This is a genomic window from Janthinobacterium sp. (genome assembly GCF_031995485.1).
Lineage (GTDB): Bacteria > Pseudomonadota > Gammaproteobacteria > Burkholderiales > Burkholderiaceae_D > Janthinobacterium.
Window position 1 is genome coordinate 1 of record NZ_DAMAGB010000037.1, and the last position, 57,301, is coordinate 57,301.

The window sequence follows — 57,301 nt, forward strand, 5'->3', positions numbered from 1 at the left end:
GGAGCGGCTGATCTTGTTCCTTACGCCCACTTTCGTGCTGCTGATCAGCACCGTATATTTCAAGCACGCCATCAGCCGCCTGCAATGGCTGGCGCTGCTGACCTCCTATTGCGGCATCGTGCTGGTGTTCGTGCATGATCTGCAGGCGGGCGCCAGCAATATCGTGCTGGGCTCGACCCTGGTGCTGGGGTCGGCCTGTTCGTATGCCGTCTACCTGCTCGGTTCCGGGGAGCTGGTCAAGCGCATCGGCGCGATGCGGCTGGTCAGCTATGCGATGTGCGTGGCCAGCTTTGCCTGCATCGCCCAGTTCTTTATCCTGCGCCCGGTCGGCATGCTGATCCAGCCGCTGCCCGTGTACGGCTGGTCGCTGGTGAACGGCATCTTCTGCACGGTGCTGCCGGTGTTCATGACCATGATCGCCGTCGAGCGCATCGGCGCGCCCGTCGCCTCGCAGGCCGGCATGATCGGCCCCGTGTCGACGCTGTTCCTGGGCGCCATGATCCTGGACGAGCCGATCACCGGCTGGCAACTGGCCGGCACCAGCCTGGTCCTGGCCGGCATCTACCTGCTTTCCAAGAAAAAATAATCCTTCCAACCAAAGAGACGGCACCACCATGAAAACACGCATCGCCCTGATTGCCCACGACAAGAAAAAAGATGACATGATCACCCTGGCGGGCGAATACCGGGACTTTCTGGCTACCTGCGAACTGACGGCCACCGGCACCACCGGCGGGCGCTTGATCAATGAACTGGGCCTGGCGGTCGAGCGCAAGCATTCTGGCCCGTTCGGCGGCGACCTGCAGATCGGCGCGCTGCTGGTCGAAGGCCTGATCGATTGCGTGATTTTCCTGCGCGACCCGATGACGCCGCAGCCGCACGAGCCGGACATCAACGCGCTGGTGCGCGCCTGCGACGTGCACAATGTGGCGTGCGCCACCAATCTGTCGACAGCCCATCTGGTGCTGTCGCAACTGCAAGCCCAGGCCAGTGCCGCTGCCCAGGCAGCGGCTTGACCCTCATATTCAGGAGATGACGATGACAGAAGCGATAACCACGAAAGCCATCCGCATGCACCGCACGGGCGGCCCCGAAGTGATGGAGTATGTCGACGTGGAGCTGGCGCCGCCCGGCCCCGGCGAAGCGCGCGTCAGGCACGAGGCGATCGGCCTCAATTTCATCGATGTGTATTTCCGCACCGGCCTGTATCCGCAACTGCTGCCGGCCGGGCTGGGCGTGGAAGGCGCGGGCATCGTCGAGGCGGTGGGCGAGGGCGTCACCAGCGTCAAGGTGGGCGATCGCGTGGCTTACGCGGCGCGCATCAATGGCGCGTATGCCGAGCAGCGCAATATTCCGGCGGCCTTGCTGCTGGCGCTGCCCGACCGCATCGGTTTCGACACGGCCGCCGCCATGATGCTGCAAGGGCTGACGGTGCAGTACCTGTTCCACCGCACGGTGGCGCTGAAGGCGGGCGACACCATCCTGTTCCATGCGGCGGCCGGCGGCGTGGGCCTGATCGCCTGCCAGTGGGCGAAAGTGCTGGGCGTGAACCTGATCGGCACCGTCGGCTCGGACGACAAGGCGCAGCTGGCGCTGGCCCATGGCGCGGCCCACGTCATCAACTACAACACGGAAAACTTTGTCGAGCGCGTGCGCGAAATCACGGGCGGCAAGGGCGTCTCGGTGGTGTACGACTCGATCGGCAAGGACACTTTCACCGGTTCGCTCGACTGCCTGGCGCCGCTGGGCATGATGGTCAGCTTCGGCAATGCGTCCGGTCCCGTGCCGCCGTTTGCGTTGTCCGAACTGGCTTCGCGCGGCTCGCTGTTCATCACGCGCCCGGCCCTGTTCAGCTATGCGTCGGACCGTGAAAAGCTCGAAGAGATGGCCGCCTCGCTGTTCGGCGTCGTCAGCAGCGGCGAAGTGCAGGTGGAAGTGCGCCAGCGCTACAAGCTGGCCGATATCGTGCAGGCCCATACCGACCTCGAAGGGCGCAAGACCTCCGGTTCGACGATTATCGTGCCATGAGCGCGCAGGACGATGGCAGCCCCAAATTCGGCCGCTTGTTGATCGTGCTGGTACTGGCGGTGGCGCTGATCGGCGTGATCACGCTTGCGGCCGAAGCCTACTATCGATAAAACTGCAGGCGTAAAAAAACCGGCTGGCACTTCATGGCGCCAGCCGGTTTTTCAATACAGCGCTGGTTTACTGAACCTGGACTTCCACCTGGCGCGGCACGCCGCTGCGGCCCGGGAAGTCGGCAAAGGCGCTGGCCACCATGGCCGGCATCACTTGCGGCGTGGCGCGCTTGCCGCTGGTCGAATGCACGCTCACGTCGTACAGCTTCCTGCCGCTGCGTTCATTAATCGTGATGCGCAGCTTGCGGTCGAATTTGAAGCGCACGCTTTCTTCCACTTCCATCGGGCCGCCCCAGAACGGGCTGTAGCCGAAACGGCCGTAGCCTGGCCACGCGCCATAGCGGTAGCCGTAGCGGCCAGGCCAGTAGCCGGGGCCATACCAGAACGGGTCGGTGGCCTGCAGCACGCGTTCGGCAATATCGGTGGTGCCAAAGCTCATCGCCACGCGCAGCTTGGCAGCGTCAGGACCCGATGCTTCGCCGAAGCCATGCTTGGCCAGTTCGGCGCGCACCAGGTTCTGGTAGCTGCGGTATTCGAGCGTATCGTCTTCGGCGGCAGGCGCCTCGAAGACATACGATTTGTCGTTCAACTGGGCCGGCCAGTCGTGGAAAGCCGTCACGTCGCTGCGGATAGTGGTGGCGCAGCCGGTCAGCAGCACCGTCAGCGCAGTCATTAATATGGCCAGGTATCTCATTGCCGAATCTCCTCAATATGCGAGCAACCACTTGGTTGACGCAATTTATCGCTTTACAGTGTAAGACTACGCCATTGCAGTGCTGATTATTATTACAGATTGTTACCCTGTGTGTTCGGTGGTTAGCAGTTCCCCCAATTCATTTGCGCAAACGGCGCAAATCGTTGCCAAATCAGGCACGCTGCGGGCTGGTATTGGTAAAATAGGCTTTTGCCTCCGCTCCCACATCATCCTATGCGCACAGACAGCCCTCAGACGATTTACCGCCAGGACTACCTGCCGCCCAGCTACCTGGTCGACAGCGTGGAACTGGGTTTCGATCTCGATCCCGCCCGCACGGTAGTGGCGAGCCGGATCCGCATGCGTCACAACCCCGACAGCGCCAGCCGCAGCATCGAGCTGCACGGCGAACATATCGAACTGGTGCAGGTGCGCCTGAACGGCAAGGTGCTCAAACCGTCGCAATACAAGCTGACGGCCAGCATGCTGACGATTCCAAAGGCGCCCGACGAGGTCGAACTCGATATCGAAACCATCCTCGCGCCGCAGGACAATACCTCGCTGTCGGGCCTGTATGTGTCGAACCATAATTTCTTCACCCAGTGCGAAGCGGAAGGCTTCCGCCGCATTACCTTCTTCCCGGACCGCCCGGACGTGATGGCCAAATACACCGTCATGCTGCGCGCCGACAAGGAGCAGTATCCGGTGCTGTTGTCGAACGGAAATTTGATCGAAGAGGGCGATCTTGGCGACGGCCGCCATTACGCCAAGTGGGAAGACCCGTTCAAGAAGCCTTCCTACCTGTTCGCGCTGGTTGCCGCGCGCCTGGTGTGCCAGGAAGAGCGCTACACGCTCAACTCGGGGCGCGAAGTGCTGCTGCAGGTATGGGTCGAAGACGGCAACCTGGACAAGACCGACTACGCAATGCAGTCGCTGAAAAACTCGATCCGCTGGGATGAAGAGCGCTTCGGCCTGGAACTGGACCTGGACCGCTTCATGATCGTCGCCGTCGGCGACTTCAACATGGGCGCGATGGAAAACAAGGGCCTGAACATCTTCAACACCAAGTACGTGCTGGCCAATTCGCGCGTGGCCACCGACGTCGACTACGCCGGCATCGAGGCAGTGGTGGGCCACGAATACTTCCACAACTGGACCGGCAACCGCGTCACCTGCCGCGACTGGTTCCAGCTGTCGCTGAAGGAAGGCCTGACCGTGTTCCGCGACCAGGAATTCTCGGCCGACATGATCGGCACCGACACCGGCCGCGCCGTGACCCGCATCGACCAGGTGCGAACCCTGCGCCAGGCGCAGTTCCCCGAAGACGCCGGTCCGATGGCGCACCCGGTGCGTCCCGATTCGTTCGTCGAGATCAATAACTTTTATACCGTCACGATCTACGAAAAAGGCGCGGAAGTAGTGCGCATGTACCAGACCCTGGTGGGCCGCGAGGGCTTCCGCAAGGGCATGGACCTGTATTTCGAACGCCACGACGGCCAGGCGGTGCAGTGCGACGACTTCCGCGCCGCCATGGCCGACGCCAATGGCCGCGACTTCACCCAGTTCGAGCGCTGGTACAGCCAGGCCGGCACGCCGGTGGTGAAAGCCGACTCGCGCTACGATGCGGCTAGCAGGACGTTTGAACTGACCCTGCAGCAAAGCTGCCCCGCCACGCCGGGCCAGGCGCAGAAGCTGCCGTTCCATATTCCCGTCACCGTGGGCCTCCTGGGCGCCGATGGCCGCGATCTGCCGCTGCAGGTCGACGGCGTCGAGACAAATGGCAGCACCAGCGCGGTGCTGGAACTGACCGAAAGCTGGCAGACCTTCCGCTTTACCAATGTGGAAGAGCTGCCGGTGCCGTCGCTGCTGCGCGACTTTTCCGCGCCGGTGGTGCTCGAATACGGGTACACCGACGCCGAACTGCTGCACCTGTTCCGCCACGACAGCGACCCGGTCAACCGCTGGGAAGCGGGCCAGCGCCTGGCCATGGCGCGCCTGCTGAAACTCACCGCGCACGTGGCCGCCGGCGAAGAGCTGGCGCTGGACGACACCTTTATTGAAGCGCAGCGCGCCTTGCTGGCCGACGAGACGCTGGACCCGGCCTTCCGCGAGCTGGCATTGATCCTGCCATCGGAAACCATCATCGCCGAGCGCATGGCGCAGGTCGACCCGCAGGCGATCCATGCGGCGCGCCAGTTCATGCGCCGCACGATTGCCAGCGCCCTGAAACCGGAACTGCTGGCGCAATACCACGCCAACCAGACGCCGGGCGAATACAGTCCCGATGCCCTGTCGGCCGGCAAGCGCGCATTGAAAAACCTGGCGCTGTCGTATCTGCTGATCGCGCCGCAAGCCGATGAACTGGCGCTGGCGCAGCAGCAGTTCACCGATGCCGGCAACATGACCGACCGCGCGGCGGCGCTGGGCGCGCTGATTCATTCCGGCGCGCAGGAAGCAGCGCAAGCGGCGCTGGCCAGCTTCTATGGCGACTTCCAGGGCGAGGCGCTGGTGGTCGACAAATGGTTCGCCATGCAGGCCGCCGCACCGACCACCGACCTGGCGGCCGTGCGCGAACTGATGACGCATCCGGCCTTTACGCTGAAAAACCCGAATCGCGCGCGCAGCCTGATCTTCAATTTCACCAACGCCAACCCGTCGCAGTTCCACGCGCCGGACGGCAGCGGCTACGCTTTCTGGGCCGAACAGGTGATCGCGCTCGACGCGCTGAACCCGCAAGTGGCCGCCCGCCTGGCCCGTTCGATGGACCGCTGGCGCCGCTACCTGCCCGCCCTGCAAACCCATATGCGCGCCGCGCTGGAGCAAGTGGCTGGCCAGGCCAGCCTGTCGAACGACGTGATGGAAGTGGTGTCCAAGGCATTGGCGAATTGATACGATATGTCGGATTACGCCCTGCGGGCTAATCCGACCTGCGCGGCCACATTATTCGTAGGTCGGGTTGGCGCCAACGGCGCGTAAGCCGACAAGCACAGCGACAAACACGACAAGAGACAATTTAAAATAACGACATAACCAACAAAGGGGTTTCATGAAACGCATCAGTCTTACGCAATACCTGGTCGAAGAACAGCGCTCGAACAACAGCATCCCGGCCGAACTGCGCCTGTTGATCGAAGTCGTCGCGCGCGCCTGCAAGACCATCAGCCACGCCGTCGGCAAGGGCGCGCTGGGCGAGGTGCTGGGCACGGCCGACACGGAAAACGTGCAGGGCGAAGTACAGAAAAAACTCGACATCATCTCCAACGAGATCCTGCTCGAAGCGAACGAATGGGGCGGCCACCTGGCGGCGATGGCGTCGGAAGAAATGGAATCGATCCACCCGATCCCGAACCGCTATCCGAAGGGCGAATACATGCTGCTGTTCGATCCACTGGACGGCTCGTCGAACATCGACGTCAACGTCTCGATCGGCACCATCTTCTCGGTACTGAAAGCGCCGGAAGGCATGGGCCAGCCGACCGAGCAGGACTTCATGCAGGCCGGCACCAAGCAGGTTGCCGCCGGCTACGCCGTGTACGGCCCGCAAACCATGCTGGTACTGACCTTCGGCAATGGCGTGAACTGCTTCACGCTGGACCGCGAAATGGGTTCGTGGGTGCTCACGCAAAGCAATATCCAGATCCCGCCGACCACGAAAGAATTCGCCATCAACATGTCGAACGCGCGCCACTGGCATCCGCCGGTGCAGCGCTACGTCAACGAACTGCTGGCCGGCGACACCGGCCCGCGCGGCACCAACTTCAACATGCGCTGGATCGCCTCGATGGTCGCCGACGTGCACCGCATCCTGAACCGCGGCGGCATCTTCATGTACCCGGCCGACCTGCGCGACACCTCGATGCCGGGCAAGCTGCGTCTGATGTACGAAGCCAATCCGATGGCCTTCATCGTCGAACAGGCTGGCGGCGCCGCCACCGACGGCCAGCAGCGCATCATGGACATCGCCCCGCACAAGCTGCACCAGCGCGTGCCGGTCTACCTGGGCTCGAAAGACGAAGTGGCCCGCGTGACGGCCTACCACCAGGAGTAAGCAGGCGCTTTCCCCCACACTGCGCAAAAAAGTTCGTGTTGACACTAGCAAATTCTGTGCATTGTTTGTAGAATGTGGGTCTTCGCCGCTTTAGCTCAGTTGGTAGAGCAGTTCATTCGTAATGAAAAGGTCGCCAGTTCGATTCCGGCAAGCGGCACCAAAGATTCATCAAAAAGCCCGTTTATCTGCAAAGGTAAGCGGGTTTTTTGTTGCCTGTTCAAGCTTCGCCATGTGGCCTGATGCTGTTTTCAGCCGTTTTCAAGGAGCGTGACATGGGTAGCATTGCCGTTCCGGCGGGCGTTGCCCACCACATCGCCGATCATGCAGCCAGCGCTCTCGGTTGCCTGTCGCCCCACCTCTCCCTGTCGGTTGCCAAATCCGGCGCGCAGGTCGGCCGCCGTGTACACCACACCAGTCTCGCAGCCCGGCGACGATACGGTACACATCGACGGTATGCCGAGCACCTCGCAACGCTTGTAGCCCCGCGCCAAATGACCCTATAATAATGAGAATTATTCTCAACTATGGTGACCACGCATGGCGGCATCTTCCTCCGGGCAGCCACACTTGCACACGCTGTACGCCGAGCACCATGACTGGTTGCAAACGTGGCTGCGCAACAAGCTCGGATGCCTGTTTACCGCGCAGGACCTGGCGCAGGACACGTTCTTGCGCCTGGTGGTGCGTCCGCGCGAGTTCGATGCCGGGCAAAATCCGCGCGCCTATCTGACCACCATCGCCAAGGGGCTGGTGGTGGATCACTGGCGCCGGGCGGAAATCGAACGGGTGTGGGTGGCCGCGATGCTGGAGCGTCCGGAAGCGGCCCAGCCGTCGGCCGAGCACCAGGCCATTGTGCTTGAAACGCTGATCGAGGTCGATCGCATCCTGGCCACCCTGGCCGACAAGCCGCGCCAGGCCTTCCTGCTGGCGCAGCTGCACGAGCTGACCTACGCCGAGATCGGCGCGCGGCTCGGCGTGTCCGAGAGGATGGTCAAGAAATACATGGCGCAGGCCATGTTGCACTGCCTGTCGGCCGGTGCCGATTTCCGCGCCGCGCTGGCCTGACGTCCATGCAGCGCCGCCACGAGCAGGAGATACCCTACGCCACGCTGGAGCAGGCCGCCGAATGGTTTGCCGTCTTCCGCTCGGGCCGCGTCGAGGACGACGAACGGCGCCGCTGGCAGGACTGGCTGGCGGCGGACGCCGGCCATCGCCAGGCCTGGGCCCGGGTGGAGGCGATCAGCGACGGCGTGGCCATCGCGCGCGAAGCGCCGCAGGCCGCCAGCGCCGCCCTGCACGCCGCCAGTCAGGTGAGCCAACGGCGCAAGCTGCTCAAGGCCATGGCGCTGGCGGCGCTCACCGTGGGCGCGGGCTGGCAGGTAGCGCGCCAGGAAAGTGTGCAGGCGCTGGTGGCGGGCCTGGGCGCCTCGCATCGCACCGGCGTGGGCGAGAGCCGCCAGGTGGTGCTGGCTGACGGCACCCGGCTCTGGCTCGATACCGATACCGTGCTCGATGCCCGCTATGACGACCGGCAGCGCCTGCTGGTGCTGCACCAGGGCGTGATCCTGGTGGAAACCCATGCCGATGATGTCTACCCGCCGCGGCCCCTGATCGTGCACAGCGGCCAGGGCGCCATGCGCGCGCTCGGCACGCGCTTCGCGGTGCGCCAGTTCGACGGCCATACCCAGCTGGAAGTGAGCGAAGGGCGGGTTCAGGTTACACCGCGTGAAGCGCCGGCGCTGGCACGGGTAGTGGCGGCCGGCGAGCAAACCAGTTTTACCCGGCACGCCATCGCCGCCAGCGGTGCGCTGGACCCGGTGCGCCAGGCCTGGACCCGCGGCATGCTGATCGCCCAGGACATGCCACTGGCGCAGTTCCTGGCGGAGCTGTCGCGCTACCGGCCGGGCCACCTGGGCTGCGATCCGGCGATCGCCGGCTTGCGAGTAGTGGGCGCCTTCCCCCTGCGCGATACCGGCCAGGCGCTGGCCATGCTGGCGGCCGCGCTGCCGGTGCAGGTGAGATTTACCCTGCCATGGTGGGTGACGGTGGCGCCGAAATAATTATTTTGGAAAAGCGGTTCCCTTTTTGCCGCCTGCTTCGGAAAGCTCTGTGAAGACCGACATCCTCCTTTTCCGAAAGCTCGCCTGACTCCCATGACTCATTTCGCTTCCCGCACCCTGATCGGCCTGCTGGCCGCCACCGCCAGCCTGGCCTGCGCCGCCGACGCCGTGCCGCGCACCTATGATATTCCCGCCGGCCCGGTGAACGCCGTGCTTGCCCGCTTCTCGGTCGAGTCAGGCGTATACGTGGCCGCCGATGGCGCCCTTACCGCCGCCAGGACCAGCCCCGGCGTGCAGGCGACGCTGGCGCCGCAGGACGCCCTGGCGCGCCTGCTGGCCGGCAGCGGCCTGGAAGCGGTGCCGCAGGGTGCCGGGCGGTTCGTCCTGCGCCAGGGCGCGGCGCCGCAGACGGCAGTGCGCCCCGGCACGGCAGCCGCAGCCGCGTTGCCAACGCTGCCGGCGGTGACTGTCAGCGGCACGCGCGAAACGGCGCTCGGCCACGTGGACGGCTACATGGCCCGCCGCAGCGCCACCGCCACCAAGACCGACAGCCGCCTGATCGACAATCCGCAATCGGTCTCGGTGGTGACCGCCGACGAGCTGGCGGACCGCAAGGTGGAGACCCTGGACGAGGCGCTGCGCTACACGGCCGGTGTCACGCCCAACATGAAACCGTGGGCGGTCGATGAATTTTCGATGCTGCGCGGGTTCGAACTGGGCACGGCCGGCATCTTTCGCGACGGCCTGCTGACCTCGGGCCGCGCCTATGCTTCGCCGATCGAGCCGTATGGCCTGGAGCGGCTCGAAGTGCTGCGCGGCCCGGCCTCGGTGCTGTACGGCCAGTCGCCACCGGGCGGCATGATCAATGCGGTGTCGAAGCGGCCATCGGCCAGCGCGATACGCGAGATGGGCGTCGAGTATGGCACTTACGACCGCAAGCAGATCAAGGCCGACCTGGGTGGCGTCATCGACGGGCAAGGCGCCTGGACCTGGCGCGTGACGATGCTGGCGCGCGAATCGGGCACCCGGCTCGATCTCGACCGCGACGACCGCGTGTTTTTCGCGCCGGCCGTCAGCTGGCAACCCGACGACAACACCCGCCTGACCCTGCTGGCCCAATACCAGCAGGACAACCAGGCCTATGCCTGGCCCAACCAGTTGCAAAACCCGGGCCTGCGCGGCCAGCCTGCGCCCAGCCTGAACATGGGCGGGCGCGACAACCGCTGGAAACGCGAGAATGTCGCCATCGGCTACGAGTTCGAGCACCGTTTCAACGACATCTGGAGCGTGCAGCAGAACGTGCGCTACACCAGGCTGGATCGCGACGAGACCAATGTGTTCCCGCGCGTGCTGCAAGCCGATGGCACCATCACGCGCCTGTTCTATCCGCGCAGCTCGCACTGGCGCGGGCTGCAGGCCGATACCCGCGCGCAAGCCGCGTTGCGCACCGGGGCGCTGGCGCACAATGTACTCTTCGGCGTGGACTACGCGGACAACAAGACCATCGACCGCTTTCCGTATGCGATCTCGCCGATGCCCAGCCTGGACGTGTACAACCCGGTATACGGCGGGCGCCAGGCGCCGGTGGCGTCCACCAATCCGCGCAACGAGCGCTACCCGCTCACGCAGCTTGGCCTGTACCTGCAGGACCAGGTCAAGTGGGAGCAGTTCGTGGTGACGGCCGGCCTGCGCCGCGACCGCGCCGAAAACTCGAACACCCAGGAGCTGCCGCTGGCCGGTACCTCGAAACAGAGCTACGACCAGAGCGCCAGCAAGACCACCGGCCGCGTGGGCGCGGTGTACCTGATGCCGTCGGGCTGGGCGCCGTACCTGAGCTGGTCGACCTCGTTCTCGCCGGAGATCGGCCGCGACATCAATAACAATATGCTCAAGCCGTCGAGCGGCCGCCAGCTCGAAGCGGGCCTGCGCTACCAGCCCGAGCAGGGCAATGTCAGCTACACGGCGTCGGTGTTCAGCCTGGTGCGCAAGAACGTCACCACCGCCGCCTCGCAAGATCCGGACTCGCTGGTGCAGAGCGGCGAAGTGCGCTCGCGCGGACTGGAACTGGAAGCGCGCGCCGACCTGGCACGCAACCTGAGCGTGGTGGCGCAGTACACCTACCTGGACACCGAGATTACCGAGAGCAACAACGGCGATCGCGGCCTGCCGCAGCAGGGCGCGGTCAGGCACAGCGCTTCGGTCTGGACCAAATACCAGCACAAACTGAACGACACCTGGCTGGCCAACGCCGGCCTGGGCCTGCGCTACTACGGCAAGGCGCGCTCGTCGCTCGACTACGATAACGTCCATCTCGCCAATCCGTCGTTCGGCATGGTGGACCTGGCGTTCGGGCTGGAACAGGCATCGTGGCGCTATTCGCTCAACTTCAACAATGTGCTCGACAAGCAGGTGCTGCTCGATTGCGACGGCAAGTTCTGCTACCGTAACGCCGAGCGCACCGTCAACGTGAGCGCCAGCTACCGCTTCTGATGGAAGACAAGGCGCCCGGCCTGCGCCAGAGCATGGCCGGCCTGCACGTGTGGGCCGGCGTGCTGGCCGGCTGGCTGCTGTACGCGATCTTCATCACTGGCGGCATCAGCTACTTCCGCGAGGAGCTGACCCAGTGGCTGCGCCCGGAACTGCCGGTGCGGCCGGCCGTGCTCGACCAGGCGGCGGCAGCGCAGCATGCGCTCGCCACCCTGGCGCGCGAGGCGGCCGGCGCCGACCGGTGGCAGTTCGACCTGCCGGGGCCGCGCAACAACGTCATCGAGGCTGCGTGGGAGCACGGCGCTGACGGCGACCGCGAACGGGTGTTGCTGTCCCCCGTCAACGGCGCCGTGCTGCACCCGCGCGCCACCCACGGCGGCGAGTTCTTTTATTACTTTCACTTCTCTCTGCATTACCTGCCCGGCACGCTGGGGCGATGGATCGTCGGGCTGTGCGCGATGATGGCGCTGGTGGTGCTGGTCAGCGGCGTGATCGTCCACCGCCGCATTTTCAGCGACTTTTTCACTTTCCGGCCCGGCAAGGGCCAGCGCTCGTGGCTCGACGCCCATAACGTCAGCTCGGTGCTGGGCCTGCCGTTCTACCTGATGATCGTCTATACGGGGTTGGTCACGCTGATGCTGACCTACCTGCCGTGGGGCGCGCTGGCCGCCTTCGGCCAGCAGCAGGCCAGGCCCGCCATGGCGCAGGCGATGCAGGCGCGGTTCGACACGCCGGCCCGCAGCGGCGTGGCGGCGGCGCCGGTTGACCTGGCGCCGTTGATGGCGCAGGCCAGCTTGCGCTGGGGCGCCGGCAATATCGGCCGCGTGATCGTCACCCATCCGGGTGACGCGGCATCGCGCGTGGCGATCGTACGTGGCGATGGCGGGCGGATCTCGGTCGCGCCGGCATACCTGCTGTTCGATGGCGCGAACGGCGCGCTGCTGGCCGAGCGCGCGCGCAGCAGCCCGGCCCTCGCCACGTGGGGCACCGCTTACGGCTTGCACCTCGGGCGCTATGCCGATCCGGCCTTGCGCTGGCTGTATTTCTTCAGCAGCATGCTGGGCGCGGCCATGGTCGCCACCGGGCTGGTACTGTGGACGGTCAAGCGCCGCAACAGGCCCGGCGCCTCGCAGGCCTGGCTGCGTTTTACGCAGGCCGGCAATGCGGCCTGCGTGGCGGGGCTCGTCACAGCGGTGGCCGGCTTCCTGCTTGCCAACCGGCTGCTGCCGCTGGGCCTGGCCGAACGCGCGCAGTGGGAGGTGCACGTTTTTTTCCTGTGCTGGGCCGCCACCGCCCTCTACGCGGCGCGGCGCGGCGGCGCGGCAGCCTGGCGCACTCTGTGGTGGCTGGCGGCAGCGCTGTGGTGCGCGCTGCCGGTGGCCGATGCTTGCCTGGCGGGCCTGCCGGAGCGCGCGCTGTTTATCGGCTTCGACAGCGCGTTTGTCGCAACCGGCCTGCTGTGCCTTTGTCTTGGCAGGCGCATGACGGTGGCGGCGCGCTGAGGCTTGCCAGGCGGCCGTCGATTTGTCGCTTGCGTACGCTACCGCCCATAGCCCACACCACTGTTCACGTTACGATATGTGCATGCACCGCCCCGGTGATGATGAATGAAGCGACCCTGCCATGCCAACCACTGCTGTTGCACCCGACGCCCCGTTTTTCATCGCGCTCAATGCCGGTTCCGGCCATGACGAGACCGAGGAGCGGCGTTCGACCATCGAGTCGGTGCTGGGCGCCGCTGGACGCGAGTTTCATCTGACCATGATCGATGAGCCGGGCACCATCGACGAGGTCGCCGCCCGGCTGGCGCGGCAGGCAGCCGACGCGGGCGGGGTGCTGGTGGCGGCCGGTGGCGATGGCACCATCAATGCTGTGGCGCGCCAGGCAATCGCGCATGGTTGCGCGTTCGGGGTGCTGCCGCAAGGCACCTTCAATTATTTTGGCCGCACCCACGGCATCCCCGAAGAGTTGAGCGAGGCGGTGCATGCGCTGCTGGGGGCGCGGCTGCATCCGGTGCAGGTGGGCATGGTCAACGACCGCGTGTTCCTGGTCAATGCCAGCATCGGCCTGTATCCGAAGCTGCTGGAAGAGCGCGAAGTGGACAAGAAGCAATTTGGCCGCAGCCGCCTGGTGGCGGCATTGTCGGCCCTGAAAACCATCTTGAGTCCCCATCGCCGCCTGCGGCTGGTATTGAATCTGGACGGCAAATTGCAGCGCATGCGCACTGCAACGTTTTTTGTCGGCAATAACCGCCTGCAGATGGAGCAGGTCGGCATTCCGCCGCTCAGCGCGGCGCTGGAGGATGGCCGGCTGGCAGCGGTCGCGCCACGCAGCAAAGGCAGGCTGGGCATGCTGTGGCTGCTGCTGCATGGCGCGCTGGGTCAGCTGGGGCGCCTGGATCATGCCGACCAGCTGGCGACTTTCAGTTTTACGCACATGCAGGTAAAGGTGCGCACCTTGTCGCGGCGGCGCAAGATCAAGGTGGCGACCGATGGCGAGGTGAGCTACATGAGCAACCCGCTGGAGTTTCGCGTGCTCGATGAGCAGTTGCTGCTGTTAAAGCCCGATCCGGCGCACGTGCCCGGGCCGCCATCGCGCGAACTGCCTGCCTATGCGCCGGGACTGGCCGATATTCGTTAGTGGGTTTAGAGGCATTTCAACAGCGGCGCCCAGCTGCAATGCTGCTTGTACCATTCACCATAAAAGATCATCGCATACTGCTTCTCAGGCAATGGTGGCAGGTTCGCCATATCGGCGGCCAGCATCTTTCCCGTTTCAAGCTCGATCATCGAGAAATTGAAAGCCGGCAAGGCCGGGTCGTGTGGCACTATTCTGTCGCGTTGCCAGTAGATGGCAAGATGGCGGCCATCGGGACTTTGTCCCATGACCCAATAGTTGATGCCGCGAATTTCGGGCAGCATGAAGACATCGGCTGTTTTCGTATCGACGACGACATCCGCCTCATAATATGGCCGGTCATCCGAAAGCCTCCGTTGCGCACCGCGCACATCGCCCACAAAACGCGATGTCCATGCCGAACTGTCGCCAGTGACGATAAACCAGCCAGTACGGTTGTCCTTGAGGTCCGCCGTGACCAGCCACCCGGCATTATTTCCCAGCAAATCGAGCGCCTGGAATTCGTCGATATAGCCGGCTACGTCCTGATCCCGATATTTTTTCTCGTACCGCAAGGCCACCGGTTTGTTCTGGTGTTGCAGTGTCTGGTAGGTCATCTTGTCCGTGCCGCCATCTTCGAGGCGATAGCGGCTGTAAGTCGTAGTGCTGCGCCGGATGCCGCTCGCCATGCCCGGGACCAGGCGCGGCAGCGCGACCGGCTGTGCGCATGAAAAGTGGCTGCGATCGATGTGAGCGCGGGCCAGGTCTTCGCTATCCGTGGCTGGCCGTATATCGCCGATCAGACTGGCGCAGATAAAGTGGTCAGGGCGCAAATAGATTTCAACAATTTTACCGTCGGCCTGTTCCACTTTCACTGGCAAGGTCACGCGGTACCATGTGGCGCGGCCTTCGCCGGCGATCCATTCGAGCGTGATGGAGCGTTCTTTTTTGAATGACCCAACGCTGCCAAAGACCCCTGTCTTCTGATCCGCGATGCGTTCCCTGGACACGGCATGATTGCCGCTGTTGCCCAGCACGGTAGCCGAGATGACTGGCTTGCCTGAATAATTGTAAATGGCATACGATCCCTGCTCGTCCGGTGCGCAGGCGCTCAAACAGGCCACGGCGCACAGCAGCAGGCCTGCGGATCGCCACCGAACCAGGTGCTTCCTGCCTGTGACAAGGCAGCGTAAAATCAGGTTCACTACACGGCCCTTTCAGATGGTCGGCTCAGGTGTTGGCAAGCGCATCGTGGCCGGTGTGCGAACGTCCAGGACCAACCCTAACACAACTTTTTACCATGCTGACGTTCAAATCCACTGATCGTTTTCCACCGTCCGCTCGTCCGCCGCGCCATCGCCCGTATTGACCACGCCGCGCGGCTCGATCAGCAGCAGCCGGGTTTCGGCAGCGGCGCCGGGCTTGTGCTCGACGCCTTTGGGGACCACCGCCATCTGGCCGGCGGTCAGCACGATGACGCGATTGTCCGCGTAGCCGGGGCCGCGCAGGGCGATGTGCAGCTCTCCATCGAGCACGATAAAGGTTTCGTCGGTATCGGCATGGCGGTGCCACTGGAAGTCGCCTTGCACCTTGACGACCTTGAACTGGTAGTCATTCATTTCGGCGACCACGCGCGGTTGCCAGTGGCCATCGATCAGATCGATTTTGGCTGACAGGTCGATCGACTGGTCCTGGCCGCGCGTACTGGTGATGATGGACATGCTGTGCTCCGTTGAAGTGGTGATCCACTCAGAGTACGCAGGCGCCGCCAGCCCGTATTGAACGATCGTGGGTCTTTTTAAAGTCTGCCAGCAAAGCGCAGCCAGCGCCCCGGCGTCAATCCATAGGTTTTCAGGAAGTGGCGCGTCATGTGGCTCTGGTCGGCAAAGCCGGCGGCCATGGCGGCCTGCGCCAGCGTAGAGCCAGCCAGCAGCAGGCGGCGCGCCATGTCGAGACGGCGCATGGTCAGGTAGCGGTAAGGGCTGGTGCCGTAAAACACGCGGAAATCGTGCGACAGGCTCCAGCGATCGCGCCCGGTGGCCGCTTCCAGCTCCGCCAGCGTGACGGCGCGCGTGCAGTGCGCCTGCAGATAGTCGCGTGCGCGCCGCGCCGCCAGGTAATCGCCTTTCACGCGCGGCGCGGGCGTGCCGGAAACTGCCGCCAGCGCATGCGCCAGTTCGGCCAGCGCTTCGCCTTGTTCGAGCGGTTCAATCAACTGGCCGGCTTGCGGCAGCAGGGCGGCGGTTGCAGCGGCGAGGCGTGCATCGGTCGAAATGCCGCCTTCCAAAAAGGGCAGGGCACGCCCTCCCAGCACATCCTGGAACAGCGCCGGTTCGATATACACCATCCGGTAACGGAAGCCGTCATCGGTGCCGGCCTGGCCATCGTGCGGTTCATCGGGATGCAGCACCATGGTGTTGCCGGGCAGGCTGTTGCACATGCTGCGGCGATAGCTGAAACGCTGCACGCCGGCCAGCGTGCGGCCAATGGCATACGTGTCGTGGCGGTGCATGGCATAGGCCTTGCCACTGAACCACGCTTCGATGCGTGTCATGCCTTCTACCGGTTCGGCGCACCGGACCCAGTCCTGGCGCGCTGGCACTGCCTGCTTCATGATGGTTTCCTCTTGATCATGAAGACTGTACCCGCGCCGCATGCCGCTGTCCATGAAAAGCCGGGTCTAGGTGCGTGCGCCCACATACGCGTTTTTCATCGCAGGTTAATGTAAGCCCTTACGGCATGCCACTTCGCGCATGCCCCACCAGCAAAGGAGCTCACCATGTCAGCAAACCAACCCAGCACACCCCTCGACAGCAAGCGCATCGCGGTATTGATGACGGACGGCTTTGAACAGGTCGAATTCACGGGGCCGCGCGATTTTCTGCAGGAGCATGGCGCGGTAATTACCATCGTCTCGCCGAAGGCCAAGGGCAAGCAGGTCGTCGGCATGCATCACAAGGACGTGGGCGATTCGTTTGATATCGACCTGACCGTGGCCGAAGCGCAGGCGCGCGATTATGATGCGCTGCTGCTGCCGGGCGGCGTGGCCAATCCCGATGAACTGCGCATCGACCCAGCGTCGGTGGCGTTCGTCAAGGAATTTGCCACCGCAGGCAAGCCGATTGCGGCGATCTGCCACGGTCCATGGACGCTGATCGACGCTGAAGCCGTCAACGGCAAGCAGATGACCAGCTGGCCCAGCTTGCAGGCCGACCTGCGCAATGCCGGCGCCGTCTGGCGCGACGAAGAGGTGGTGGTCGATGGCGCGCTGGTCACCAGCCGCAAGCCGGACGATATCCCGGCCTTCAATGAGGCATTCCTGCGCGTGCTGACGCAAGGCAAAGGCTAAACCCTTTCACGGTTCCGTCAGCCGGCGCCGCTATTCGGCACGGCCATTCTTCCAGCGCGCCCGTCTGCCCGCGGCGCGCCAGTGGCGCCGCGCGGCCGGCAAACAGCATGTCGATCACACGCATGCCTTCAGTTCCCGCAGCCATGCGCTCAGCATCGCCTGGCCCGCTTGCACCAATCGCTGCCCGTGCTGGCGCGTGTCGGCGCGCAGCTGCGCCAGGTCCACGCCGGCCTGCTGCAGTTCGAGCGCATGGCCGGCCAGCCATTCCTCCAGCATGGCCGGATCGAATTCCACGTGACACTGCAGCGCCAGCGCATGGCGTCCGGCCCGAAATGCCTGGCAGGGCGTGGCCGCTGTCTGCGCTTCGGCGAGCAGCGCGGCACCGGGCAGGATATTGTCGCCATGCCAGTGCAGCACCGGCACGCCGCGCAGGTGCGCCAAAGGACCTGCACCGGCGGCGATGGATAATGGCGACCAGCCGATCTCCTTGCCGCCGCTGGGCAGCACCTGTGCTCCCAGTGCCACCGCCATCAGCTGCGCACCCAGGCAGATGCCCAGCGTGGGCTGGCGCTGTGCCAGGCGCTGCGCGAGGCCATCGATTTCGCCGGCCAGCCACGGGTAGCTGGCCACGTCGCCCACGCCGATCGGGCCGCCCAGGATGACGATCAGGTCGGTGTCGCGCCACTCCTCCGCAGTCAAGGGCGCGGCGCCCGCATGGCGGTACGCGATCTCGTAGCCAGCCGTTTCCAGGGGCAGGGAAAAGGCGCCCAGGTCTTCGAAGCGCACGTGGTACAGGGCGATGCAATGCATGGCTTTCTCCTTTCAGATATGACAGACGCCGTCGTTGCAGCGCGCAGTATCGACCGGTGCTGCTTCCGCCACCAGCCGGCCCAGCAGTGCGCCCAGCCGCAGGTCTTCGACGATGCCGAACAGCTGTTCGCGCAGCACACCCTGGCGGTCGAACAGCAGCAGGGTGGGCGTGCCGCGCAGCCGGTAGTGTGCCATGGTCAGCGGCAACGCACCGGTATTGGAAGGCTGGTCGATCCCGACCGGGAAATCGATGCGGTATTCATGGATAAATGCCTGCAGCGCCGCCGGCGTCATCACCGCATGGTGCTCGAACACCGTATGCAGTCCCAACACCTCGAGCTCGTCGCGGCCGAATGCCTGGCGCAGGCGTTTGGCTTGCGGAATGCCGTGCGACACGCAGCCGGGACACAGCATCTGGAAGGCGTACACCGCCACCACCTTGCCGCGCAGGGCGGCAAGGCTGACGGGACCCTTGGCGTTGAGCCAGGCCGCGACCTCGAATTCGGGCGCGGCGCTCATGCTGCTCAAGGTCCCGGCGCTCATTTGGCGCGCAGCTTGACTTGCGGGAAATCGAGCGGCACGTCGAACGCCACGTTCACATAATTGGTGAACAGGTTCAGCGCCACATGGGCCATGATTTCCATGATTTCACCATCGGCAAAGCCGGCCGTGCGCAGGGCGCCGACATCGGCTGCCGTGATCTTGGCGCGCTGGCGCACCACGGTGACGGCAAAGTGCAGGGCGGCGGCCGTCTTCGGATCATGCGACTGGCCGGCCTGGGCGGCGGCCATCTCTTCGCTGGAGGCGCCGGCCTTGCGGCCCAGCGCCGTATGGGCGGCCAGGCAATACTGGCAATCGTTCTGGTCGGCGATGGCCACGGCGATCTGTTCGCCCAGCTTCGCGTCCAGTGTACCGCTGCCCAGCGCGCCAAACGCCCCCCACATGCTGGCCAGCGCCGCCGGCGAGTTGGCGACGGCGCGGAACATGTTCGGCGTGGCGCCAAAGGCGGCGTGGATTTGTGCCAGCACAGGTTGCGCTGCGGCGCTGGCGTTGTCAATGGTAACGAGGTCGATACGGGACATGGTATTTCCTTTCTATGGGCCGTGAGATGGATGAAAAGGCTGGCCGCCTGTCCTTTTCAATAGGAGTCCTAAATATAATGCTCAAAAAAAATATCAGGCAAAGATTTCCCAGTTGCGCCGCTCTGTCGCAGCATCGGACGGCTGGTGCTCGGCACAGTCGATGCGCAAGAACGTGATCGGCAGCGGCGCCTTGACCAATGCGCAATGATGCGGCGTGGGCTGGCCGGGAAACTTGTTCGCTTCAAAATAACGGCACGACAGGCAGGCGCGCAGGGTGGGAAAACGCTCGCTCTTTTGCAGCTGCGCGATCAGCTTGAACAGGCCGACCAGCAGCTGGCCCTGCACCTGCGCTTCCAGCGCGGCGGCGGCGTCGTCGGCAAAGCCCAGCGCCGAGCCCATGCGCGTGACCAGTTGCTTGCCCGCGTCGGTCAGCCACAGGGCGCTGGCGCGGCCATCGTCCGGCGCGCGCGCCTTGCGCACCAGCCCTTTGGTCACCAGCGCCGTGACCGAATCGCTGGCACTGGCGGCCGACACCGACAACTGCGCCGCCAGCCACGACAGGCGTACGCCTTCCGTGCGGTCGTTCAGCAACTGCAATATCTCGGCCTGGGTGGGATTGAGATGCTCGGCCGTGGCAAATTCCCACATCCCCGCCCGCAACACGCTCGAGACGCGGCTGATCGCGGCAATGATACGGGCCGAGATGTCCGGGGTGCTGTCCCAAGGGGTTTCAGGTGTGATGTCCATGGACGAATAATAGCACGGCAAAATAATAAGTAAAGAGTCCTAACTAATATTTAACCCCAAGGCAGGCCTCGGAGTCAGACCCGCCGGATCTGGTCCCGGCATTCAAGCCGTTTGGTGAATGGTCAAACGCATTCGCTACAATATTGCCATATTATTCACCATGAAAAGGAGCCACCCTCATGCCCCACAACCTCCACCAGTACCTGGCCTCGCTGCCCGACGACGATGGCGATACGCCACCCGTGGTTGACCTTGATCTCTACTTTGCAGGCAATGCCGACGAAGAATCGATCGCGCCGAACCAGTGGGGCTATGGCCGTCCGCCGATTGCGCAGCTGTATGCCAGGTTCCGCGAGATTGCCGCCAGGCCGGAGGTGGAAAAGGTGCTGGTCGGTTTGCACCAGGACTGGTGCGACTACGACGAAGACGAGGTGGCGGCGGGACGTTTCCCGCCGGCCGAAAACGTCCATCTCTTCACCCGCGCAAAGGTGGAAGAAGTGGAAGGCTGGATCGCCGGCATGGAAGCCGACGGCGTCATTGCCGGCTGGCCCTACGGCAAGCCGGCGAATGCGCCCGCGCCATCGGAGGGCTACAGCGTGCTGTCGGTCTGCTGGGATTGAAGAGGCTCAGAAATTGTGCCGCATGCCCAGCACCACGCCGGACAGGGTGGAGCCGGGTACGTCCGCCTCGCTGCGCAGATTGTTGATGGCAAAGTCGGCCACGCCATTGCGGCCGTTGTCGAGCCGCGTGTAGTAGGCAAACAGGCTGCTGCGTTTCGACAGCAGATAGTCATAGCCGATGGTGGCGTGGGTGGCGCCCGTGCCCGGTCCCGCGCGCACGGTGCCGACGGTTTCCACCGCGCTGCCGCTGGCGCTTTGCGCGCGGGCCAGGCCGAAGCGCAGGCCGTGGCGGCCGGCCTGGTGCGTGGCCGACACATACACCGAACGCCGGCGCAGCTTGCCCGTCGCCGTTTCATAGCGCAGGCTTTCCACCACCGCCGCCAGCTGCGTGGCGCCGCCGAGGCGCCAGGCGAAACCAAGCTTGCTGCCACGGTCGCTGTGGCCGCGGCCCTGGTAGTCGTGGTGGTCTTCATGCGCCAGGGTGGCATACCATTCGCCGCTGTCGTGGATCAGCGCGGCCGACGTCAGTGACGGGCGCGCGCCATCGAGCGGCCGTTCCTCGCCCATGCCGCGTGCCACGCGCGCCGACCAGCCAGCCCAGCTCGGGGTCCAGTAATGCACGCTGTTCTGCTGGCGCCGGTCGAAGGAATACGTGTTGCCGGTATTGCTGACGGTGGCGCCGGCGCCATTGCCCATCAGGCTCATGTAGCCGGCCGTGGTGGGATAGAACGGGTCGAGCGACGACGTCGCTCCGTTGTAGGGCAGGGTCCAGTTACCGCCAAACAGCGTGCCCCAGGGACCCTGGATACCGACGCGGGTGTCGCGCGCGGCGATGCTGCCCGCGCCCGTGTCGGGCGCCAGCGTGCCTTCGACCTGGAACAGCGCCTGCCAGCCGCCGCCCAGGTTTTCCGTGCCGCGAAAACCGATCACCGAGCGGTTGTTGGACAGGCGCTGCAGATTGTCGCCGGTGCCGGATGCATGCAGCGCCTCGATGCCGATATTCAGGCGGCCATACAGCTGCACGTTTTCCTGTGCGGCGGCGGGCAGGGCGACTGCCAGCGCGCCGGCAGCGAGCAAATACACACGCGTCATGGCTGCCTTAAAACGCAAAGCAGCTGCAGCCCAACGCACCCCAGAAACCGGAGTGGCTGGAGACCGGCACCGAGCTCTTGCGCGCCACATCGTGCGCGTGGGCGTGCACGCCGCAGGCGCCCTGGCACTGGTGCTGCTGCAGTACGCTGGTTTTTTGCGGCGGCGCGGCGCGGTAGTGGCCGGCCACGTTTTTCACCGGCGACCAGTCCGGCAGCACGGGAATCGGCGGCGGCGCCAGCGTGGTGAATTCGGACTGGCCGTAGACGATCTTGCCGCCGACGATGGTCAAGACCGATTCGATCGACTTGATCGCTTCTTCGTCGATGCTGAAGAAGTCCGCGCTCAGTACCGCCAGGTCGGCCAGCATGCCTTCCTGGATGCGGCCTTTTTTGTCCTTCTCGTTCGAGAACCAGGCGCTGCCCGTGGTCCACAGTTCCAGCGCGGTGTCGCGCGACAGGCGCGAACCTGCGTCGTACAGGCGCAAGCCGCCCACGGTGCGGCCCGACACCAGCCAGTACAGGGCAGTCCACGGGTTGTAGCTGGCCACGCGGGTGGCGTCGGTGCCGGCGCCGACCGGCACGCCGGACTGCAGCATGCGGGCGATTGGCGGCGTCAGCTTGGCCGCTTCCGCGCCGTAGCGCTCGACAAAATATTCGCCCTGGAAGGCCATGCGGTGCTGGATGGCGATGCCGCCGCCCAGCGCCTTGACGCGGTCGATATTACGCGGCGTGATGGTTTCGCAGTGGTCGAACATCCAGGTCAGGCCATCGAACGGAATGTCGCGGTTGACCTTTTCAAACACCGTCAGCATGCGGTCGATCGATTCGTCATAGGTGGCGTGCAGGCGGAACGGCCAGCGTTTCGACACCAGGTGGCGCACCACCTTTTCCAGTTCGTCGTCCATGCCGGGCGCCAGGTCCGGGCGCGGCTCCAGGAAGTCTTCGAAGTCGGCCGCCGAGAACACCAGCATTTCGCCGGCGCCGTTGTGGCGGTAGTAATCATCGCCCTGGCCGGGCGTCACCATTTCGGTCCACTTCTGGAAGTCTTCCAGTTCGCGGCCCTTGTTCTGCGTGAACAGGTTGTAGGCGATGCGGATGGTCAGCTGATTGTCTTTGGCCAGCTGGTCGACCACTGCATAGTCTTCCGGATAGTTCTGGAAGCCGCCGCCGGCGTCGATCGCGCTGGTCAGGCCCAGGCGGTTCAGTTCGCGCATGAACTGGCGCGTGGAATTGACCTGCAGCTCGCGCGGCAGGGTCGGGCCCTTGGCCAGGGTGGCATACAGGATCATCGCGTTCGGACGGGCGATCAGCATGCCGGTCGGGTTGCCCGAGGCATCGCGCACGATCTCGCCGCCTGGCGGATTCGGCGTGTTCTTGTCGTAGCCGACCACGCGCAAGGCGGCGCGGTTGAGCAGGGCGCGGTCGTACAGGTGCAGGATGAAGACCGGCGTGTCGGGCGCGGCCGCATTGATTTCTTCCAGCGTCGGCATGCGTTTTTCGGCGAACTGGAATTCGTTCCAGCCGCCGACCACGCGCACCCATTGCGGATTCGGCGTGCGCAGCGCCTGTTCTTTCAGCATGCGCAGCGCGTCGGCCAGCGAGGGCACGCCTTCCCAGCGCAGTTCCAGGTTGTAGTTCAGGCCGCCGCGGATCAGATGCAGGTGCGAGTCGTTCAGGCCGGGAATCGCGGTGCGGCCATTGAGGTCGATCACGCGGCTGTCCGGCGTGCGGTGGCGCATCACGTCGTCGATGTCGCCGACGGCCAGGAACTTGCCATCGGCAATCGCCACGGCGCTCGCTTGCGGACGGCTCTTGTCGACCGTGTGGAAGCGGCCGTTGAACAGGATCAGCGGCGCTTCTTTCGACGGCGCGCTGGTGGAGGATAAGGTAGTTTGTTCGGTCATGGTGCAGCTCCATGGTAGGTGAAGAAGGGCCGGCGCAGACGTGAAGCGAAGCGCGGCAGGCGATAATCTCGTTTCCCAGTGTAGCCGCGAAGGCCGGCTTTCGCACGGGCCAAAAGATCAGTTGGGTGGAGCGGGAACTGTACTAATGGGTGGTGCGGCGGCGCGCCGCCTGTTCTACCATGCAGACATGCCGCGCCCGGCGTGGTGCTCCACTGCCGGCGCATTTTTCAGTATGTCAGAATGCAGGGAGCATCATCATGGAACAACCACCACACAGCCGATTGTTCGGCGCCGGCCTGGGCTTTTTGGCCGGCTATGTCGACACGCTGGGCTTTATCGCCCTGTTCGGCCTGTTTACCGCCCACGTCACCGGCAACTTCGTGCTGATCGGCGCGGCGCTGGCCGACCCGTCGCGCGTGTCGATCCTGCTCAAATTCCTCGCCTTTCCCGCGTTCGTGATCGGCGTGGCCGTCACGCGCCTGATGGTGCTGGCGATCGACCGCCGCGGCGGCCCGTCGCTGACCCTGGCGCTGATCCTGCAATGGGTGCTGCTGGCCGCCTTCATGGCGTTCGGCTGCCTGGCCGAACCGATCGGCAAGGATGTCAGCGACATGGCGATGGTTGCCGGCCTGCTGGGCACGGCCGCGATGGGCGTGCACAGCGCGACCAGCCGCTTGCTGCTGGCGCACCTGGCGCCGACCTCGATGATGACCGGGAACGTGACGCAGATCGTGCTCGACACGGTCGACGTGCTGCGCGGCGCGGCCGACGCCACCACCAGCGCGCGCTGCGTGAAAACCCTGTGGCCGCTGGCGGCGTTCGCGGTGGGCGCCATCGCGGCCGCCTTTGCCTACCTGGCCTACGGCTTTATCGCGCTGGCCATCCCGCTGGTGCTGCTGGGCGCCTTGATCGTGGTGCAGCAGCGCACCGTGCGTCCGGCCCTGCCGGCGGCCTGACCGGAGACGGCCAACCTTGATGCGTTTCTGGCTGCTGTGGCTGATATTGATGCTGGCCAGTCCGCCGGGGCTGGCCATCGACGCCGCGCGCGCCATCCATCAGCTGCAGCACACCAGCTGGACGGCGCGCGAAGGCGCGCCCGACGACATCGCCGTCATGCTTCAGGGGCATGACGGTTTTTTATGGCTGGGCACGCATTCCGGCCTGATCCGCTTTGACGGCCTGCATTTCGAACCCGTCGCAGCGCGCCAGGGCCGTTTTCCCGATACCGTGGCGCTGGCGCTCAAGCGTGCCGCGGACGGCGGCATGTGGGTCGGCTGGCAGGTGGGCGGCATCAGCCACGTGAAAGATGGCGTGGTGCGCAATTTCGGCGAAGCGCAAGGCCTGCGCATCGGCACCGTGTGGGGCTTTGCCATCGACCGCGCGGGCGCCGTATGGGCCGCCGGCGCCGGCGGCGCTGCCCGTTTCGACGGCACGCGCTGGCAGACCATGGGACCCGGCCAGGGTTTTACGGCCCACAAGGGCTCGGCCGTGTTTGTGGACCGCGACGGCCTGCTGGGCGTGTTTACCGAGCAGGGACTGTTCCTGTGGCATGCGCGAGAGCAGCGCTTCGCGCCGCCGGTCGGCAAACTCGACCTGCGCGCGCCGCCGCAGCAGGCGCCGGATGGCCGCATTTACCTGCTGGAACTGCGCGGCATCCGCATCATCGACGCGCTGGCGCAATACGACCAGCTGAATCATCCATGGATCTACCGCGACACCAGCGGCACCAGCGGCAGCATGCTGGTCGACCGCCAGGGCACGCTGTGGTTCGACAGCCAGTACGGCCTGCACCGCACGCGCAGCAGCGGCACGCTGGCGCCGGGAGCGCTGGGCATCAGCGGCGACACCGAATCGTTCCTGCCCAGGGATGGTCTCAGCAACGCGCTGATCGGCACGCTGTGCGACGACAATGAAGGCAATCTATGGGTCGCCACCGATGCGGGCCTGGACCGCTTTCGGCAGGCCGTGCCGGTGGTGCTGCGCGGACAGATGGGGCCGGACCTGCCCGAGGCTTTCCGCGCGCAGCAACTGCTGCCCGGTCCGGGCGGCACCATGTGGCTGGGCAAGGACAAAACCGGCACCTCGCTGATGCTGCTGCAGCCAGATGGCGAGGCCCTGCATGCGTTCACCCTGCCGCACCTGTCGGCCTTGATGGCCACGCCGCAGGCGATGTGGATCGCCATGTCCGCCGGCTTGCAGCAGATCGACACGAACAATGGGCGCCTGCTGCGCAGCATTGCGTATCCCCCCGAGGCGCGCGCCATTGGCCGCACGCGCCAGTTTGCCAGCGCGCCGGACGACAGCATCTGGGCCAATTTCAGCGGTGGCGGCCTGTTTCACTATCTTGATGGCGCATGGCGGCGCGAACCGGCCCTGCTTGAAGGCAGGCTGAGCTGGCCGCTGGCAATGCTGGTCGACACGGCCGGGCGCCTGTGGCTGTCGTATGCCGACGGCAGCCTGGCGCTGCTGGACAACGGCCGCCTGCAACGCCACGGCGCGGCGCAGGGATACACTCTCGGAAAAACGCCGGCGCTGTTCGAACGCGACGGCCAGGTATGGCTCGGTGGCGAACATGGCGTGGCGGTATGGCGCGATGGCCGCTTCACCATGTTGCGCAGCGCGGACGCCGGCGCCTTTGACGGCGTGGTGGGGCTGCTGCGCGCGCGCGACGGCAGCCTGTGGCTCAATGCGGCCAACGGCGCCGTGCATGTGGCGCCCGCCGAGGTGGCGCAGGCGCTGCGCGATCCGGCATATCCGATGCGCGCGCGCACCTACGACGCGGTCGACGGCATCACGGGCAAGATCGGCATGCTGCACAGCCAGTCGGTGGCCGAAGCGGGCGACGGCAGGATCTGGTTTTCGCGCCAGAGCGTGACGTTCTGGATCGATCCGCGCCAGCCATCGGTCACGCTGCCGGCGCCGCAGGCGCAGGTCGCCGCCCTGGCGATCGACGGCGACGCTGTCGCCACCGCCGATTGCGACCGGCTGCCAGCCGGCACGCGCGACGTGCTGTTTACCTATAACGCCAGCAGCCTGGGCACGCCGTCGCGGCTGCAGTTTCATTATCTGCTCGAAGGCTATGACCGGCACTGGCACGAGGCAGGCAGCCGGCGCCAGGCGCAGTACACGGGCCTGGGGCCGGGCAAGTACCGCTTCAACGTGCTCGCATTCAATGGCGACGGCGTGGCCAGCAACGTGGCGCAACTGCCGTTTCATGTGTTGCCCGCGTTTTACCAGACCTGGTGGTTCCGCAGCCTGTGCGCGGCCGCCTTGCTGGTGGCCGCGTGGCTGGCGTTCCGCTGGCGCGTGCGCCAGCATGGCGCGCGCCTGCAGGCGCGGCTCGAAGCGCAGCAGGCCGAACGCGAACGCATCGCGCGCGAACTGCACGATACCTTGTTGCAGGGCACCCAGGCGGTGATCCTGCATTTTCATAACGCCAGCATGGCGCTGCCGCCTGACGAACCGGCCAGGCACGGCATGCTGCGCGCGCTCGACGAGGCCGACCGCATGCTGGCCGAGGGGCGCGATCATGTGCATGAGCTGCGTGCCGGCGACGATGCGGGCGGCCGCTGGTGCCAGGCGCTGCAGCAGGAAGGCGAGCGCCTGGCAGCGTTGCACGGCATCGCTTTCCGCCAGGTTGAAACGGGTACGCCGCGCGCCTTGCATGCCGTGACGGCGCATGAAATGTACCGCATCGCCAGCGAAGCGATGCGCAACGCTTTCCAGCATGCGCGCGCCAGCACGATCGAAGTGGAAGTGCGCTACCTGGCCAGCCGCGTGCTGATCGACGTGCGCGACGATGGCCAGGGCCTGCCGCCGGCCGTGCTGGCCAGCGGGCAGCTCGCGGGCCACTGGGGCTTGCCCGGCATGCGCGAACGCGCCGCGAATCTCGGTGCGCAGCTGACCCTGGCCACGCGCGCCGGCGGCGGCACGCACTGGCGCCTGTCGGTGCCGGGCCAGCGCGCGTGGGCCAGCCAGGGCAACTGGCTGCGGCGCTGTGGTGCGTATCTGCGCTCGCGCTGGCGCGGCCAGGAGCGGTAACGCTCCGGAAACACTCAGGTATCGAGGATGCCGCGCCGCAGCGCGATGGTGACCGCGTGCGTGCGGTCCTTGGCGCCCAGCTTGGCCAGGATGGTGCTCATGTGGGCCTTCACGGTTTCTTCCTTGATGGTCAGCAAGGCGCCCGTCTCGCGGTTGGAATTGCCCTGCGCGACCAGCCGCAGCACTTCCAGTTCGCGGTTCGACAGCATGTCGGCGCAGGCGTAGCGCGCCATCTCCGCTTCCACTTCCGGCGTCATGTGGCGCCGCCCCGCATGCACGGCCTGTATCGCCGCCAGCAATTCGTGGCGCAGCGAACTTTTCAGCAGATAGCCGCAGGCGCCGGCGCCCATCGCACGCCCGACCAGCGTGTCGCCCTTGTAGGTGGTCAGCACCAGGATGCGTGCCTGCGGGTGTTGTGCGCGGATGGCGGCGATGGCGTCGAGGCCATTGAGCACCGGCATCTGCAGGTCCATCAGCGTGACGTCGGGGCGCAGCGCCATGAACTGCTGCACCGCCTGCTGGCCATCGCTGGCCTGGCCCACCAGCTCCACTCCCGGAAACGAACGCAGCAATCCCGCGATGCCATCGAGCAGCAACTGATGGTCGTCGGCAATCAAGACGCGTATCGGTGACGTGTCGTTGCCCGGGGCGCTGGCCGTCATGGAGAATAAATCGATCAAGAGTCGTTGGAAAATAGTGAGTGAAAGGCATTTTACCTCAGGGTTCGCCACTCTGCAGGACCGGCTTTGCATCTGCACCGGCACGCAGGAAATATCACCGGCCTATATATTTAGATAGTGGTGGCCAGAAGCGCGACGGCATACGATGGATGCTTGTACTTACCTAATAAAACCCATTGCCAAGGATGTCATCATGACGAACGCAAAACTTGAAGTCCTCACCCCCGACAATTGCCAGATCATCTTTATCGACCAGCAGCCGCAGATGGCGTTTGGCGTGCAATCGATGGACCGCCAGGCACTGAAAAACAATACCGTGGGCCTGGCCAAGGCCGCCAAGGTATTCAATATCCCGACCATCATCACCACCGTCGAAACGGAAAGTTTTTCGGGCCACACCTACCCGGAACTGCTGGACGTGTTCCCGGGCCAGGACATCCTGGAACGCACCTCGATGAACTCGTGGGACGACCAGAAAGTGCGCGACGCACTGGCTGCCAACGGCAAGAAAAAAGTGGTCGTCTCGGGCCTGTGGACGGAAGTGTGCAACAACAGCTTCGCCCTGTGCGCGATGCTGGAAGGCGACTATGAAATCTACATGGTGGCCGATGCCTCGGGCGGCACCTCGAAGGAAGCGCACGACTACGCCATGCAGCGCATGATCCAGGCTGGCGTGGTGCCGGTCACCTGGCAGCAGGTACTGCTGGAATGGCAGCGCGACTGGGCCCACAAAGAGACCTACGACGCGGTCATGAAGATCGTCAAGGAACACTCGGGCGCGTACGGCATGGGCGTGGACTACGCCTACACCATGGTGCACAAGGCGGCACAGCGCACCACCACCGAACACAAGACGCTGGCGCCAGTCGCGGCCAACAAGTAATCGCCGATACCGGTCCAAGCCGCCGCGCCCGTTTTCGAGCGCGGCGGTTTTTTTTATTGAAAGGATAGCATCATGAAGCTGTATGTAATTTCGCTGGCCGTGGGCCTGCTGGTCGGTATTATTTACGCCGTGCTGCAGGTGCGCTCGCCGGCGCCGCCGGCGATCGCCCTGATCGGCCTGCTGGGCATGCTGATCGGCGAACAGATCGTGCCGAGCGTCAAGCGATTGATGGATGGCGAGAAGATCACCGTGTCGTGGCTGCGCAGCGAATGCGTGCCGAAGATCAGCGGCGTGGAGGCGAAGCCGGTGGTGGTGGCCAAGGCCAAGCCGGAAGATGAGATTGCCTGATTAAACCCAACGGCTTGAAGGGCCGGGGTCGGTCGCTTCGCGATCGTAATACGTCCCATCGGGACGTATTGCTCGGTCGGGTCCGACCCCGGTTTTGCCTCCGGGTTTGACGCTCAAAAAGCCCCCAGCAACCCCCGCTGCGAGGCCACCGTCGCCGCCTCGGTGCGGCTCGACACATTGAGTTTCGACAGAATATTGTTGACGTGAAACTTCACCGTCCCTACCTCGATCCCCGCGCTGCGCGCGATCATCTTGTTGCTTTTGCCGGCCGATAAGTGCTGCAGGATGTCGAGCTCGCGCTTGGACAGGCGGTTCGCGTCGATGCGTTCGGCCAGCTGGGCCGCCAGTTCGGCCGGCAGGTACTGCTTGCCGGCTGCCACGCTGCCGATGCACTCGGTCAGCTGATTGAAGCCGGAGGCTTTCAGCAGGTAGCCACGGGCGCCGGCGCGCAGGCCGCGGTGCACGTTTTCTTCGCCTTGGTAGGTGGTCAGGATCACGATGCGGGCGTCGGCGTCGAACGCGCAGATATGCTCGATCGCCTGCACGCCATTCATTTCGGGCATGTTCAGGTCCATCAGCACCACGTCGGGACGCAGGCGCTGGTACAGTTCGAGCGCCTGCTGGCCGGTCGAGGCCTGGCCCAGCAGGCGATAGCCTTCAATGGAATTGATCAGGGAAGCGAGGCCCGCCAGGATCAGCGGATGGTCGTCGGCGATCAGGATGGAAATCGTGGTGTCGGCCGGCTCGCCGGCGGCAGTTGTCGTGTGCATGATGTGTTCCTTCAAATACGCCCTTGCGGACGCTGTGCGGCGCAGGGTCAGGGCGATGGCACGGTAAAGTGGAAGATGGTGCCGCGTGGCTGTGCTGATTCGTGCCACAGCTGTCCGCCGTGGGCATCGATGATGGAACGGCAGATCGCCAGGCCCATCCCCATGCCGTCCGGCCGGGTCGAATACAGGGCGTCGTAGATCTGCGCCGCCGCATCGGGCGCCACGCCGGCGCCGCTGTCGGCCACGCTGAAGTGCAGCATGGCGCCGTCGCGCCGCGAACGCAGACTGAGCGTGCGCGGGTGTGCGCCATTGCCCTGCATCGCGGCGATGGCGTTGGTGACCAGGTTCATGATCACCTGCTGCATTTGCGTGCGGTCGGCACGCAGCAGTCGCGGGCCCAGCGCCAGCTGCAGGTCGACGCTGATGGCGTGGCGTTGCAGTTCGGCGCGCAGCAGTTGCAGCACTTCCCGGGCGGGATCGTCCGCCGGAAAGGCATCGGCCAGGCCCGGGGACTTGCAGGCGAGGCAGCGCAGGCTGCGGATCACGGCGCTGGCGTTGTTGCCGGCGCTGGCGATCAGGGAGAGTGCTTCACGCACATGGTCGAGGCGTGGCGGGTCCTGCTCCAGCCAGCGCAGGGCGGCGCTGGCGTTCAGGGCAATGGCGGCCAGCGGCTGGTTCACCTCGTGGGCGATCGACGCGGCAAACTGGCCCATGGTGTTGATGCGCGCCGTGCGCGCCAGGTCCGCGTGGGCCGGTGGCTGCGGCTGGCTGGCAGTGCGGGGCGCCGGCTGATACAGGATGCTGGCCATCGTGGTCAGGCCATGCAAGTGGGGCGGGCGGTGCTGCGGCAGACTGGATGGGCGTTCATCGTCGGAGTCCTGTCGGTCGGTGCGGCCGATGCCGCGATAACACCGAGTATGCATGGACTTGCCGGCAATGCCGTTATACGAATGGGGGAAAGGCGGATGTTTTTGCGGCGTATCAGCCGCGAGACGGCATCGCCGGCGGGCGCCGGCGATGGTTTCACTCAGATCAGGACTTGATGAAGGCCAGCAGGTCTTCGTTCAGGCGATCCTTGTGGGTGGTTGGCAGGCCGTGCGGCGCGCCTTCGTAGATGATCAGCTTGGCGTTCTTGATGATCTTGGCCGAGGCCTTGCCGGCGGCGTCGATCGGCACGATCTGGTCGTCGCTGCCATGCACCACCAGGGTCGGCACGGTGATTTTTTTCAGGTCGGCCGTGTAGTCGACTTCCGAGAACTCCTTGATGCAGTCATAGGCATTCTTGATGCCGCACTGCATGCCTTGCAGCCAGAACGTGTCGCGCTGGCCCTGGGTGACTTTCGAGCCTGGACGGTTGGCGCCATAGAACGGGCCCGACAGGTCCTTGAAGAATTGCGAACGGTCGGCCAGCACGCTGGCGCGGATGCCGTCGAACACCGACATCGGCAGGCCGCCCGGGTTGGTTGGCGACTGCACCATCTGCGGTGGCACGGCGCCGACCAGCACGGCCTTGGCCACGCGCTTTTCGCCATGGCGGCCGATATAGTGGGCCACTTCGCCGCCACCGGTCGAGTGGCCGACCAGGGTCGCGCCCTTGATGTCGAGCGCGTCGAGCAGGGCTGCCAGGTCGTCGGCATAGGTGTCCATGTTATTGCCCTGCCAAGGCTGGCTCGACAGGCCATGGCCGCGGCGGTCATGTGCGATCACGCGGTAGCCGTGGCTGGCCAGGAACATCATCTGGTCTTCCCAGGCATCGCCCTGCAGCGGCCAGCCGTGGCTGAACACCACTGGCGTGCCGGTGCCCCAGTCCTTGAAGTGAATCACGGTGCCGTCCTTGACGGTGATGCTGTTGACGGTCTTGCCGGCAGCGGCAGCCGGCTTGGTCGCGGCAGCGGCGCCGCCGGCAGCCAGCAGGCCTGCGCCGGCGGCCACGCCAGCGACGCCGACCAGCAGTTTGCGGCGGGAGGTGATTTCTTCAGCTTCGATTTTCTTGGACATGATGTTTCCTTCAGAAGGGAGTGGGGTTTTGGTACACAGCATGAAGCAGTGTACGCAGCCGCCCGCTGAAACACTCCTGCCAAAAGACCAGTCATGTCTGCCTTTTTCGCCACCGGAACTGGCCTTTTGGCAGGGGCCGCGCCATGGGCCGCTGCCTATGATGCAGTTTTCCTGGAGCAATCATGAATCTCAAAAAACTGATGGCGGCCCTGGCCGGTCCTTTCACGCCCGACGTGGGCCTGTTGTTCGCGCGCGTGACGGGCGCGCTGCTGGTGCTGCACGTGCATGGCTTGCCCAAGCTGCTGCATTTTTCCGACGAACTCGCGCATATCGACGACCCGCTGCACCTGGGCCGCGCGCTGACACTGTACTGTGCGCTGTTTGCCGAACTGCTGTGCCCCGTGCTGGTGGCCATGGGCCTGCTGACGCGCCTGGCCACCTTGCCTTTCCTGTTCCTGCTGCTGGTGTCGATGTTCCTCGTGCATCCCGACTGGAGCATTGCCGATGGACAATTCGGCTGGCTGCTGATCATCGTCTTCGGCACGATTGCCGCCAGCGGCGCGGGCAAGTATTCGGTCGATGCGCATTTGCGGGGTTGATGTATGGTCGGCGTCAACAAGGTTGTCGGATTACGCGGCTTCGCCGCTAATCCGACCTACATCACCATGCAAAGATCGTAGGTCGGATTAGCGCAGCGTAATCCGACACCTCCCCGGCACTCAACCGTGCCATTGTTTTTTGAGCATGCTGGTATAGTCAACGCAGCCAGCCGCCCCACGCCGACAGCAGGGGCGGCGCCCACCTGCGAAAGGCCATGCATGCCGAAACTGATTTCTCCCATGCGGCGCACTTTGCTTGCCAGCGCCGCCAGCCTGGCCGCCGTCAGCGTCCTGGCGCCCTGGTCGTGGGCGGTCGATGCGACCTCGGCCAATACCACCGAAGCGAACCAGGGGCCGCCGCCCGCGCCCGCCGAATTCCTGGCGCTGTCCACACTGCTGATCCCGGACCTGCGCCTGGACGAGCATGTCGGCGCGCGCCTGCATGCGGCGCTGCTGCGCCAGGATGCGCAATTGCCCGTCAGGACGAAAGCGCTGGCCGATGTCGCGCGCAAGGGGCCGATAGCGGATGTCGAGCTGTTGCAGGAGGCCGTCAAGGGCGATGCGGTGCTGTCCGCCACCTTGCGCACCATCGTCTCCGCCTGGTACCTGGGCATCGTCGGCGATGAGGTGAGCGGGCAGGTGATCGCGTATGACCTGGCGCTGATGCGGGACGTGGTGCGCGATGAAGTGGTCACGCCCAGCTACTGCACGCGCGCACCGGGCTACTGGTCGGCGCCGCCGGGCCTGAAGGAAGGGGCTGCATGACGAATGCACTTTCCGCCGACGTGGTAATTGTTGGTTCCGGCGTGGCCGGCGCGCTGGTGGCGCATGAGCTGGCACAGGCCGGCGTATCGGTGCTGCTGCTCGAAGCAGGCCCGCGCATCGAGCGCTGGCGCATCGTCGAGAATTTCCGCAATACGCCAGCGAAAGACGATTTCATGGCGCCGTACCCGTCGACCGCGCACGCGCCACACCCGCAATATGCGCCGCCCAACGATTACCTGATCTTCAAGGGCACGCACCAATACAACTCGCAATATATCCGCGCCGTCGGCGGCACCACCTGGCACTGGGCCGCGTCCACCTGGCGCTTTTTGCCGAACGACTTTCGCATGCGCACGCTGTACGGCGTGGGGCGCGACTGGCCGATCAGCTACGACGAGCTGGAACCGTATTACTATCGCGCCGAGGTGGAGCTGGGCGTATCCGGGCCGAACGACGGCACCGATCTCGGTTCGCCGCGCAGGCAGCCGTATCCGATGGATCATTTGCCGCTGTCGTACATGGACCAGCGTTTTTTCGACGAGCTCAACGCCAAAGGCTTCAAGGTGGTGTCCGAGCCGGTGGCGCGCAACAGCCGCGCGTACGACCGGCGGCCTTCCTGCTGCGGCAATAACAACTGCATGCCGATCTGCCCGATCGCCGCCATGTACAGCGCCATCATCCATGTGGAAAAGGCGGAAAAAGCCGGCGCGCGGCTGATCGCCGACGCGGTCGTCTACCGCATCGAGCTCGATGGCAAGCGCGTGGCCGCCGTCCATTACAAGGACCCCAAAGGCGTGTCGCACCGCGTGACCGGCAAACAGTTCGTGCTCGCCGCCAATGGCATCGAAACGCCCAAGCTGATGCTGCTGTCGAATGTGGGCAACAGCTCGGACCAGGTAGGGCGCAACCTGATGGATCATCCGGGGACCGCTGTCACCTTCCAGGCCAGCGAGGATCTGTGGCCGGGGCGCGGGCCGATGGAGCTGACCTCGATCGTCGACATGCGCGACGGCGCCTTTCGCCGCGAATACGCGGGCAAGAAGCTGCACTTGAATAACATGGCACAGACGGGCCACGCCACGCGCACGGCGCTGCACCTGGGGCTGGTGGGCAAGAAGCTCAACGCGGAAATCCGCCAGCGTGCCGCGCGCACCGTCAACTTCAACAGTTTTCATGACATCCTGCCCGATCCGGCCAACCGCATCGTGCCCAGCCGCGAGCACCAGGATAGCCTGGGCATTGCGCGCCCCGAGATCACCTATGCCATCGGCGATTATGTGAAGAAGAGCGCGGTGCATACGCGCGCCGCCTATGCGCGCATCGCGCAGCTGTTTGGCGGCACGGAAGTGACCTTTGACGACGAGTTTGCGCCCAATAACCACATCATGGGTACCTTGATCATGGGAAGGGATCCGAAGACATCGGTGGTCGACGCCGACTGCCGCACGCACGATCACGACAACCTGTTTATCGCCGGTAGTGCCGTGATGCCGAGCGCGGGCACGGTCAACTGCACGCTGACCCTGGCCGCGCTGGCGCTGCGCCTGGCCGACCGGCTGCGGGGGAAGGCATGAAGCTGGCGTCGCTGCTGATGACCTTGATGCTGGCGGGCGCCGCCCATGCGCAGGAGGCTGCTCCGGCGCCGCCCGTTGCGCCCTTGCCCGGTAGCGCCGCCGACCAGATATTGCGCGGCCAGTACCTGGCCACCGCCGCCGACTGCATCGCCTGCCATACGGTGGACCAGAAAAAGCCGTTTGCGGGCGGCTATCCGATCGCCACGCCGTTCGGCACCATCTACGGGTCGAACATCACGCCCGACAAGGAAACCGGCATCGGCAGCTGGACCGATGACGAGTTCGTGCGCGCATTGCACCAGGGCATCGGCAGGCATGGCGAACATCTGTATCCGGCCTTTCCGTATACCGCGTTCAGCAAGATGACGCGCGACGATGTGCTGGCCATCAAGGCTTACCTGTTCAGCCTGCCACCCATCGTCCAGCAGACGCCGGCCAATCCGCTGTCGTTTCCGTTCAACCAGCGCGCCATCCTGGCCGGCTGGAAACTGTTCAACTTCCAGCCCGGCAAGCTGCAGCAGGATGACAATCCGGCCAATGGCCAGCTGCGTCGCGGCGCCTACCTGGCCGAGGCGCTGGCGCACTGCCAGGAATGCCATACGCCGCGCAACATCACCATGGGCCTCGATAAAAAACTGGCGTATGGCGGCGCCAATGTGGCTGGCTGGAAAGCCTACAACATCACGCCCGACCCGATGAGCGGCGTCGGCGCCTGGACCGATGCGGAGCTGGCGCAATACCTGCGCACGGGCGTGGTGAAAGGCAAGGCCTCGGCGGCCGGCGGCATGGCCGAGGCCATCGAACACAGCCTGCGTCACCTGAGCGAAGACGACATGAAGGCGCTGGTGCGCTACCTGCGCAGCGTGCCGCCCATCCACGACAGCCTCGACAGCAAGCCGCGTTTTGCCATGGGCAAACCTGCTACCGACGAGGTGGAGCTGCGCGGCCAGGAAAAAGTGAGCGCAAGCAATACGGCGGCCAGCCCTGCCGAACTGTTCAGCGGCAATTGCGCCAGCTGCCATGCGGCCAGCGGCGCCGGCAGCAGCGACGGCGCCTATCCTTCGCTGATGAACAACTCGGCCGTGGGCGCGCGCGACCCCAGCAACCTGGTAATGGTGATACTGCAGGGCGTCAGCCGCAAGACTGCCGAGGGCCATGCCTTCATGCCCGGCTTTGCCGACCGGTTGGACGATGCGCAGGTGGCCTCGCTGGCCAACTATATGCTGGGCCAGTTCGGCGACGAGCGCAGCAAGGTCGATGCCGCCTTCGTGGCGCAGCAGCGCGCCGGCGGGCCGCCGTCGCCGTTGCCCAAACTGATGGCGGGGGGCGCCCTGGCGGCGGTGCTTGCATTGCTGGCGCTGCTGGTCTGGTGGTTGCGCCGCCGTTTCATCAGGCACTGACAGTCCTGTTTGCACAACGATCCCTGCCGCCTTTCCAGGCCCGCAGGGATTTTTGTTATTTCCATCCGGAATTTTGCTATGGCCCACTAGGTGAGACACCGCACGGTTGGCTGTATCGGACGGGGTTAATGTAGCAACAACAGCTCGCTGCTGATGCAGTTGATACGCATCAGCCCGGCAGCGTTTAAGTCGCCTCTTTTTTATGGAGGCGAGGAAAATCATGATTCGGTCAGACATCGAGCATGGTTGGATTTTATTTATCACTAAAAGGAAACCATCATGAACGCAAACGCAATCGACAAAGCCGCCACCGACATCAAAGACACCGCCCAGGATGCCCGCAAGGATGCACACAACGCGGTCGACAAGGTCGCCGATAAAGTCGCCGACAAAGCCCAGCCAGTGATCGACAAGGTCGCTGCCAGCGTGCACAGCGGCGTTGAGCAGGTCGGCGAAAAAATCAATGCCGTCAGCGATACCGTCAGCTCGGCGTCGGACAAGCTGGTTGAGCGCAGCAAAGAGTGGGGCGCCGCTTGCCAGCGCGCCGGCGAAACGGGCCGCACCTATGTGCGCGAACGTCCAGCCACCTCCCTGCTGGTCGCCCTGGCAGCTGGCTATGGCCTGTCGAAACTGCTCGGTGCACGCAAATAAGGCGTGAATCACTACTGACGCAAGCAGACACCAGTCTGTCGTGGGCGCTGGCCCGGTTTGCCTTTTAGGCGAGCTGGTCCGGCGCCCATCTGCGTGATGGCACAACAATTCGTATGCAGTTGAAACTGTTGGTCGTGTTCATTGTTTTTGCCTGGTAATTAAACTTAGTTTTAAAAAATCCTCACTTACAGGAGATGTATGGCTACCAATAAGAAAGCACCATCCACCGATGGCGCAGGTTCCGTCTTGAGCAGCATGGCCGGTCCTTCCGAAACGACGCCGCCGCAAAGCCTGGGCAGCAGCAACGAGGCAGCCGACACCCTGCTGCGCAAAGTTGCCGCCAGTCAAGCCTTGTCCGACGCCATGCCCGCCAATCCGAATGTCGCCGGCCAGTATGGCGATGCGGCCCGCACGCCGCTCGAAGGCGTGCATGTGGACGCCACCGATCCGGCCGCCACCGGCAGCACCACGGGCGAAACCGTGGCGTCGCCGAAACTGGGCGCGGGCAAGCCGCAACTGGGCGCCAATGCCAACAACCTGCCGCTCGACCGCGTGCGCGCCGACGACAGCGGCTGCGTGCTCACTACCAACCACGGCGTGCCGGTTGGCGACAACCAGAACTCGCTGAAAGCGGGCCTGCGTGGCCACACGCTGCTGGAAGACTTTATCCTGCGCGAAAAGATCACGCATTTCGACCATGAGCGCATCCCCGAGCGCGTGGTGCATGCGCGCGGTTCGGCCGCCCATGGCTACTTCGAATGTTATCAGGAGCAAAGCGACCTGACGCGCGCTTCGCTGTTCAGCAAGGCCGGCAAGCGCACGCCCGTGTTCGTGCGTTTCTCGACCGTCGCCGGCGAACGCGGTTCGACCGATACGGCGCGCGACGTGCGCGGCTTTGCCGTCAAGTTCTATACGGACGAAGGCAACTGGGACCTGGTCGGCAACAATATCCCCGTGTTCTTTATCCAGGACGCCATCAAGTTCCCGGACCTGGTGCATGCCGTCAAGCCGGAACCGAACAACGGCATTCCGCAGGCTGCCAGCGCGCATGACACGTTCTGGGATTTCGCGTCCCTGATGCCGGAAATTTCCCACATGCTGATGTGGGTGATGTCGGACCGTGCGATTCCGCGCAGCTACCGCACCATGCAGGGTTTCGGCGTCCATACCTTCCGCCTGGTCAATGCGGCAGGCCAGTCGGTCTTCTGTAAATTCCACTGGACGCCGGCAGCCGGCACCCATTCGCTGGTCTGGGATGAAGCCGTCAAGATCAGCGGCGCCGATTCCGACTTCCACCGCCGCGACCTGTGGGAAGCGATCGAAGCGGGCGAATATCCCGAGTGGGAACTGGGCTTCCAGGTGTTTACGGAAGAGCAGGCCGAAGCGTTCGAATTCGACGTCCTCGATGCCACCAAGCTGATCCCGGAAGAAGTGATTCCACTGATCCCGGTCGGCAAGATGGTGCTGAACCGCAATCCGGACAACTTCTTTGCAGAAACGGAACAAGTGGCGTTCTGTACCGCGCACCTGGTGCCCGGCATCGATTTCACCAACGATCCGCTGCTGCAGGGCCGCATCCACTCCTACGTCGACACCCAGCTGACGCGCCTCGGTGGTCCGAATTTCCATGAAATTCCGATCAACTCGTCCGTTGCCCAAGTACACAACAACCAGCGCGACGGCATGCACCGCCAGGCCATCAACCGTGGCCGCGTGGCGTATGAGCCGAACTCGCTGGCCGGCGGCGCGCCGTTCCAGGCAGGCGAGCGCGGTTTCAACAGTTTCCCGCAACCGACCGAAGGCGACAAGGTGCGTGGCAAGGCCGAGAAGTTTGCCGAGCACTTCGGCCAGGCGCGCCAGTTCTTCATCAGCCAGACGCCGGTCGAGCAGGACCATATCGTCAACGCCTTCCGCTTCGAGCTGACCAAGGTGCAGACCGTGGCGATCCGCGTGCGCATCGTCTCGATGCTGCGCAATGTCGATGAAATGCTGGCGCAGCGCCTGGCCGATGGCCTGGGCCTGGCGCTGCCGCCGGCCATGCCGCGCATGGCCATCGTGCCGGTGCCGGACTATCCGGCAGCGCCATCGCTGTCGCTGACTTTCCGTCCGGGCAAGACCGGTATCCATACGCGCCGCGTGGCGATCCTGGTGGCGCCAGGCAGCGATGCTGTGCAGGTGCGCAATATCTACGCGTCGCTGCTGGCCGATGGCGCCGTGCCGCGCCTGGTGGCCAGCCAGCTGGGCCGTGTTGACACGACTGCCGGCGCACCGCTGGCCGTGGAAGTGACGCTGGAAGCGGGTCCGTCGGTGCTGTTCGACGCTGTCGTGATCCCTGATGGCGAAGCGGCCGCGGAACGGCTGGCGATGGATGCGAACGCGCTGGACTTCGTGCGCCAGCAATTCCGTCACTGCAAGCCGATGCTGGTGAGCGACGCCGGCAAGGGCTTGCTGGACAAGGCCGGCGTGCCGACCACCTTGCCTGACGGTAGCCCTGATCCGGCCATCATCATTGCCGCAGCTGGCGATGTAAAAGCGGTGGCCGCTTTCAAGAAGGCGCTGGCCGCGCACCGCGAGTTTGCACGTGAAACAGATCCGCCGCGCGTGTAATTGTAGTTAACCCCAAGCGAAGGGCTGGGGTCGGCCCCTGAGGGTCCGACCCCAGTCGTTGCCTTGGGGTTTTATTTGCTTTCCCTATTGCTTCCCCCCACCCGCAACATAACCAATAAAATTTCCCTGCGGTGATATGCTGCTGCCTGTAGCCGTTCATGCTTGACAGCAGCAATGAACCGCGCCAGCAAACCCGATCACGACAGCCGCATGGACAAGTACACACCAAGAACCTGGAATCCGGGAGAACGCCCGAACTTGCCCGGTTCGCCCTCGACGCCCGAGCACTCGACGCCGAAGCGCGTCGCGTACTTTATCGTCGGCCTGATCGTGGCCCTGACGGGTGGCCTGGGCAATGGCCTGGTGACGGCCAACCTGCTCAACCTGCAAGGCTCGCTGGGCGCGTATGCCTACCAGATGCAGTGGCTGCCGGCCGCCTATGTGATGACCATCGTCTCGATGAACCTGCTGCTGGTGAAGTTTCGCCAGCAGTTCGGCCTGCGCCTGTTTACCGAAGCCTTCCTGATCCTGTATGCGCTGGTGACGTTTGCCCACCTGTATGCCAATACCCTGTCGTCGGCGATCGCCGTGCGCGCCGCGCATGGCATGGTCGGCGGCGCGCTGGGGGTGCTGGGCCTGTATTACACCTTGCAGGCCTTCCCCGCCAAACACCGCCTGAAGGGCGTGGTGCTGGGCCTCGGCTTTGCCCAGCTGGCGCTGCCGCTGGCGCGCATCTTTACCTCCGAACTGCTGGAACTGGGCGAATGGCACGGCCTGTACCTGTTCGAGCTGGGACTGTGCCTGCTGGCGCTGGGTTGCGTGCTGGCGCTGAAGCTGCCCCCGGGCGACCGCATGCAGACCTTCGAGCCGCTCGACTTCCTGACCTTTATTTTGTTCGCGCCGGGCGTGGCGCTGCTGTGCGCGGTGCTGGCGCAGGGCCGCACCGCGTGGTGGATGGAGTCCGAATGGGTGGGCGTGTGCCTGGTGGCCTCCATCGTGCTGATCACGGCCGCGCTGGCGATCGAGCATAACCGCACGCGCCCGCTGCTCAATACGCGCTGGCTCAGTACCGGCAAGATCGCCAAGCTGTTTCTGTCGGTGCTGCTGTTTCGCATCGTGCTGTCCGAGTCGACCGGCGCGGTGGGTTTTCTGCAGGCGCTGGGGCTGAACACGGATCAGATGCAGAACCTGTTCGTGGTGGTGCTGCTGGGCAGCGTGGCGGGCCTGTTGCTGAGCGCCGTGATGATCAATCCGGCGCGGGTGCACCGCTCGCTGATGTTCGCGCTGCTGCTGATCGCCATCGGCTCCCTGATCGACGCCCACGCCACCAGCCAGACGCGCCCCGTCAACATGTATGTCAGCCAGTTCCTGCTGGCCTTTGGCGGCACCTATTTTCTGGGACCCACCATGGTGGCCGGCATGGGCGCCGTGATTGCCGAACCGCGCAATCTGGTCAGCTTTTCCGTGATGTTTACCATGACGCAGAATATCGGTGGCCTGCTCGGTTCGGCCATCGTCGGCACGTTCCAGACGGCGCGTGAAAAATACCATTCGAGCTACCTGGTCGAGCACCTGACCATGCTTGACCCGAACGTGGCCGCGCGCGTGCAGTCGGGCGCCAGCGCCTATGGCAGCACGCTCACCGATCCCGTGCTGCGCAGCGCCGCAGGCGTGGCGCGCCTGGGCGCGGCCGCCACGCGCGAGGCCAATGTGCTGGCCTATAACGATGTCTTCCTGATGATCGCCGCGGTTGCCATCGTGACCCTGCTGTGGATGCTGGTCAGCCAGTTCTGGACCGACATCACCAGCGGCGCGCGGCGCCTGGTCGGTCCCGTGCGCGACGCGCAGACCGCCATGTCCATCGTCCCCATTACCAATTCGGAACCGAGCAATGACAGAAAATAACAATCCGCCGCCCGCCGCTGCGCCAGCGTCCACTCCCGCCCCTGCCGCACCGGCCGCTTCCACGCCACCGCCGCCGGACCGCCGCCTGCAGTGGCTGTCGACCATCGCGTTTGCGGCGGTGGCCATCGTCGGCGTGCTGATCGTGCTGTATGCGTGGCGCCTGCCGCCATTTACCAGCCCGATCGTCACCACCGAAAACGCCACCGTGCGCGGCCAGGTGACGGTGATCGGCACGCAGCTGTCCGGCTATGTGGTGGAAGTCAATGTGCAGGATTTCATGGATGTGAAGGCGGGCCAGCTGCTGGTGCGCATCGACGACCGCATCTACCAGCAGCGCTACGAGCAGGCGCAGGCCCAGCTGGCCGCGCAGGAGGCGGCGCTGTCGAACTGGACGCAGCAGCGCGCCAGTTCCGAGGCGGGCATTGCGGTCAGCCGCGCCGCGCTGGCGAACGCCGAAGCGCAGGCGAAAAAATCGGCCGCCGACCTCAATCGCGTCGAGCAGCTGGTGGCCGACGGCTCGCTGTCGCAGCGCGAATTCGACCAGTCACGCGCCACCCAGGCGCAGATGGCGGCCGCGCTGGCGCAGGCAAAAGCCAATGTCGATATTGCGCAGCAAAGCGTGCAGTCGGTGGTGGTCAACAAGCAGGCGCTGGCCGCCGCGGTCGCCAATGCGCAGGCGGCAGTGAAAGCGGCGAAGATCGATCTCGATAACACGCGCATCATCGCGCCGTCGGACGGCCAGCTGGGCCAGGTGACGGTGCGCCAGGGCGCGTTCGTCAATTCCGGCTCGCAGCTGATGGCCGTGGTGCCGCGCCAGATGTGGGTAATCGCCAATTTCAAGGAAACCCAGATGAACGGCGTGCAGGAAGGGCAGAGCGCCACCTTCCACGTCGACGCGCTCGATGGCGCCGTGCTGACCGGCCAGGTGGAGCGGATTTCGCCGGCCACCGGTTCCGAGTTTTCCGTGCTGCCGGCCGATAACGCCACCGGCAACTACCTGAAAATCGCCCAGCGCATTCCCGTGCGCATCCGCATCGATGCGGGCCAGGCCAATGCGCGCCGGCTGGTGCCGGGCATGTCGGTGGTGGTCAGCGTCGATACGTCGGCCGTGCTGAACGACTCGGCGGACAATCCGGCGCCGCCGCCGGCACCGAAGAAAGCAAAACCATGAAGCGCCGCCCGCTGTTGATCGTCGCCGCACTGGCGGTGGCGCTGGCAGGCTGCGCCGCCAAGGCGCCGCCGCAGCCTGCGTCGAGCCTGCAGCTGCCGTCTGGCTGGCGCGCGCAGGCGGCTGGCGCCGAGCCGGGTTCCGCCAGAGTCGAGCAGCTGTGGTGGCAGTCGTTTGGCGACCCGGTGCTGAGCAATCTGGTGGCCACCGCGCTGGCCCACAATGGCGACCTGCGCGTGGCGCGCGCCCGCGTGGAGGAATACCGCGCGCGCCTGGCGCAGGCCGGCGCCAACCATGCGCCCACGCTGTCGTTTGACGGCTCGCCAACACGCACGCGCACGCTGGCCTCGAGCGGCGTGCCGTATGTGACGAATGTCTTCCAGGCCGAGCTGCAGGCCAGCTATGAAATCGACGTGTGGGGAAGGCTGGGCAAACTGACCGATGCATCGGCCGAGAGCTTTCGCGCCGAGCAGGCCAGCCTCGATGCGGCGGCGCTGTCGATTGCCGGCAGCGTGGCCACGGCCTACCTGAATTTGCGCGGCCTCGATGCCCAGCTGGCGCTGACGCAGGCCACATTGGAACTGCGCGTGCAGTCGCGCGAGCTGGCGCGCAAGCAGTTCGAGGTGGGCTACAGCTCGCAGCTCGAATGGCAGCAGGCGCAGTCGGAGTACCATGCTGCGGCCGAACAGATACCGCAGCTGGAACGCCAGATCTTCGAACAGGAAAACGCGCTGGCAGTGCTGGTCGGCGGCAATCCCGGCCCGATCGCGCGCGGCTTGACTTTGCAGGAACTGAGCGCGCCGCCGGTGCCGGCCGGCCTGCCGTCCGAACTGCTGCGCCGCCGCCCCGACATCGCGCGCGCCGAACATAACCTGGCCGCTTCCAACGCGACGCTGGCGGCCACGCGCGACCAGCTGCTGCCCTCGTTCAAGCTGACCGCCACCGGCGGCGGCCAGGCCACCACGCTGACGGACTTTTTGCATGCGCCCACGGCCCTGTGGCGCCTGAGCGCGCTGGCGGCCGGCCCGCTGTTCGACGGCGGTCGCGTGCAGGCGCAGACCGATATCGCCGGCGCCCAGCGCGACCAGCTGGCGTACACCTATGAAAACGTGGTGAGAAACGCTTTTTCCGAAACCGAGAACAGCCTGGGCGCCATCTACCGGCTGCGCCAGCAGGCGGTGGAGAACGACGCGCGCCGCGCTACCTCGGCCGAAACGCTGCGCATCGCGCACAACCGCTACCGCAACGGCTATGCATCCTACCTGGAAGAACTCGACGCCCAGCGTTCGCTGTACAGCGCCGACGTGGGACTGCTGCAGCTGAAGACGCGCATCCTGGTCGCTTCGGTGGATTTATACCGCGCCATGGGCGGCGGCTGGCAGCCGGCACCTTAAGTTTTGCGGCATGGCAGGCTGATATGAGCCGGTGTAAGATCGGCCATCATCAATGAATGGAGAAAGAAGGGCATGGAGATTCTCGGCATAGGCCTGAACATACTGGTCGCGTTATTTTTTGCGGTGCATGTGGTGCGCAACGGGCAGCCGCTGTACTGGCTGCTGATACTGTTCATCTTCCCCCTGCTGGGCAGCCTGGTGTATTTTTTTGCGATCTACCTGCCCAACTCGCGCCTGCCGCAGGGCGCGCGCAAGGTCGCCTCGGTGGCAGTACAGGTGTTTGACCCGCACCGCGAACTGCGCGAAGCGCGCGCCGCCTACGACTATACGCCGACGGCGCAAAACCAGATGCGCCTGGCCAGCGCGCAGCTGGAAGCGGGCGACCCGCAGGCGGCGGCCGGCACCTATGAAGCCTGCCTGCAGGGCGCGTTCGCATCCGACCTGGAAATCCGCATGGGCGCCGCGCGCGCCTACCTGGAATGCGAACGCGGGGCGGAGGCCCTGACGCACCTGGAATTCATCCGCCGCACCGATATCCATTTTCGTCCCGAGGTCGTCGCGCTGCTGACGGCGCGCGCGCTGGCGCAAAGCGGGCGGCAGGCGGAAGCGAAGGCGGAATTCGACGATGCGATGACGCGCTACGGCAGTTTTGAAACGCGCGCCGAATATGCGATCTGGGCGCTGCAGCAGGGCGACACCATCCTGTCGGAGCGCCTGTGCCAGGATATCGACAGCGCTGCAAAGCGCTGGACCAGCCATACGCGCGAGATGTATGCGCCGCTGATGGCGCGGCTGGAAGCGGTGCGAAAATAGCCGGCATCCATTCGCGGGGCGGGTAGGTCGGATTGGCGCTTGCGCGTAATCCGACGCCACCACCGGCCGCGCCAACTATGTTGTCGGCTTACGCGCCTATGCGCTGGCGCGCTAATCCGACCTGCGCATGGTCCGGAGTCGTTTCACACCTCCGGCACGATGTTCTTCCCCTCCACCAGCTTGTACTTCTTGCCATCGAACGCATAGCGCGCATGGCCGCTGATCGGGGTGGTGGTGCGCGGTGGCTCCTGGTCCGGCTTGACGGTCACGCCCGGCTTGATTTTTTCCCTGGCGCCCTTGAAGTCGATCAGCAGGTCGTCATACGCCCCGCCATCGCGCGCGGCGGCAAAGTGCCAGCTGCCGTCGACCATCCAGCATTCTTCCGTCTCGGGTCCGCAGGCGCCGTCATTGTCCGAGTGCAGTTCGATGCCGCCTTCCAGTGACGTGACCTTGTCCTCGCCCAGTTCGAACAGCGCCAGCTGCGTGATCGTGTAGCCCTGGCCCGTGTAGCCGTGGCGGATCACCAGGCCCGGCTTGCCGGCGCCCAGCATTACCCAGTGCACCTCGCCGAGCTGGCCGGACGAGCCCAGGCTGTCGATGTTTTCCATCCGCCTGACCACCTGCCACGACTCGTCGCCGGGCTTGCCCTTGGGCGCCAGGTAAAACACGTTGAGCAAGCCTGGCGAGGCGTGGGCCGATTCGGCCGTACCTTCGTTGTTGGCCGTTTCCGCATTGGCGACCAGGATGGCGCGCCCGTCCGGCAGCAGCTTGTGACTGACGGCGCTGACCACATAACTGAGCTTGTCGGCGTTTTTTTCCTTGCTGTCCGGGTCGGGCAGGTCGGCCAGCGCATCGTCGCTGTCGGGACGGTAGTTCTTGCCGAAGACGGCGCGCATCATGTCGGCCTCCAGCTTGCTGTCGCGCGCGCGCGCCTCGGGGGTTTTCATGTCGTCGGTCTTGGCGGCCACTGCGGCTTCGGCGGCTGGCGTGTCGGCCGGGGCGGCTGCGGGAACAGCGGGCGGTGGCGGCGCGGCGGCGCTGGCCTGGGCCGGCACCGGTGCGGTCTTGTCCGAGCAGGCGCCGAGCAGAGTACAGGCCAGTAACAGCGCCAGCGGTTTTGTATGGTTCATGAGAGTGCCAATTGCGTAATAGACGATTGGCGCAGTATGCCAGATAGACAAAAGCGATGGCGCAGGCACGGGGCCTGGCCATCGCTTTTCTTGATTTGCTCAGCCAACGATGTTGTCGGATTACGCGGCGCCGGGGCCGCTAATCCGACCTACGTATCGTTAGCTCAATGCTTGTCGAGCGCCACTTTGCCTGCGGGTGCCTTGTGGCGGCGCAGCTTGTCCCTGAGACGCTTGAGCAGATGTTCGAGGTCGTCGATATAGGTGAACACGGCCGGCACCACCAGCAGGCTCAATAGCGTCGAGGTGATCAGGCCGCCGATGACGGTAATCGCCATCGGCGAGCGGAAGCTCGGGTCGGCGCCCCAGCCCAGCGCCAGCGGCATCATGCCGGCGCCCATGGCAATCGTCGTCATCAGGATCGGACGGCTGCGCTTGTGGCAGGCATCGACCAAGGCATCGAAACGGTCCATGCCGGCCTCGCGCGCCAGGATTGCATAATCGACCAGCAGGATCGAGTTCTTGGTAACGATCCCCATCAGCATGATCAGGCCGATCATCGATGGCATCGACAGGGCGCTGCCGGTGATCAGCAAGGCCACGAAGGCGCCGCCGATCGACAGCGGCAGCGCCGCCAAAATGGTTACCGGCTGCATGAAGTCCTTGAACAGCAGCACCAGCACACAGTAGATGCACAGCACGCCGATCAGCATGGCCAGGCCGAAGCTGGCGAACAGCGAGGCCATTTCCTGCGCGTCGCCCAGTTCCGCGATCTTGACGGAGGCCGGCAGGTTCTTCATCGACGGCAGCGCGCGCGCCTCCTCGTTCAATTCGCCCAAGGTGCGCGAGCCGAGTTCCACGTCCAGCGTCACGTTGCGGCTGCGGTTCAGGCGGTCGATCTGCGCCGGGCCGCTTTCCATGGTGACGCTGGCCACGCTGGCCAGGCGTACCGGGCCGTTCTTGCCGGGCACGGTCAGGCGTTCGATGGCGGCCAGGTCGGCGCGCACGCTGTTGGGCAGCTTGACGCGGATCGGCACCTGCCGTTCGGGCAGGTTCATCTTGGTCAAATCGGTATCGTAGTCGCCGGCCGTGGCCACGCGCACCGTTTCGCCGATCGACGCGGCGGTGACGCCCAGGTCGGCCGCCTTGGCAAAGTCGGGGCGCACGATGATTTCCGGGCGCACCAGCGAGGCGCTGGAGTTGACGTTGCCGATGCCTTTCAAACCGCGCAGTTCGCGCTCGACCTTTTGTGCGGCAGCCATCAACGCAACCGGGTCTTCCGAACGCAGCACCAGCTGCATCTTGACGCCCGTGTCGGGCGGGCCGACGGTGAAGCGGGCGCCGGGAATGGCGTCGAGCTTGCCGCGCAGCTGCGATTCCAGTCCCGCCATCGATTCCTTGCGGTCGGTGCGGTGCACGGTGGTCAGGGTCAGCACGGCGCGGCGCGCTTCAGCGGCCGCGCCCGGCGCGAACGCGTCGCCGCTGGAGCCGCCACCGATGGAGCTGAAGACGCCCTTGATGCCGGGCACCTGCATCGCCGCATTGCGCGCCTGCGCCGCCACCGCCTGGGTTTCCGCCAGCGTGGAGCCGGGCGGCAGCTCCAGGTTGATCTGCGTCTGCGCGCGGTCGGCGGCCGGCACGAAACCGGTCGGCAGCAGCGGCACCAGCATGATGGAACAGACAAAGAACACCATCGAGGCGATCGCCGTAATGCCGCGGTGGTTCAAACACCAGCGCATGGTATTGAGGTAGCGCGTCATCAGCCAGCTGTCCTGTTCTTCCTTGTGCGCCAGCGGTTTCAATATATACGCCGCCATCATCGGTGTCAGCAGCCGCGCCACCACCAGGGACGCCAGTACCGCCAGCACGGCGGTCCAGCCGAACTGCTTGAAGAACAGGCCGGGAATGCCGCTCATGAAGGCGGTCGGCAGGAACACCGCCACCAGCGCAAACGTGGTGGCGATCACCGCCATGCCGATTTCATCGGCCGCTTCCATGGCCGCTTCCATCGGCGACTTGCCCATGCGCAGATGGCGCGAGATATTTTCGATCTCCACGATGGCGTCGTCGACCAGCACGCCGACCACCAGCGCCAGCGACAGCAGGGTGACGGTATTGAGCGTATAGCCGAACCAGTAGATGCCGAGGAAAGCCGGCATTACCGACAGCGGCAGGGCGGCGGCAGCGACCAGCGTGGCGCGCCAGTCGCGCAGGAACCACCATACCACCAGCACGGCCAGCAGCGCGCCTTCGTACAGCAGTTCCATCGAGCCGTCGAAGTTTTCCTCCACCGGGAAGGCATTGTCGATCGACTGCTGGATCACGATGCTGGGGTTTTCCTTCTGCAGGTCTGCCACCGCCTCGCGCGCGCCATTGGCAACCGCCACTTCGCTGGCGCCCTTGGTGCGGAATACCTCGAATGCCACCACCCGCTTGCCATCCTGCTCGGCCAGCGCGCGCGGCTCGGCGATCGTGTCGCGCACATTGGCCACCTGGTCGAGGCGCACGTGGCGTCCGTCCGGCAGCGGAATATCGACGCGCGACAGTTCTTCCGCCGTCTTCACGGTGGCGATGGTGCGCACCGACTGTTCGGCGCCGCTGACGTCGCCGCGTCCGCCGGGCGCTTCGCGTTGCACCAGGCGCAGCTGGCGCGATACATCGAGCGCCGACACCTTCAGCGCGGCCATCTGCGCTTCGTCGAGCTCCACCTGGATCTCGCGGTACACGCCGCCCAGGCGCGTGACGGCGCCGACACCGGGCACCGTCAGCAGGCGCTTGGCGACCGTGTTGTCGACATACCAGGACAGGTCGGGCGCATCGAGCGGATTGTCGACGCCCGGCTTGGGCGAGGCGATAAAGGTCAGCACCACCCGGCCGGCCGTGGAGGCCTTGGTGACGGTTGGATCGCGCAGCTCGGCCGGCATGTCGGCCTTGACGCGCGCCACCGCATCGCGCACATCGTTGACGGCTTCGGCGATCTGCTTTTCCAGAATAAATTCGACGGTGATGGTGGCCACGCCGTCGAGCACCTTGGTATAGATGTTCTTCACGCCTTGCAGGGTGGCGACCGAGTCCTCGATCTTGCGCGCCACTTCCGTTTCCAGCTGGGCCGGCGCGGCGCCCGGCAGCGAGGCGCTGACGGTGACGATCGGCAGTTCAATGTCCGGGAAGTCCTGCACCGGATTGGCTTTGTAGGCGAGCAGGCCGGCCAGCGTCAGCAATGCAAACAGCATGATGGCCGGAATCGGGTTCTTGATCGACAGGGAGGAAAAATTCATGATTTTTCCTTATTTCTTCGCCGGTGCTGCCGGTGCTGCTGGTGCTGCTGGTGTCGCGACATTGCGAACCAGGTCGCCATCATTGAGAAAGCCCGCGCCATTGACCACGATGGTGGTGTCGCCCGTGATGCCGCTCAAAATCTCGATGCGGTCCGTCAGGCGCCGTCCCGGCTGCACCTTGATCTGGCTGACGCGCTGGTCGGCGTTCAGGCGGAACACATAGCTGAAGCCGTCGCGCACGGCGATCGCCTGCTGCGGCACCGTCAATGCACCCGAGGTACCCAGTTCGAACGCGCCGCTGGCATACATGCCGGCCTTGAACGGCGCATTGCTGCCGGTGGTGGCCGGCAGGTCCACATACACCAGCGCCGAACGCGTCTGCGGATCGACCGTCGGCGCAATCATGCGCACCTTGCCGGTCAATACGCTGCCGTTGGCGGCCTTCACTTCGGCCAGCGTGCCCGGTTTCAGGTTGAGCAGTTCCGATGCCGTTACTTCGGCGCGCCATTCGAGGCGGCCCTGGCGGATCATGCGGAACAGTTCCGTACCGGCGCCCACTACCGAGCCGACCGTGGCCGAACGCGACGAAATCACGCCGCTGTCGGGCGCCACGACCTGCGTGTATTTGAGGCGCAGTTGCTGCGCCGCCAGCTGCGCCTTGCTTGATGCGATGCGGGCATTGGCCGTCTGTTCGGCCGTCAGGTACTGGCTGATCTGCTGGGCGCTGATGGCGCCCGTCGCCTGCAGCGAGCGAGCGCGCCCGGCGTTGGCCGCCGCTTCGGCTGCATTCGCTTCCGCTTCCAGCACGGCGGCCCTGGTCTGCGCCACGTCGGCGTTGATGGTGTCGTTCGAGAACACGGCCAGCACCTGGCCGGCGCGCACCACGTCGCCCACGTTGACGCGCACCTCCGTCAGGCGCAGGCCGTTCGATTCGCTGCCGATAACGGCTTCCTGCCAGGCGGCCACGTTGCCGTTGGCGCTCAATTTGATCGGCAGCCTGCTCGTTTGCGGTTTGGCGGTGGTAACCGTCAGCGCAGGTTTTTGCACCGCGTTCTTGTCTTTTTCGTCGGCCGCGGTGGAGGCGGGCGAATACAGCGCCACGCCGGCGCCGGCGGCGATGCACAGCGCGGCGATCGCCACGGTAATCGGTTTGAATGTCAGTTTTTTCATGTTCTAGTCCGTCCAGGGTGACGCGTCTCAGGGTGTCGGGGAGGTGGTGGCCTGGCTGGCATTCCAGCCGCCGCCGGCGGCGCGGTACAGCGCCACCCAGGCGCTGCTGCGTTCGCGCTGCAGATTGACCACGGTGTTTTCGGCGGCCAGGCGCGTGCGGCGCGCGTCCTCCAGTTCGATCAGGCTGGCCAGGCCATTCTTATAGCGGTCTTCGGTGGCGACAAACGACACGCGGTAGCCGTCCAAAGCCGTCTGTGCGTGGCTGCTGCGCGCATCCGTGCTTTGCAGGTTCAGCAGCGCTTCTTCCACTTCGCGCACGGCCTGGCGCACGCCGGCGCGGTATTTCACGACCGCCTCGTCATAGCGCGCCACGGCGGCATCGACCTGGGCGCGGCGGCGGCCGCCGTCGAAGATCGGCAGGCTGACGGCCAGCGGGCCGATATTCCAGGTGCTGGCCGTGATGCTTTCTCCACCGCTGCGGATATTGCCCTTGCCAATCGAGCCGGCCAGCGTCAGGCGCGGATAGCGCTGAGCCTTGGCGCCACTGACTTCAAAGCTGGCGGCCGCCACTTCGCGCTCGGCGCTGAAGATGTCGGGCCGCTGCGCCAGCGTCTGTGCCGGCAGCGCATTGATCGCCACGGGGGCGGGAACCACCAGCGGGGCCGCCGCCAGCTTTGCGCGCAGCGTGTCCTCCGGCATGGCGGACAAGGCCACCAGCGCCTGCACCTCCACGTCGCAGGCGGCGCGCTGTTCGATGGCGCGGCTGGCGCCTTCGGCGGCGCTGGCGCGCGCCAGCGCGGCGGTGGCTGGCGGCTGGAAGCCGGCGTCGGCGCTCAGCTGCGTCAGGCGCGCCGAATCGCTGCGCGAGGCGGCATCCTGTTCGGCCACGCTTTGCAGCTGGCGGCAGGCGCGCAGGCTGTAATACTGGTTCGCCACTTCGGCCGCGACCGATACGCGTGCGTCGTGCCAGCCGGCCTGCGCGCTGTCATAGCGTTCCTGGGCCGCGTCGCGCGTGGCGCGGTTGGCGCCGAAGACATCGATTTCCCACGACGCCTGCAGCGCCGCCTGCGAGGTGGTACCGCCCGGCTGCGCCGACTGCTGGCTGGTGCGCACCACGCTGCCGGTGGCGTCCAGCGCGGGCGCCAGCGCCGCGCCGCTGGCGACACGGTCGGCGCGCGATTGCACGATGCGCGTGCGCGCCGTGGCAATGGTCGGGCTGACCTGCTGGGCGTCGGCGATCAGTTCCACCAGCAGCGGGTCGCCCTGCTGCTGCCACCAGCTGGCCAGGTCGACCACGTTGCCGTTGTGCGGCAATGGCGCGTGCCAGCTGGCGGGGGCGGGCGCTTCCACGCTGCGTGGCGGTCCCTGCAAGGCGCAGCCTGCCAGCGCCAGCATCATGCTGGCGGCCAGGGCGTATTCAGACTTCCTCATGCTTGTCCTTTTGCGGTATCGATGGTTGGAATCGGGGTAATGGAATGCAGGCGGGCGCGCTCGACTTCGGCCATTGCCAGCGCATAGTCGACCATGCGCCCCAGCCAGGTCTCGGCCGCTTGTGGCGTGGCCATCAGCTGCGGGCGCAGCGTCTGGATCACTTCGGCGCCCACCATATGCTGCAGTGCGAGCGAAGCGATGGAAAACGACAGCCGGTGCATGTCGTCGCTGTCCGCCTTGGCGCCCAGGTGGCGCGCCAGCACGCGGGTAAATGCTTCGTGTTCCGGGCGGATATTCTGGTCGATCTCGCGCGCCCACAGGCCGGTCGGTTCCAGCATTTCGCGGCACCACAGGCGCATGGCGTCGCGCGCCATGTCGCCCTGCTGCATCGGCGCGAGCATCTGCGCATAGAAGCCCTGCAGGCTCTGGCGCAAGGTGAAATGGGGCTGGTCGAACAGCGCGATATTGTCCTGCGGGTCGCTCGACTGCTCGGCGAAGGCGGCGCGGTACAGGCCGGCCTTGTCGCCGAAGTAATAGCTGATGGCGGCCGCATTGGTGCCGGCCGCCTGCGCCAGTTCGCGCGTCGAGGTGCGGGCATAGCCCTGTTCGGCAAACAGGCGGATGGCACTGCGCAGCAGCCGCTCGCGCGACTGCTCGCCATCGGAACGGGGCTTGCGCGCCACGCAATGGCCGAACAGATTGCGCCAGCCGGGCTGGCACGCTGGCTGGTCCTTGTCGGACGCTTGAGGCGTCGCCGGAGGTGAAGGTTTTTTCATGCCTGGAATTAAATCACATAACTCAAACAAATGATATAACTTAATCGTTTGATTTAACTATGAGCAGCGAGAAAAATTTGTTGACGTCATGACGTCGAACGAAACCGTAGCGAGCGGCAGTGATTTGTGGCCGAGAAGCGCAGCCGTACTCAAGTACGGTGAGCATCGCCGGCCGCAAAGCGCGACGCGCAGCAGGTTTGGTTCGATGGCCTATAGGCAAAAAAAAGCCCGCGAACCTTGCGGCGCGGGCTGAATCCAAATGTTCGGAGAACGACTTGGAGGAGACAGTTACACTATAGCGCCGAAAATGGTGCAGTGCAATACCGTAGAACTACGGTGACGGTTTGACCATATTATCCATCTCCTCATATTGCAGTGCACACGGCTCAGGCCTTGCTGCGCAGGGCCAGCGTAAAAGTGCTGCCTTGTCCATAATCGCTGTTGAAGAACAGCGCGCCGCCGATGGCGTTGGCCAGGTTCTGGCACAGGTACAGGCCGAGGCCGGCGCCTTCCACATGGCGCGTCGAGGTGGAATCGAGCTGCGAGAAGGCCTGGAACAGCTTGGCCTGGTCTTCTTCCTTGATGCCGGCGCCGCTGTCGGTAATGCTCATTTCGGTCACCAGCGCGCCGTCTTCCTCGCGCTGGGCCAGGCCGATGCGCACGCTGCCCTGTTCGGTGAACTTGATGGCGTTGTTGAGCAGGTTGATCAGGATCTGCGTCAGTGCGCGGCGGTCGGTGTCGATCACCACCGGCTGCGAGCCGGCGTCCACTTCCAGCGCCAGGCCTTTTTGCTGGGCCAGCGGACGCAAGGTCTCTGCCACTTCGGCAATCAGCTGATGGCAGGGCACGGCCTCGATCGACAGCGTCAGCTTGCCCGCCTCGATCTTGGCCACGTCGAGGATGTCGTTGATCAGCGAGAGCAGGTGGCGCGCGCTGGCGCGGATGGTGGTCAGCTGCTTGTCCTGGTCGGCCGTGAGAGGCCCCGGCAGTTTCATCAGCAGCGCGCCCGTAAAGCCGATAATGGCGTTCAGCGGCGTGCGCAGCTCATGCGACATATTGGCGATAAAGGCCGACTTCATGCGGCTCGCCTCGGCCAGTTCCAGGTTTTTCAGCGCGATTTCGCGGTTGGTCGTTTCCAGTTCGGCCGCATGGTGCGCCAGGCGCATGTTCAGCTCGATCACCTGGCGCTCGCGCGCCTGCAGCTCGCCATTGACCTGCACCGCCTGTTCATAGGTCGAGATCAAGAGGTCGAGGATCTGCTGGCGCTCGGCATTGATGAAGTGCTTCTGGTCGCCCAGGTACAGCGCGATGCCGATCTCGACGTTCTGGTTCTTGCGCAGCTTCTGGTTCATCAGCATGTGGCTGATGCGGTTGAGCAGGTAGTCTTCCGCGTACGGCTTGCGGATGAAATTGTCGGCGCCGCACTCGATGCCGCGGATGATGTCCTTCGGGTCGTTGAGCGAGGTGACCAGGATCACGGGAATGTCGCGCAGGGTCGGGTCGGCCTTGATGGCGCGGCACAGGTCGTAGCCGTTCATCTCGGGCATGACGATATCGGACAGCACCAGGTGCGGCTTGCGCTCGCGGATGGCGGCCAGGGCCAGCTGGCCATTGGCGGCCACGCGCGCGTTGTAGTGCAGCGACTGGATCAGGCGGCGCAGGCGCTCGGCCTGGGTCGGGCTGTCCTCGACGATCAGGATTTCGATTTCGTCGGGCTTGATCTGGTTGTTGGAGTCCACGGACCTCTCCTTGAATTTCAGTGTATTTGGATGCTGGACGCGGCCGGCGCGCAGTATCGACATCGTGTGACTATATCGGATTTACCCTGTCAAAAGTAACTTCAGGGTAACTATTTCGGTGGTCCGTGCGGGCTGTGACAGTCTGTTAGTTTTCGCCCTGGAAGCAGGCGGCGCGGTAGGTCAGCACCAGCGTGTCGCGGTGGCCCGCCGCACCCACCGGCTGGATCGGCGTCGACTCGTGGATCACGGCAGCGTCGTCGAGCAGCAGCAGCGACCACGGCTCGGTCAGGGTGAAGCGCTTGCCGTTCGGGCCATCGGCCTCGAAGATGCGCGTCTCGCCGCCCTTGATGGACTCGCGGCCTATCAGCAGCACGGCGACGAAATCGACGCCGTCGCGGTGCGCGCCTTCCGGCGTGGGGCGGCCGATGCCGTCGGTGGTGTCGATGCGGAACTGGTGCGCTTCGATAAACCACGGCTGCGCACCTTTCACCTGCGAGCAGGCATTGCCCAGCGCGACAATCAGCTGGTGCCAGGCCGCCTGCGCCACAATCGCCGGCTCGACGGGCTCGAACAGGCGGTACATGCCGCCGTGCAGGGCGTTGTATTCGACCGGCTGCCAGTGCGCGCGGTGCGGCGTTTGCGCCAGCTCGCCGCCGTCCTGCACGAAGCAGGAGTGGCGCCGGCGGCGGTAACGCCCGCCATCCTTGAGGTAATTGTCGAGCGCGAGGTCGTTCCAGCTCGGTTCCAGCGCGCGCAGCGCGTCCAGCGTGCAGCCGGCCAGCGCCGCCACGTCCTGCGGGCGCAGCACGGCATAGCCGTCGTCGCGCAAGGCAGCGGTGAGTCGGGATGGGTCGTTGAAGATCGGTGCGGCAGTGCTCATGTCGGTGCCGGCCGCCAGGCGGCCGCTATCAGGTTGTCCAGGCAGGCATTTTAAGGCCTGCAGGTCAATCGTGTGACAGGATGCCGGGTTTTCTTGATATCGAGGTGTTGATGGAACGGCGTTTTTCACCCAAGGTCAGAAACTGGGGTCGGACCCTCAGGGTCCGACCCCGGCATTTTGACGTTGGGGTACACAATTATTTTACCGGCAATTCGACGTTTTTCTGGTCAAAGAACAGCGTCTGGATCTTCTCGCCATCCTGCACATTGAGGGTATTGCGCTGGCTGGGCAAAAAATCCGTCAGCAGCTGGTGGTGGATGCGCGCGCCGGGCGCCAGGCGCGTGCGTTCGATCTCCTGGAAGATCACCACATTGTCGGCATTGACCTTGATGCCGACCCACTCCAGGCGCAATCGCTTGCCGTTCGCGCCGACGATATAGAACTGCTTGTCGACATAGCGGCGCAGTGCCGCTTCGCTGTCTTTCTGGCCCAGGTCGAACTGGCGCTGGTAGACCTGGGTCAGCAGCGCCTCGACGTCGTGGCCGGTGTAGGTATGCACGATCTCGGTGCTGCCGCTGGCCGCGTTGTAGCTGATGTCGGCGATGCCCATATGGTAGTTATGGGCGTTCGCAGCCGTGCCGGCCAGGGCCAGCATGGCCATCGCGCAGAGGCGCCGCAGGATCACGATTCGCTGTCCTTGCCGCCAGGTGCGCCCTTGGCTTTCAACGGCGTATTGAAGTCGCGCATCAGGTTATCCTTGGGCGACTTCTCGCTCTTGAACAGTTCCAGGCGCGATGGCGTCACCTTGCGCGGCCAGGCGTTGTTGCTGGTGTCGATATCGGCCGTTTCCCAATACGGATCCTGCACCAGGCCCACCATCGGTTCGTCGGTAATGACGACCTTGGTGATCTTTTTCGGCGAGTAGCGCCACACTTCGGCCGGCACGCGCTCGATGTACTTCTTGCCGCTTTTCAGTTCGATCTCGAGGATCAAGGGCATCACCATGCCGCCCAGGTTGGACAAGTCGACCAGGTACAGATGCTTGCCCTGTTTCAGCAGGTCTTTTTCCCACGGCTCCAGGCTGGCCAGCGTTTCTGCATACGCGTTGCGGTCCTTGTTGGTGACCGTATAATCGTCGTGCTCGTTGTAGAAATCCTTCAGTTCCGGATGCGCGTCGACGCGGCGCGGCATGCCCTTGTTGGCGCGGTCGGTGACCGACTCCGGCTGGGCCGCCTTCTGCGCCTTTTTCCAGGCTTTTTCCGTTTCCGGATTTTTCGAGCTCACGCCATATTCGCTGATGCCGTCGATGCTGATGTCGACCGGGTCGGTGGTATAGAACCAGCCGCGCCAGAACCAGTCCAGGTCCGTGCCCGACGCGTCTTCCATGGTGCGGAAGAAGTCGGCCGGGGTCGGGCGCTTGAACTTCCAGCGCTGCGCATATTCCTTGAAGGCGTAGTCGAACAGCTCGCGGCCCAGGATGGTTTCGCGCAGGATGTTCAGGCCCGCCGCCGGCTTGGCATAGGCGTTGTTGCCGAACTGCAGCAGGGACTCCGAGTTGGTCATGATCGGCACCTGGTCGCGCGAACGCATGTAGTCGACGATCTCGCGCGGCTCGCCACGCGAAGCCGGATAATGCTCTTCCCACGCCTGCTGCGCCA

At 64.9% G+C, this 57,301-nt stretch carries 49 protein-coding genes and 1 tRNA gene (1 of these 50 cut by a window edge); 27 read left to right on the plus strand and 23 right to left on the minus strand.

Features of this window, described 5'->3' with window-relative positions:
- The 3 genes from RTQ46_RS18875 to RTQ46_RS18885 form a co-directional block, all read left to right on the plus strand.
- The coding region (locus RTQ46_RS18875; protein WP_312439013.1) for an EamA family transporter at positions 1 to 586 on the plus strand (586 nt) is incomplete at its 5' end.
- Positions 587 to 614: 28 nt separating this feature from the next.
- Entirely contained in the window at positions 615 to 1,016 is a 402-nt protein-coding gene (locus RTQ46_RS18880; RefSeq protein WP_312439015.1) for a methylglyoxal synthase, read from the plus strand.
- A 22-nt stretch (positions 1,017 to 1,038) separates the two neighbouring features.
- Complete coding sequence (locus RTQ46_RS18885; protein WP_312439017.1) at positions 1,039 to 2,028, plus strand: quinone oxidoreductase; 990 nt, start codon at positions 1,039 to 1,041, stop codon at positions 2,026 to 2,028.
- Between the two features lie 177 nt (positions 2,029 to 2,205).
- Here RTQ46_RS18885 and RTQ46_RS18890 read toward each other — a convergent pair whose 3' ends face one another.
- Entirely contained in the window at positions 2,206 to 2,811 is a 606-nt protein-coding gene (locus RTQ46_RS18890) for a DUF4136 domain-containing protein (protein WP_312439019.1), read from the minus strand.
- 255 nt (positions 2,812 to 3,066) lie between these two features.
- Here RTQ46_RS18890 and pepN point away from each other — a divergent pair, with 255 nt between their 5' ends.
- The 8 genes from pepN (at position 3,067) to RTQ46_RS18930 (ending at position 14,067) form a co-directional block, all read left to right on the plus strand.
- Complete coding sequence (pepN, locus tag RTQ46_RS18895; RefSeq protein WP_312439021.1) at positions 3,067 to 5,721, plus strand: aminopeptidase N; 2,655 nt, start codon at positions 3,067 to 3,069, stop codon at positions 5,719 to 5,721.
- Positions 5,722 to 5,878: 157 nt separating this feature from the next.
- Complete coding sequence (locus tag RTQ46_RS18900) at positions 5,879 to 6,880, plus strand: class 1 fructose-bisphosphatase (RefSeq protein ID WP_312439023.1); 1,002 nt, start codon at positions 5,879 to 5,881, stop codon at positions 6,878 to 6,880.
- An 84-nt stretch (positions 6,881 to 6,964) separates the two neighbouring features.
- Positions 6,965 to 7,040, plus strand: a tRNA-Thr gene (locus tag RTQ46_RS18905).
- A gap of 377 nt (positions 7,041 to 7,417) precedes the next feature.
- A complete protein-coding gene (locus RTQ46_RS18910) occupies positions 7,418 to 7,945 on the plus strand; it encodes a sigma-70 family RNA polymerase sigma factor (RefSeq protein WP_312439024.1) in 528 nt (175 codons plus the stop codon).
- 5 nt (positions 7,946 to 7,950) lie between these two features.
- Positions 7,951 to 8,940, plus strand: a complete 990-nt coding sequence (locus RTQ46_RS18915) for a FecR domain-containing protein (protein WP_312439026.1) — start codon at positions 7,951 to 7,953, stop codon at positions 8,938 to 8,940.
- Positions 8,941 to 9,033: 93 nt separating this feature from the next.
- Positions 9,034 to 11,430, plus strand: coding sequence for a TonB-dependent siderophore receptor (locus RTQ46_RS18920; protein ID WP_312439027.1), 2,397 nt, complete (start codon positions 9,034 to 9,036; stop codon positions 11,428 to 11,430).
- Positions 11,430 to 12,929: a PepSY-associated TM helix domain-containing protein gene (locus RTQ46_RS18925; RefSeq protein ID WP_312439029.1), complete on the plus strand. Its 1,500-nt coding sequence runs from the start codon at positions 11,430 to 11,432 to the stop codon at positions 12,927 to 12,929. Before RTQ46_RS18920 ends, RTQ46_RS18925 begins: the two co-directional genes overlap by 1 nt.
- A 121-nt stretch (positions 12,930 to 13,050) precedes the next feature.
- On the plus strand, positions 13,051 to 14,067 hold the full coding sequence (locus RTQ46_RS18930; protein WP_312439030.1) for a diacylglycerol kinase family protein: 1,017 nt from the start codon (positions 13,051 to 13,053) through the stop codon (positions 14,065 to 14,067).
- A gap of 5 nt (positions 14,068 to 14,072) precedes the next feature.
- Here RTQ46_RS18930 and RTQ46_RS18935 read toward each other — a convergent pair whose 3' ends face one another.
- The 3 genes from RTQ46_RS18935 to RTQ46_RS18945 all read right to left on the minus strand — a co-directional run bounded on the left by RTQ46_RS18935 (position 14,073) and on the right by RTQ46_RS18945 (position 16,657).
- Entirely contained in the window at positions 14,073 to 15,248 is a 1,176-nt protein-coding gene (locus tag RTQ46_RS18935) for a hypothetical protein (protein ID WP_312439032.1), read from the minus strand.
- 105 nt (positions 15,249 to 15,353) lie between these two features.
- On the minus strand, positions 15,354 to 15,764 hold the full coding sequence (locus RTQ46_RS18940; protein WP_312439033.1) for a cupin domain-containing protein: 411 nt from the start codon (positions 15,762 to 15,764) through the stop codon (positions 15,354 to 15,356).
- 77 nt (positions 15,765 to 15,841) lie between these two features.
- Positions 15,842 to 16,657, minus strand: a complete 816-nt coding sequence (locus RTQ46_RS18945; protein WP_312439035.1) for an AraC family transcriptional regulator — start codon at positions 16,655 to 16,657, stop codon at positions 15,842 to 15,844.
- Between the two features lie 165 nt (positions 16,658 to 16,822).
- On the opposite strand from RTQ46_RS18945, the gene RTQ46_RS18950 reads away from it, so the two are divergent.
- A complete protein-coding gene (locus tag RTQ46_RS18950; RefSeq protein WP_312439036.1) occupies positions 16,823 to 17,392 on the plus strand; it encodes a type 1 glutamine amidotransferase domain-containing protein in 570 nt (189 codons plus the stop codon).
- Positions 17,393 to 17,506: 114 nt separating this feature from the next.
- Here the strand turns inward: RTQ46_RS18950 and RTQ46_RS18955 are convergent, their stop codons facing one another.
- The 4 genes from RTQ46_RS18955 to RTQ46_RS18970 form a co-directional block, all read right to left on the minus strand.
- Positions 17,507 to 18,202 carry a glutamine amidotransferase gene (locus RTQ46_RS18955; protein ID WP_312439037.1) on the minus strand — a complete coding sequence of 232 codons (696 nt, stop codon included), beginning with the start codon at positions 18,200 to 18,202 and terminating at the stop codon, positions 17,507 to 17,509.
- Positions 18,203 to 18,214: 12 nt separating this feature from the next.
- Positions 18,215 to 18,721 carry a redoxin domain-containing protein gene (locus RTQ46_RS18960; RefSeq protein WP_312439038.1) on the minus strand — a complete coding sequence of 169 codons (507 nt, stop codon included), beginning with the start codon at positions 18,719 to 18,721 and terminating at the stop codon, positions 18,215 to 18,217.
- Positions 18,722 to 18,741: 20 nt separating this feature from the next.
- Positions 18,742 to 19,284: a carboxymuconolactone decarboxylase family protein gene (locus RTQ46_RS18965; protein ID WP_312439039.1), complete on the minus strand. Its 543-nt coding sequence runs from the start codon at positions 19,282 to 19,284 to the stop codon at positions 18,742 to 18,744.
- Between the two features lie 93 nt (positions 19,285 to 19,377).
- Positions 19,378 to 20,031: a MarR family winged helix-turn-helix transcriptional regulator gene (locus tag RTQ46_RS18970; protein ID WP_312439040.1), complete on the minus strand. Its 654-nt coding sequence runs from the start codon at positions 20,029 to 20,031 to the stop codon at positions 19,378 to 19,380.
- A 179-nt stretch (positions 20,032 to 20,210) separates the two neighbouring features.
- Between RTQ46_RS18970 and RTQ46_RS18975 the strand changes: the two genes are divergently transcribed.
- Entirely contained in the window at positions 20,211 to 20,651 is a 441-nt protein-coding gene (locus RTQ46_RS18975; RefSeq protein WP_312439041.1) for a hypothetical protein, read from the plus strand.
- A gap of 6 nt (positions 20,652 to 20,657) precedes the next feature.
- Here RTQ46_RS18975 and RTQ46_RS18980 read toward each other — a convergent pair whose 3' ends face one another.
- Positions 20,658 to 21,743, minus strand: a complete 1,086-nt coding sequence (locus tag RTQ46_RS18980; RefSeq protein ID WP_312439043.1) for a porin — start codon at positions 21,741 to 21,743, stop codon at positions 20,658 to 20,660.
- Positions 21,744 to 21,750: 7 nt separating this feature from the next.
- Positions 21,751 to 23,646, minus strand: a complete 1,896-nt coding sequence (locus tag RTQ46_RS18985; RefSeq protein ID WP_312439044.1) for an amidohydrolase — start codon at positions 23,644 to 23,646, stop codon at positions 21,751 to 21,753.
- A gap of 257 nt (positions 23,647 to 23,903) precedes the next feature.
- Here RTQ46_RS18985 and RTQ46_RS18990 point away from each other — a divergent pair, with 257 nt between their 5' ends.
- Together RTQ46_RS18990 and RTQ46_RS18995 are read left to right on the plus strand one after the other, a co-directional pair.
- Positions 23,904 to 24,602 carry a YoaK family protein gene (locus tag RTQ46_RS18990; protein ID WP_312439046.1) on the plus strand — a complete coding sequence of 233 codons (699 nt, stop codon included), beginning with the start codon at positions 23,904 to 23,906 and terminating at the stop codon, positions 24,600 to 24,602.
- A gap of 19 nt (positions 24,603 to 24,621) precedes the next feature.
- A complete protein-coding gene (locus tag RTQ46_RS18995) occupies positions 24,622 to 27,687 on the plus strand; it encodes a two-component regulator propeller domain-containing protein (protein ID WP_312439104.1) in 3,066 nt (1,021 codons plus the stop codon).
- Positions 27,688 to 27,701: 14 nt separating this feature from the next.
- On the opposite strand, the gene RTQ46_RS19000 is transcribed toward RTQ46_RS18995, so the two are convergent.
- Positions 27,702 to 28,349 (minus strand): response regulator transcription factor, encoded by a 648-nt coding sequence (locus RTQ46_RS19000; protein WP_312439047.1) that lies wholly within the window; start codon positions 28,347 to 28,349, stop codon positions 27,702 to 27,704.
- Between the two features lie 211 nt (positions 28,350 to 28,560).
- Here RTQ46_RS19000 and RTQ46_RS19005 point away from each other — a divergent pair, with 211 nt between their 5' ends.
- Both RTQ46_RS19005 and RTQ46_RS19010 read left to right on the plus strand, forming a co-directional pair.
- Positions 28,561 to 29,250 (plus strand): hydrolase, encoded by a 690-nt coding sequence (locus tag RTQ46_RS19005; RefSeq protein ID WP_312439049.1) that lies wholly within the window; start codon positions 28,561 to 28,563, stop codon positions 29,248 to 29,250.
- Positions 29,251 to 29,322: 72 nt separating this feature from the next.
- Positions 29,323 to 29,598 (plus strand): XapX domain-containing protein, encoded by a 276-nt coding sequence (locus RTQ46_RS19010; RefSeq protein WP_312439051.1) that lies wholly within the window; start codon positions 29,323 to 29,325, stop codon positions 29,596 to 29,598.
- A gap of 113 nt (positions 29,599 to 29,711) precedes the next feature.
- Here the strand turns inward: RTQ46_RS19010 and RTQ46_RS19015 are convergent, their stop codons facing one another.
- From RTQ46_RS19015 to RTQ46_RS19025, 3 genes are all read right to left on the minus strand, one after another.
- Positions 29,712 to 30,368: a response regulator transcription factor gene (locus RTQ46_RS19015; RefSeq protein WP_312439053.1), complete on the minus strand. Its 657-nt coding sequence runs from the start codon at positions 30,366 to 30,368 to the stop codon at positions 29,712 to 29,714.
- Between the two features lie 47 nt (positions 30,369 to 30,415).
- Positions 30,416 to 31,291, minus strand: coding sequence for an ATP-binding protein (locus RTQ46_RS19020; protein ID WP_312439055.1), 876 nt, complete (start codon positions 31,289 to 31,291; stop codon positions 30,416 to 30,418).
- Positions 31,292 to 31,400: 109 nt separating this feature from the next.
- The gene (locus RTQ46_RS19025) at positions 31,401 to 32,366 is read right to left on the minus strand and encodes an alpha/beta hydrolase (RefSeq protein WP_312439056.1); all 966 of its coding nucleotides are present in this window, start codon (positions 32,364 to 32,366) and stop codon (positions 31,401 to 31,403) included.
- A 182-nt stretch (positions 32,367 to 32,548) separates the two neighbouring features.
- Between RTQ46_RS19025 and RTQ46_RS19030 the strand changes: the two genes are divergently transcribed.
- From RTQ46_RS19030 to RTQ46_RS19075, 10 genes are all read left to right on the plus strand, one after another.
- Complete coding sequence (locus RTQ46_RS19030; protein WP_312439058.1) at positions 32,549 to 32,965, plus strand: DoxX family protein; 417 nt, start codon at positions 32,549 to 32,551, stop codon at positions 32,963 to 32,965.
- Between the two features lie 219 nt (positions 32,966 to 33,184).
- Complete coding sequence (locus RTQ46_RS19035; RefSeq protein WP_312439060.1) at positions 33,185 to 33,730, plus strand: sugar dehydrogenase complex small subunit; 546 nt, start codon at positions 33,185 to 33,187, stop codon at positions 33,728 to 33,730.
- On the plus strand, positions 33,727 to 35,304 hold the full coding sequence (locus tag RTQ46_RS19040; protein WP_312439062.1) for a GMC family oxidoreductase: 1,578 nt from the start codon (positions 33,727 to 33,729) through the stop codon (positions 35,302 to 35,304). Before RTQ46_RS19035 ends, RTQ46_RS19040 begins: the two co-directional genes overlap by 4 nt.
- On the plus strand, positions 35,301 to 36,704 hold the full coding sequence (locus tag RTQ46_RS19045; protein ID WP_312439063.1) for a c-type cytochrome: 1,404 nt from the start codon (positions 35,301 to 35,303) through the stop codon (positions 36,702 to 36,704). Before RTQ46_RS19040 ends, RTQ46_RS19045 begins: the two co-directional genes overlap by 4 nt.
- A gap of 279 nt (positions 36,705 to 36,983) precedes the next feature.
- A complete protein-coding gene (locus RTQ46_RS19050) occupies positions 36,984 to 37,355 on the plus strand; it encodes a hypothetical protein (protein WP_312439065.1) in 372 nt (123 codons plus the stop codon).
- Positions 37,356 to 37,553: 198 nt separating this feature from the next.
- Positions 37,554 to 39,962 (plus strand): catalase, encoded by a 2,409-nt coding sequence (locus RTQ46_RS19055; protein WP_312439067.1) that lies wholly within the window; start codon positions 37,554 to 37,556, stop codon positions 39,960 to 39,962.
- 174 nt (positions 39,963 to 40,136) lie between these two features.
- The gene (locus RTQ46_RS19060; protein WP_312439068.1) at positions 40,137 to 41,867 is read left to right on the plus strand and encodes an MFS transporter; all 1,731 of its coding nucleotides are present in this window, start codon (positions 40,137 to 40,139) and stop codon (positions 41,865 to 41,867) included.
- Positions 41,854 to 43,038 (plus strand): HlyD family secretion protein, encoded by a 1,185-nt coding sequence (locus RTQ46_RS19065; protein ID WP_312439069.1) that lies wholly within the window; start codon positions 41,854 to 41,856, stop codon positions 43,036 to 43,038. Before RTQ46_RS19060 ends, RTQ46_RS19065 begins: the two co-directional genes overlap by 14 nt.
- Complete coding sequence (locus RTQ46_RS19070) at positions 43,035 to 44,429, plus strand: efflux transporter outer membrane subunit (RefSeq protein ID WP_312439070.1); 1,395 nt, start codon at positions 43,035 to 43,037, stop codon at positions 44,427 to 44,429. Before RTQ46_RS19065 ends, RTQ46_RS19070 begins: the two co-directional genes overlap by 4 nt.
- Before the next feature lie 72 nt (positions 44,430 to 44,501).
- Positions 44,502 to 45,242 carry a hypothetical protein gene (locus RTQ46_RS19075; protein WP_312439071.1) on the plus strand — a complete coding sequence of 247 codons (741 nt, stop codon included), beginning with the start codon at positions 44,502 to 44,504 and terminating at the stop codon, positions 45,240 to 45,242.
- A gap of 143 nt (positions 45,243 to 45,385) precedes the next feature.
- Here the strand turns inward: RTQ46_RS19075 and RTQ46_RS19080 are convergent, their stop codons facing one another.
- The 9 genes from RTQ46_RS19080 to RTQ46_RS19120 all read right to left on the minus strand — a co-directional run.
- Positions 45,386 to 46,372: a hypothetical protein gene (locus RTQ46_RS19080; RefSeq protein ID WP_312439072.1), complete on the minus strand. Its 987-nt coding sequence runs from the start codon at positions 46,370 to 46,372 to the stop codon at positions 45,386 to 45,388.
- 164 nt (positions 46,373 to 46,536) lie between these two features.
- Entirely contained in the window at positions 46,537 to 49,647 is a 3,111-nt protein-coding gene (locus tag RTQ46_RS19085) for an efflux RND transporter permease subunit (RefSeq protein ID WP_312439073.1), read from the minus strand.
- A gap of 9 nt (positions 49,648 to 49,656) precedes the next feature.
- The gene (locus RTQ46_RS19090; RefSeq protein WP_312439074.1) at positions 49,657 to 50,817 is read right to left on the minus strand and encodes an efflux RND transporter periplasmic adaptor subunit; all 1,161 of its coding nucleotides are present in this window, start codon (positions 50,815 to 50,817) and stop codon (positions 49,657 to 49,659) included.
- Between the two features lie 27 nt (positions 50,818 to 50,844).
- Positions 50,845 to 52,248, minus strand: a complete 1,404-nt coding sequence (locus RTQ46_RS19095) for an efflux transporter outer membrane subunit (RefSeq protein WP_312439075.1) — start codon at positions 52,246 to 52,248, stop codon at positions 50,845 to 50,847.
- The gene (locus RTQ46_RS19100; protein ID WP_312439076.1) at positions 52,245 to 53,024 is read right to left on the minus strand and encodes a CerR family C-terminal domain-containing protein; all 780 of its coding nucleotides are present in this window, start codon (positions 53,022 to 53,024) and stop codon (positions 52,245 to 52,247) included. Before RTQ46_RS19100 ends, RTQ46_RS19095 begins: the two co-directional genes overlap by 4 nt.
- A gap of 386 nt (positions 53,025 to 53,410) precedes the next feature.
- Positions 53,411 to 54,763: a response regulator gene (locus tag RTQ46_RS19105; protein WP_312439078.1), complete on the minus strand. Its 1,353-nt coding sequence runs from the start codon at positions 54,761 to 54,763 to the stop codon at positions 53,411 to 53,413.
- 145 nt (positions 54,764 to 54,908) lie between these two features.
- A complete protein-coding gene (locus RTQ46_RS19110; RefSeq protein ID WP_312439080.1) occupies positions 54,909 to 55,643 on the minus strand; it encodes a 2OG-Fe dioxygenase family protein in 735 nt (244 codons plus the stop codon).
- Between the two features lie 196 nt (positions 55,644 to 55,839).
- Positions 55,840 to 56,328, minus strand: a complete 489-nt coding sequence (locus RTQ46_RS19115) for a DUF6702 family protein (protein ID WP_312439082.1) — start codon at positions 56,326 to 56,328, stop codon at positions 55,840 to 55,842.
- Positions 56,325 to 57,301, minus strand: partial view of a M1 family metallopeptidase gene (locus tag RTQ46_RS19120; RefSeq protein WP_312439085.1) — the 3' end only. The gene runs 1,402 nt beyond the window's last position; 977 of the gene's 2,379 nt are visible here — the last part of the coding sequence; its start codon lies off the right edge, out of view — the gene reads right to left on this strand; it ends in the stop codon at positions 56,325 to 56,327. The genes RTQ46_RS19115 and RTQ46_RS19120 overlap by 4 nt, the downstream gene beginning before the upstream one ends.

Excerpts from the sequence above, each read along its gene's own strand:
- RTQ46_RS18880 (WP_312439015.1), top strand. The coding sequence starts at position 615 with ATGAAAACACGCATCGCCCTGATTGCCCACGACAAGAAAAAAGATGAC.
- RTQ46_RS18885 (WP_312439017.1), top strand. The coding sequence starts at position 1,039 with ATGACAGAAGCGATAACCACGAAAGCCATCCGCATGCACCGCACGGGC.
- RTQ46_RS18890 (WP_312439019.1), bottom strand. The coding sequence starts at position 2,811 with ATGACTGCGCTGACGGTGCTGCTGACCGGCTGCGCCACCACTATCCGC.
- pepN (WP_312439021.1), top strand. The coding sequence starts at position 3,067 with ATGCGCACAGACAGCCCTCAGACGATTTACCGCCAGGACTACCTGCCG.
- RTQ46_RS18900 (WP_312439023.1), top strand. The coding sequence starts at position 5,879 with ATGAAACGCATCAGTCTTACGCAATACCTGGTCGAAGAACAGCGCTCG.
- RTQ46_RS18910 (WP_312439024.1), top strand. The coding sequence starts at position 7,418 with ATGGCGGCATCTTCCTCCGGGCAGCCACACTTGCACACGCTGTACGCC.
- RTQ46_RS18915 (WP_312439026.1), top strand. The coding sequence starts at position 7,951 with ATGCAGCGCCGCCACGAGCAGGAGATACCCTACGCCACGCTGGAGCAG.
- RTQ46_RS18920 (WP_312439027.1), top strand. The coding sequence starts at position 9,034 with ATGACTCATTTCGCTTCCCGCACCCTGATCGGCCTGCTGGCCGCCACC.
- RTQ46_RS18925 (WP_312439029.1), top strand. The coding sequence starts at position 11,430 with ATGGAAGACAAGGCGCCCGGCCTGCGCCAGAGCATGGCCGGCCTGCAC.
- RTQ46_RS18930 (WP_312439030.1), top strand. The coding sequence starts at position 13,051 with ATGCCAACCACTGCTGTTGCACCCGACGCCCCGTTTTTCATCGCGCTC.
- RTQ46_RS18940 (WP_312439033.1), bottom strand. The coding sequence starts at position 15,764 with ATGTCCATCATCACCAGTACGCGCGGCCAGGACCAGTCGATCGACCTG.
- RTQ46_RS18945 (WP_312439035.1), bottom strand. The coding sequence starts at position 16,657 with ATGAAGCAGGCAGTGCCAGCGCGCCAGGACTGGGTCCGGTGCGCCGAA.
- RTQ46_RS18950 (WP_312439036.1), top strand. The coding sequence starts at position 16,823 with ATGTCAGCAAACCAACCCAGCACACCCCTCGACAGCAAGCGCATCGCG.
- RTQ46_RS18955 (WP_312439037.1), bottom strand. The coding sequence starts at position 18,202 with ATGCATTGCATCGCCCTGTACCACGTGCGCTTCGAAGACCTGGGCGCC.
- RTQ46_RS18960 (WP_312439038.1), bottom strand. The coding sequence starts at position 18,721 with ATGAGCGCCGCGCCCGAATTCGAGGTCGCGGCCTGGCTCAACGCCAAG.
- RTQ46_RS18965 (WP_312439039.1), bottom strand. The coding sequence starts at position 19,284 with ATGTCCCGTATCGACCTCGTTACCATTGACAACGCCAGCGCCGCAGCG.
- RTQ46_RS18970 (WP_312439040.1), bottom strand. The coding sequence starts at position 20,031 with ATGGACATCACACCTGAAACCCCTTGGGACAGCACCCCGGACATCTCG.
- RTQ46_RS18975 (WP_312439041.1), top strand. The coding sequence starts at position 20,211 with ATGCCCCACAACCTCCACCAGTACCTGGCCTCGCTGCCCGACGACGAT.
- RTQ46_RS18980 (WP_312439043.1), bottom strand. The coding sequence starts at position 21,743 with ATGACGCGTGTGTATTTGCTCGCTGCCGGCGCGCTGGCAGTCGCCCTG.
- RTQ46_RS18985 (WP_312439044.1), bottom strand. The coding sequence starts at position 23,646 with ATGACCGAACAAACTACCTTATCCTCCACCAGCGCGCCGTCGAAAGAA.
- RTQ46_RS18990 (WP_312439046.1), top strand. The coding sequence starts at position 23,904 with ATGGAACAACCACCACACAGCCGATTGTTCGGCGCCGGCCTGGGCTTT.
- RTQ46_RS18995 (WP_312439104.1), top strand. The coding sequence starts at position 24,622 with ATGCGTTTCTGGCTGCTGTGGCTGATATTGATGCTGGCCAGTCCGCCG.
- RTQ46_RS19000 (WP_312439047.1), bottom strand. The coding sequence starts at position 28,349 with ATGACGGCCAGCGCCCCGGGCAACGACACGTCACCGATACGCGTCTTG.
- RTQ46_RS19005 (WP_312439049.1), top strand. The coding sequence starts at position 28,561 with ATGACGAACGCAAAACTTGAAGTCCTCACCCCCGACAATTGCCAGATC.
- RTQ46_RS19010 (WP_312439051.1), top strand. The coding sequence starts at position 29,323 with ATGAAGCTGTATGTAATTTCGCTGGCCGTGGGCCTGCTGGTCGGTATT.
- RTQ46_RS19015 (WP_312439053.1), bottom strand. The coding sequence starts at position 30,368 with ATGCACACGACAACTGCCGCCGGCGAGCCGGCCGACACCACGATTTCC.
- RTQ46_RS19020 (WP_312439055.1), bottom strand. The coding sequence starts at position 31,291 with ATGCATACTCGGTGTTATCGCGGCATCGGCCGCACCGACCGACAGGAC.
- RTQ46_RS19025 (WP_312439056.1), bottom strand. The coding sequence starts at position 32,366 with ATGTCCAAGAAAATCGAAGCTGAAGAAATCACCTCCCGCCGCAAACTG.
- RTQ46_RS19030 (WP_312439058.1), top strand. The coding sequence starts at position 32,549 with ATGAATCTCAAAAAACTGATGGCGGCCCTGGCCGGTCCTTTCACGCCC.
- RTQ46_RS19035 (WP_312439060.1), top strand. The coding sequence starts at position 33,185 with ATGCCGAAACTGATTTCTCCCATGCGGCGCACTTTGCTTGCCAGCGCC.
- RTQ46_RS19040 (WP_312439062.1), top strand. The coding sequence starts at position 33,727 with ATGACGAATGCACTTTCCGCCGACGTGGTAATTGTTGGTTCCGGCGTG.
- RTQ46_RS19045 (WP_312439063.1), top strand. The coding sequence starts at position 35,301 with ATGAAGCTGGCGTCGCTGCTGATGACCTTGATGCTGGCGGGCGCCGCC.
- RTQ46_RS19050 (WP_312439065.1), top strand. The coding sequence starts at position 36,984 with ATGAACGCAAACGCAATCGACAAAGCCGCCACCGACATCAAAGACACC.
- RTQ46_RS19055 (WP_312439067.1), top strand. The coding sequence starts at position 37,554 with ATGGCTACCAATAAGAAAGCACCATCCACCGATGGCGCAGGTTCCGTC.
- RTQ46_RS19060 (WP_312439068.1), top strand. The coding sequence starts at position 40,137 with ATGAACCGCGCCAGCAAACCCGATCACGACAGCCGCATGGACAAGTAC.
- RTQ46_RS19065 (WP_312439069.1), top strand. The coding sequence starts at position 41,854 with ATGACAGAAAATAACAATCCGCCGCCCGCCGCTGCGCCAGCGTCCACT.
- RTQ46_RS19070 (WP_312439070.1), top strand. The coding sequence starts at position 43,035 with ATGAAGCGCCGCCCGCTGTTGATCGTCGCCGCACTGGCGGTGGCGCTG.
- RTQ46_RS19075 (WP_312439071.1), top strand. The coding sequence starts at position 44,502 with ATGGAGATTCTCGGCATAGGCCTGAACATACTGGTCGCGTTATTTTTT.
- RTQ46_RS19080 (WP_312439072.1), bottom strand. The coding sequence starts at position 46,372 with ATGAACCATACAAAACCGCTGGCGCTGTTACTGGCCTGTACTCTGCTC.
- RTQ46_RS19085 (WP_312439073.1), bottom strand. The coding sequence starts at position 49,647 with ATGAATTTTTCCTCCCTGTCGATCAAGAACCCGATTCCGGCCATCATG.
- RTQ46_RS19090 (WP_312439074.1), bottom strand. The coding sequence starts at position 50,817 with ATGAAAAAACTGACATTCAAACCGATTACCGTGGCGATCGCCGCGCTG.
- RTQ46_RS19095 (WP_312439075.1), bottom strand. The coding sequence starts at position 52,248 with ATGAGGAAGTCTGAATACGCCCTGGCCGCCAGCATGATGCTGGCGCTG.
- RTQ46_RS19100 (WP_312439076.1), bottom strand. The coding sequence starts at position 53,024 with ATGAAAAAACCTTCACCTCCGGCGACGCCTCAAGCGTCCGACAAGGAC.
- RTQ46_RS19110 (WP_312439080.1), bottom strand. The coding sequence starts at position 55,643 with ATGAGCACTGCCGCACCGATCTTCAACGACCCATCCCGACTCACCGCT.